Source organism: Sporolactobacillus shoreicorticis, assembly GCF_024125445.1.
Classification (GTDB): domain Bacteria; phylum Bacillota; class Bacilli; order Bacillales; family Sporolactobacillaceae; genus Sporolactobacillus; species Sporolactobacillus shoreicorticis.
In genome coordinates, this window is record NZ_JAMXWM010000002.1 from 1 (window position 1) to 57671 (window position 57671).

A 57671-nucleotide genomic window follows, 5' to 3' on the forward strand; every position below is an offset into this window, starting at 1 on the left:
TGAAACCCCCGGTAATTTCTAAAATACAAATGTTTCATTCGAGTGGTTTTAAATCAAGTTCTTCAGATATCATATGGATCTATGCCTGATTCAAATTTGTTATTTCGTATTAAGGAACAGGAGATACGAATTTGAGAGTCTAATTAATGTTTCATTGATTGTTGCGTATAATTTTCAAACGAATAGGCAATAGTTTTATTAAAGAATAATTGGGATTCTGCATTTAAAATAAAACTTTTTTAGGGCTATTTTTTTGTGCGGAATTACGGCTGTATATGGGATTCTAACAATTCTTAAATGAGGGTAGATAGAACTTTTAAAACATATTTTTATACGTATAAAAAAAATATATATTGATTTATAAGTATGAATACGCTAACATATAAGTGTTGATGGAAGCGCTTTACAGGGAAGAGATTAAAGGAGATGAGAAAAAATTATCAGTACTGTAATACGCTGAACGGGGAAGACTTTATTATATGAGTATTTAAATTTGAAAGGAGAAATTTTTAATGGTCAAAGAAAAGAAAATCCCGAGTGGTTTCATTTATTTCTTCGGAGCGTTTGGCGGTATTCTTTTTGGTTATGATATTGGTGTTATGACGGGTGCTTTGCCTTTTCTGCAACAGGATTGGGGTCTTCAAAACAGTGCCGGTATTATTGGCTGGATTACCTCTTCCGTAATGTTTGGTGCTATTTTTGGGGGAGCCTTGGCCGGACAGCTGTCTGACCGTCTCGGACGACGCAAAATGATATTAATTTCAGCTTTAATTTTCGTTATTGGTTCGGTCTTATCAGGAATTGCGCCGCATGATGGACAGTATTACTTGATCGGGGTTCGAATTTTACTAGGTTTGGCTGTTGGTGCTGCTTCTGCACTGGTTCCGGCTTATATGTCAGAAATGGCCCCTGCCCGTCTTCGCGGACGTTTGTCCGGTATTAATCAGACGATGATTGTCTCTGGAATGCTACTTTCATATATTGTTGATTTTTTATTGAAAAACTTGCCCGAAGCACTGGCATGGCGGTTAATGCTTGGTCTGGCGGCCGTACCTGCGCTGATTCTGTTTCTTGGTGTATTGAGATTACCGGAATCACCGCGGTTTTTAATTAAGTCCGACAAGCTTGATGAGGCACGAAAAGTACTGGGATACCTCCGTTCTAAAAAAGAAGAAATCGATTCAGAAATTGCTCAAATTCAAGAAACTGCCAAGGAAGAAAAGAATGCTAATCAAAAAGCATCATGGGGTGCATTGTTGAGTGGCAAATATCGTTATTTAGTTTTTGCGGGTGTTGGTGTAGCTGCTTTCCAACAGTTCCAGGGGGCCAATGCCATCTTTTATTACATTCCTTTGATTGTCGAAAAGGCAACAGGACATGCGGCAAGATCAGCATTGATGTGGCCAATTATTCAGGGCATCATTCTTGTAGCAGGTTCACTGGTATTTCTGGTTATCGCTGATAAATTTAAACGTCGGACTTTGTTAACTTTAGGCGGGACAATTATGGGTCTCTCTTTTATCTTGCCAGCCATTTTGAATTTTTTCATTCCTAATGCAAGTCCGATGATGATTGTTGCTTTCTTGTGTATCTATGTCGCCTTTTATTCATTCACTTGGGCCCCTTTAACTTGGGTTATCGTTGGAGAAATCTTCCCGCTTGCTATTCGCGGACGTGCATCGGGGTTAGCCTCATCATTTAACTGGATTGGTTCATTCCTTGTGGGGTTGCTCTTCCCGATCATGACTGCTTCGATGTCTCAACAAGCAGTTTTCGCGATCTTTGGTGTTATTTGTATACTTGGTGTTTTATTTATCCGGACACGTGTTCCTGAAACTCGGGGACACACTTTGGAAGAAATCGAGGCAATTGGAGAAAGAGCTGCTAATTAAAAAAAGTATTTTATAGACCGATCAGGTTTGGAGGCATGTTAAATGAACTTAGTAGAAACTTCCAAGGCAATTGAAGAAGGAAATGTTTCGTTAGGTATTGAATTAGGATCAACCCGTATTAAAGCTGTTTTGGTAACCGATGATTTTAACACAATAGCTTCTGGAAGCTACGTCTGGGAAAACAAGTTTGAGAATAAGATCTGGACTTATGCATTGGATGATGTTTGGGCTGGCATTCAAAGAAGTTATTCGCAGATTGCTGCAGATATTCAGGGAAAGTATCATACAACTTTGACAAAAATCAGTGCAATCGGTGTAAGCGCTATGATGCATGGATACTTGGTTTTTTCGAAAAATGATACGTTGTTGTGCCCTTTTAGAACTTGGCGCAATAATATTACCGGACAAGCGGCCGATGAATTGACCAAGCTGTTTCATTTTAATATTCCTCAGCGATGGAGCATTGCGCATCTTTATCAAGCTATTTTAAAAAACGAATCTCATGTAAATGACATTGATACGATGACTACTCTGGCTGGTTATGTACATTGGAAACTATCCGGTGAAAAAGTTTTGGGGATTGGCGATGCATCTGGTGTCTTTCCGATAGATGAAGTATCTGGAACATATGCGAAAGAATTGCTTGACAGGTTTGAAAGTCTGGAAAATGTAGCGCAATATAAGTGGCATATTCGTGATCTATTGCCTAAGGTCTTAAGAGCTGGGGAATATGCTGGAACATTGACTAGGGAGGGAGCGAAGCTTCTTGACGTTAATGGAAATCTCCAAGCGGGCAGTTTAATGGCTCCGCCTGAAGGCGATGCTGGAACGGGTATGGTAAGCACGAACAGTGTTCGCAAACGAACAGGAAACATATCAGTCGGAACTTCAGCTTTTTCAATGGTCGTCCTTGACCAGCCGCTGAAAAAAGTTTACAGAGACGTAGATATTGTGACTACGCCAGATGGTGCACCCGTTGCAATGGTTCATATTAATAATTGTTCATCAGATATCAATGCATGGGCTAATGTCTTTAAGGAATTTGCAGAACGTCTCGGCGTACCCTTAAAAGTCGATCGCTTGTATGAAACGTTATTTCTGGTTGCTACTAAAGCTGATCCTGATGCAGGCCGACTTATTAATTACAGTTATCTTTCAGGCGAAAATATTACCAAGATGCCTGCTGGGCGGCCGCTCTTTGTTAGAGATCCGAACAGTTCGTTTTCTTTAGCTAATTTTATGCAGACTCAATTATATGCTGCATTTGCGCCGCTTAAGATTGGCATGGATATTTTGAAAAATGAAGAACAAATCAAAACAGATGTTATGATTGCTCAGGGTGGCCTGTTTAAAACGCCAGTTATTGGACAGCAAATTCTGGCGAACGCGCTAAATACGCCAATTACCGTCATGAGTACAGCTGGTGAAGGCGGCGCTTGGGGTATGGCGGTATTGGCAATATTCGCAAAAAAAGGAAAGAATCATCAACCTTTAGAGGACTTTTTGGATCAAGAAGTTTTTGCCAATCCTGAAAGTATGACGTTAAGTCCAGAGCCTGAAGGAGTTTCCGGATATGAAACGTTTATTAAAAGATATCAAGAGGGCCTGCCAATTGAGTCTATGGCAATTAAGTCTATTTTAACAGGTGAATCTTAATTGACAAATAAACTCAGAAAAGCAATGGATAGAAATTGTTCAATAAAATGACCATTTGAAAAAATGGACATCAAATTATGCTATAGTTTAGTCCCTTTGAGTCGACAGATATGTTGATTCAAAGGGACTTTGCTTTTATTACTGCATGTCTGCAAAATAAAACCATGCTAAAAAACCTGATACCGTAAAAAATACCGAAATCAGGTTTTTACTCGATGGAGTTTCTTCTATGCATAAAATTATAAATCATGCAGCAAAATCAACTGAAGAATTGTCTATGCCCAAATGGATATGGTCCTGATATTTTTTCTTCATTCAATAAAAGTGCTTAATTTTCAATCATTTGAACACGTTGCTCATGACGTCCGCCAAGAAATTCACTATTCAACCACGTATCAACAATCATTTTTGCAAGATCCTCGCCAACAACACGGGCGCCAATCGCGAGAACGTTGGCGTTGTTATGAAGACGTGACATTTTCGCAGAGTAAGGATCACTGCAAATGGCAGCACGACAACCAGGAATTTTATTTGCACTGATCCCAATGCCAATTCCTGAGCCGCAAATGGCAATGCCAAGGTCGGCTTTACCGGTTGTCACCCATTCACCAATTTTTTTCCCATAAATAGGGTAATCTACTGATTCTGGAGAATTAGTTCCAAGATTAATGATTTCGTAACCTTTCGTTTGCAAATAGTTGTAAAGAAACTGTTTTAAATAGTATCCTGCATGATCTGATCCAATAACAATTTTTTTCAAGATGTTCACTCCCATAAACCAACTTGTATTCTATTACGAAAGAAGTATTAAGCTTCAACAGATAATTTGTAGACAATTTCTGATGAAATCTCCTGATGAGCGTTAATAACAATAGTACCAAAATGCGGATTGTTGATCGCATCAGGCAATGTTTGCGGTTCGAGAGCAACCGCCATAAATGGTTGTAGTCGATAACCATTGTTAACTTTTTCGGGAGTATTCACTGAATTTAAAGTATATACAATTAAACCATTTTTTTCGGAATAGATATCTAATCTCCGACCATTGACCGAATTTTTTAAAGTAGCGATTAGCGGCCTCTCCACTTTAAATGGAGTATCATAGCCATTGTTGCCGCTCTTCTTCAGTTTCTTGAGCATTACATCCAGTGGCTTATAGACCTGGAAATCAAACAGTGTTCCGGAGACAGGCAAAAATTTTCCTGTTGGCAGTAATTGACTGTCGGTTTCAGCAATTTCATTGGCCGAAATGCGCAGTTCATTATGGATTAACCCTTTTGAAGGATTCTCATTCAAATTAAAGTAACTGTGAATTGTTGGATTAAATAATGAGGGTTGATCAGAATCGTTATATGCCTTAAAAAGAATAACGAGCTGCTGATCATCTTTCCATTTGTAGGTTATGGTTACTTTCAGATCTCCGGGAAAGCCATCATCTGTTGACTTTATGATGCGTGAAAATTCAATTCCCTTAGCAACAGTTTTACTTTCCCATAACAATCCATCGAATCCATTCGTTCCTCCATGCAACGTATTTTTTCCTTCATTCTGAGGAACATGATACATCGTTCCATCGATAGAAAATGAACCATTTTTAATTCGGCCGCCCACGCGGCCAATTGCCCGATTGAAAAAGTAGGTTTTATCTGCACAAAGGGTATCTGGATCATCAAATTGCAAAATGATGTTGCCCACTTTTCCGTCTTTGTCCGGCATTGTCAGCTGGGTCAACGAGGCACCATAGTTAATGCAGGAGAAGGAGTAGCCATTGCCGTTATCAACGGTATATTTTTTTAAGTTGCCGAAGTTAGTGCTTTGCAGATGAGCATTTGTAATTACAGTGACCATTTGAATGCCTCTTTTCAAGTGATTTGTACTGGAAATAAATGAATGAATAATTATCTTTTTTATCAGTTTTGGAAGTAGAATAAGGTGCGGGCACCACGGTATGTATCTTTTCCACTTTATAATGCCTAATTCAGCTTCGGTTTAACTATAAACAAATATACGCGTAATTATTCTCGTTTTTTTGCCTCCTCTCGTTCCATGAATACGGTTTCATTTTATTATTGTTACGTATAAATGTCAAATATTATTTAAATAACATATAATTTTTTGACGGTATTATTTTTACTTAGTCTTTATATAATTTTTTATCTCATTAGCGATAAATAGCGTATTGATGATTTTTTCTTTATTATTTATAGAATAAAAAAATAGTTTTAACGAGAAAAATTTATACGAATAAAAATATAATATTGACTTATACGTATAACTGATATAAAATCAAATTTGTAAGCGGTTAATATTGGAGGCCTATTGGTAATCAATTCGATTAATTCGATGATGGTTCCTACTAGCACACGCAGTTCTCAACGATTTAGTATAAGCGGCTGTTTGTGGCATTAAAAAATGATTCAGCAGCTGTTTGTTATTGATGAAAAGATCAATACTTAAGTCAAGTTGGGGGATGGTTGAGCGTTTAAAAATATAAACAGTTATGCAAACTATGATGTGGCAACGTGAAGATCTGAGCTTTTAAATATTTGTAAATGTCAGCGATCATCTGACAGGACATACAGCAGACACAGATGGTGTTGAGAACAGTGATCGTAGTTTTCTGGAAGAAGTCTCCAAAAAAAGTCAGTCAAAACAATCCAATTTATTTTAAAGAAAAGAATGGAAAATATCCTTTCGGAATGACTTTGAGGGATCTGAAAAGATGTCGAGACTGTCTGAAACACATTAAAAAGCTGGCAAAGGAATGATGAACATAATGCTGGAAGATCTGAAAAAAGAAGTTTATGAAGCGAACATGCTCCTCCCCAAGTATAATCTGGTTACTTTCACATGGGGGAATGTCAGCGGTATTGATCGAGAGAAAAATCTATTTGTTATCAAGCCAAGTGGAGTTGACTATGACCGGTTGTCACCGGAAAAAATGGTTGTTGTTGATCTGAAAGGGCAGGTTGTCGAAGGTGAATTAAATCCGTCCAGCGATACACCGACACACCTTGTGCTGTATAAAAATTTTCCGGATATTAAAGGCGTTGTGCACACGCATTCCCCATGGGCAGTGTCGTTTGCACAGGCTGGGCTTGATATTCCGGCCGCAGGTACAACACATGCAGATACTTTTTACGGCCCTGTGCCGGTATCCCGTCCGATGACAGAGGCTGAAGTCGTTGAGGCCTATGAAAAACAGACCGGTGATGTGATTGTGGAAACATTTATAAAACGCCAAATTGATCCGAATCAGGTTCCTGCGGTCCTTGTAAATGACCATGGTCCATTTACCTGGGGAAAATCAGCGGACGAAGCCGTTCATAATGCAGTTGTATTGGAAGAGGTTGCAAAGATGACTTACCATACCTTACAGCTCAATCCCCATAAAGTTGTGATGGATCAGTTCCTTTTGGATAAGCATTTTCTAAGAAAACATGGTGCAAATGCCTATTATGGTCAAAAAAACAAATAATTGCAAGCGGAGGGTTCTACTATGCTGAACGAAAAAAAATATGAATTTTGGTTTGTAGTTGGCAGTCAACATCTTTACGGTGAAGAAGCACTTGCAGCAGTGAAAAGCAATACGCTGAAAATTATTGATGAACTGAATGTCAAAGGAAATCTTCCATACCCGATTACATTTAAAACGGTTGCGACTACCGCGGATAATATTACACAAGTAATGAAGGAAGCCAACTATCAAGATGACGTGGCTGGTGTCATTACATGGATGCACACCTTCTCGCCAGCAAAAAACTGGATTCGCGGTACAAAACTTTTGCAGAAACCGTTGCTTCACCTTGCAACACAATTCTTGAATACAATTCCTTGGAAAACCATTGATATGGACTATATGAATTTAAATCAAAGTGCTCATGGTGACCGGGAATATGGATATATTAATGCCCGACTGAAAAAGAACAATAAAGTGGTTGTCGGACACTGGAAAGATCAAAAGGTACAGAAGAAAATTGCCAATTGGATGGATGTAGCGGTTGCCTATAACGAAAGCTTTAATATTAAAGTTGCTCGTTTCGGAGACAACATGCGTAATGTAGCCGTTACCGATGGAGATAAAATCGAAGCACAAATTCAACTGGGCTGGACCGTTGATTATTATGGTATTGGCGATTTAGTAGCAGAAATGAAAAAGGTTACTGAAGAAGAAATTGAAAAAACTTATAAAGAGTGTCAGGAAAAATATGAATTTGTTGTCGGAGATAACGATCCGGCTTTCTTTGAAGAACATGTTAAGGAACAAATTCGAGAAGAAATTGCTTTGAGAAAATTTCTGGATCGAGGTGGCTACACGGCCTTTACGACAAATTTTGAAGACCTGTGGGGCATGAAACAGCTTCCAGGTATGGCTGTTCAGCGGTTAAACGAAGAGGGTTACGGATTTGCCGGTGAAGGTGACTGGAAGACAGCGGCACTGGATCGTCTGATTAAAATTATGACTCATAATAAGGGTACCGGATTTATGGAAGATTACACCTACGATTTGGTCAATGGTCATGAAGAGATCCTTGGGTCGCATATGTTGGAAGTTGACCCGACCTTTGCGCAAACAAAACCGAGAGTTGAAGTTCATCCGCTTGGCATCGGCGGAAAAGAAGATCCTGCACGACTAGTCTTTGATGGATCAAATGGAGATGCAGTTGATCTGACCATTTCCGATTTTGGCACGGAATTTAAGTTTGTAATGTATGAAGTTGATGGGAAAGCTCCTGAAGAGGAAGCACCACATTTACCTGTTGCACGCCAAATTTGGACGCCTAAATCAGGTTTTTATAAAGGGGTTGAAGAATGGATTAAAAATGGAGGTGGCCACCACACAGTGTTGACATTTAATGCATCTGCCGAACAGCTCGAAGATTTTGCCAAGTTAGTTGGCATTGAGACTGTAAACATTTAAGCGATCACATGTTACTGGCGAGTAACAATGAGTTTTTAACCATACTTTTGCCTAAGCCTCAAAATGGATCTGACCAGTCAAAGGTATGAATAGAGGGAGCAACTATTATGGCCGGGGATCAGCTAGACAATATGTTAAATGGTCACTTGTATCATCAAACGAATGAGCTTTTAGAAATTCGGTTTAAAGCTAGGGACCTGCTCTACGAATATAATCATTGCCATCCGCGCAATTTGGAAAAAAGAAGCCAAATTATTGAGAATTTATTTGGTGCAACTGGAAAGCATTTCTTTGTTGAAATTCCATTTCATTGTGACTATGGCTTTAACATTGAAATTGGAGAAAACTTTTTCTGCAACAATAATTGTACATTGCTTGACTGTAACAGGATTACCATTGGTGACAATGTTTTGTTTGCTCCTAATGTAGGTATTTATACAGCAGGACATTGTATTGATCCTGAATTACGGCTAAATAAGCAGGAATATACGGCACCTGTTCACATTGGTGACAATGTATGGATTGGTGCAAATGCTTCGGTGCTGCCTGGCGTTTCCATTGGTACGAATGTAGTCATTGGAGCGGGCAGTGTCGTAACGCATGACATTCCGGACAATTGTGTAGCAGTTGGTAATCCTTGTCGCGTTTTGCGTTATGTCAATGAACATGATAAGAAGTATTATTTCAGGGATAGAAAAGTGTGATTCAGCTGTGTGTCTATTTTGAAAAGGAGAGAGTTTATGAATAAATTAGATGTAAACGTCAAGATCTACGCAGATGGAGCAGTCATTGAAGACATGCTTGCAGCATATGAAACAGGCTTTGTATCCGGATTTACAACCAATCCCAGCCTGATGAAAAAAGCCGGGGTCACAGATTACGTCGCCTTTGCGGAAAAAGTGGTTAAGGCGATCCCTGATCTGCCGCTGTCCTTTGAAGTCTTTGCCGATGACTTTGAAACGATGGAAAAGGAGGCAGAAAAAATTCATGCCTTGGGGAATAACGTGTTTATCAAAATCCCCATTACAAACACAAAAGGTGAGTCTTCAATTCCGTTGATCAAAAAATTGGAAGACAAGGGCTATTCTCTGAATGTGACTGCTATTTTTACAACTAAGCAGGTAGAAGAGACGGTGGCAGCGCTCAATCCGGATGTTGCGAACATTGTTTCTGTGTTTGCTGGACGCATTGCCGATTCAGGTGCTGACCCGATTCCGTATATGAAAAAGGCAGTGGAAATTTGTCAAACCAAAAAGAATGCGCATCTATTGTGGGCAAGTACTCGGGAAGTATTCAATGTGTTTGAGGCAGATCGGCTGGGTGTCGACATCATTACGTGTCCTCCAGGCGTGATTGACAAGCTCAAAGGAGTGGGCAAATCCCTTGAGCAGCTTTCTCTGGAGACGGTTATCGGATTCAACAAAGATATTGAAAAACTGGGTTTTTCTATTTTGGCGTAACAACAACGTCGGCAACGGCGACTCATAAGGTGAGAGGAATGATGGCATGACTACTCCAATTGAACAATCAACAATCAACACGATTCGGACATTAGCCATAGATGGAATTGAAAAGGCAAACTCCGGTCATCCAGGCCTGCCGATGGGCGCAGCACCGATGGCTTATACACTATGGGCAAAGAAAATGAAACATAATCCGGCGAATCCTAAATGGTTCAACCGTGATCGGTTTGTGCTTTCTGCGGGGCATGGCTCAATGCTTTTGTATAGTTTGCTTCACTTATTCAATTATGGTTTAGACCTCGAAGAATTGAAAAAGTTCCGCCAGTGGGGAAGCCTGACTCCCGGTCATCCTGAATACGGCCATACCGTTGGCGTTGAAGCAACGACTGGTCCCTTGGGACAAGGTATCGGCATGGCAGTGGGCATGGCAATGGCTGAAGCACATTTGGGTGCGGTATACAACCGTGACGGGTACCCCGTTGTTCAGCATGCGACCTATGCGTTGTGTGGTGATGGTGATTTAATGGAAGGAATTGCTTCTGAAGCAGTCTCATTAGCCGGACATTTAAAATTAGGACGTTTGGTTGTGCTCTATGATTCAAACGGAATCTCTTTGGACGGAAACCTTAGCATGTCTTTCTCAGAGGATGTGCGCAAACGTTTTGATGCCTATGGATGGCAAACAATCCTTGTTGAGGACGGAAATGAAGTGGATGAGATCAAGGCTGCACTCGATGAAGCAGCACAAGATGAAACACGACCAACACTCATTGAAGTTAGGACAACGATAGGATATGGAGCACCAGAAATATCAGGAACAAATAAGGTTCACGGCAATCCGTTAGGCGCTGAAATTGCTAAAGCAACGAAAAAGGCCTATGGCTGGGACTACGAAGCGTTCTACGTACCGGATGAGGTAAAAGCAAATATTCAGAAACTGACGGCAAAAGGAAAGGAAGCAGAGGATGAGTGGAATCAGTTGTTTTCAAATTATGAACAGGCTCATCCTGAACTTGCCGAACAGTTAAAAAGTGCAATTGCCGGAGAACTGCCCGAAAAATATGATGCCGAACTTCCGATCTATGAAAAAGGATCAAAGAAAGCGACGCGCCAAACTTCGGGTGAAGTCATTAACGGCTTAGCAAAAACAGTTCCTCAACTGTTTGGCGGATCTGCGGATCTTGCTTCTTCAACGAAAACGATGATGAACGGCGAGGGAAATTTTCTTCCGAAAAGCTATGAAGGACGAAACATTTGGTTTGGCGTGCGTGAATTTGCGATGACGGCGGCAGTGAATGGCTTGGCGCTTCATGGTGGGCTGATTCCTTATGGGGCGACATTCTTTACCTTTTCGGATTACGCGAAACCGGCGATTCGTTTAGCAGCGTTGATGCAGATTCCTTCAATATTCGTGTTTACGCACGATTCCATTGCTGTTGGAGAAGATGGCCCAACACATGAGCCGATTGAACAGCTTGCTGGACTTCGAGCGATTCCGAATCTTAATGTTATTCGCCCTGCGGACGGTAACGAGGTACGTGAAGCATGGAAAACGGCAGTTGAAAGCAAGAAAACACCGACGGTACTTGTACTGACGCGTCAAGGTGTGGAAACTTTGCAAGGCGAAGTGGATCATGCAAAAGCCGGTGTTTTCAAAGGTGGCTACGTCGTCAGTGAAGCAGATGGAGAAGTAGAAGGCATTTTGATTGCAACTGGTTCGGAAGTCGGCCTCGCCGTACAGGCACAAACATTACTCAAACAAAAGGGTTACAGTGTTCGTGTAGTCAGTCTGCCTTCATGGGAACGTTTTAGAAAGCAGCCGAAAGCATATCAAAATGAGGTGTTGCCACCGGAAGTGACGGCACGAGTGGGTATTGAAATGGCGTCCTCACTAGGATGGCATGAATTTGTCGGCACGCAAGGTGAGTTGGTAACGATTGATCGATTTGGAGCTTCGGCCCCGGGAGAACGTGTGCTTGCCGAATATGGTTTCACCCCGGAACATGTGGCTGAAGTTGCTGAAGGTTTGTTAGATAAACAATTTTAAGACAACCGATTTTTAATGAAGATATGGCAATCGTGTATAAAAGAAAAGGTGTCTCAGAAGTCTATTGACTGTGAGGCACTTTTTCTTTTACAAATTGAGAAAATGCATAGATATGAGATCTCACTGAAAACTATTCGTAGCCGCGTCCTACAACATATGATGTCTAAATTGAAAATTAATGTGAAAATATCAGTTTAGAAAAGAATTAACGAGCATTGTCTCTTCGTACTCCTTAAAAAATGAAGTGAATGAAGGCAAATGGACCATCATGCATAGTTCGTATTGAGATGCCCTTCAATAAATTAAGTTGAATGAAAATGTCCACAATAAACGGACAATGGTCAGTCATCCTGGGCATGAATCGTCAATTACAATATGGGTAACGAAAGGAGGATTAATGGGCCTCTCAGTATGAAAATAAGAAATGAAGCCATACTTAGGAGGTGTGCACATTGCGTGTTGATGAAGATGAACTCATCCAGTTTCTTTTTGACAAAAATGATTTTGTTACGGCAGGTGATGCAGCTTTTGCACTCAACGTATCGGCAAAAACGATTTACAGAATGATAAAGGTGATCAATGCCCATAACGAGAATTTACCGATTATTGAAGTAAAACGCAATCGTGGACTGAGACTGAACAGGTACTATGAGCTGCATCAGAAATCATATATTAGTAATCTGTCCGACCAAAGTCCAATTGAACGAAGAAATAGTTTAATGCTTAGTCTTTTGTTTAAGGCACCCTTTAAAGTGTCTGAATACCATCTTTTTAAACCTTATTTTGTAAGCCATTCGGTCATCAAAAATGATCTTAAAATTATGAGCAACCAACTGCAGAAATACGAACTTAAAATTGATAATGGTGACCATCGGTTAAGCATTATCGGTGCTGAAATTAATATTCGACAGGCCATCAACGAAGTACTATTGAGAATGAACCGTTTTGAAAATACGCTTGATTTTACTTCAAATTCATTTGATTTGAATATGTATGATCAAAAATTCATTCTTTCACAACTCGGTGAGTTAAAAAGTTATCTCGGTGAAAGTATTCCATTTCCTTACAATATTAATATTTTTTCTCATTTGTATATTCTTGTAAAGCGTTCTAGAGAGGGAAAAGTGTTAAATAATGGAAATCTGCATTTTGATGAGAAACAAAGAAGGTTAATTCAGGAAAATATTGATCTGTATAATTTGGCAAAAAGGATAAAGATTAATATTGATCGCTATTTAGGCACCACTCTTGATGGTGTCGAATCACTTTTTCTGTTGCAATATTTGGTTTCCGCCCGTTTGAGCACTAAATCAATTTCAATTAAACAAATGCCGAACCAAGTTCGTGCGATCAGTCATTTTTATGTTGAACAGGTGAAAGCGGCATTAGGCAGAGAAATTAATCCTATTGTAGCAAGTGATTTGGCAAACCATATTAAACCCATGCTCAACAGGCTGCAAAATGGAATCATAGTAAAAAATGCATTACTTAAGGAAATCCGTGAAGAATACGGACAGTTGTTTGAACTCATATGTGTCGTTTCAAAAGAAGTTGTTAATAAATTTAACTTGGAAAGTCCGATATCCCCGGATGAAAATGGTTTTATAGCTTTGTATTTTGCAAAATTTTTGGAAATGCATTCTGAATTAAAGCGAATTGCCATTGTATGTACAACGGGTATAGGAACATCCCAACTGTTGCAGGTGAAAATACACAAAGAGTTTCCTGAAGTTGAGATTGCCTGTGTCACTTCAACAGCAAATTATCAGGAGGATATTAATAAAGTTCTGCCCATTGATCTAGTTATATCGACTGTGAATTTTAAGACATCAAATAACATTCCAATTGTTGTTGTGAGTGCCTTATTCACCAATGCAGATCGGATGCGGGTAAAACGAAAATTAATGGATGAGGGATTCTAATGATCAACATGTTTACCCAGTATATACTGAAAGCTCAAAGCAAAAGAGGGATTTATTGCGAACTGGGAAATTTTCTGGAAAAAAAGAAAATAATTAGTAATATTTGGAATTTCATAGCGGAAGTTGAACTGCGTGATCAATATGGCTCTACAAATATAGGTAATGGGGTGGCTGTTCCCCATTACCAGACTGACCAAATCGATACTTCTTTAGTTATTATCGGTGTATGCCATGATGTGATTGATTGGCCGACACCAGATTCAATACCAATAGGTGTCATCCTTTTATTTATTATTAATCCTCATTCGGCTAGAAATGACAATTTTAAATGCCTGATGAGAAATCTGGCTTCTAAAGGGAATCTTGATGATCTAACCAGTGTGCATGATAAAGAAGAGTTTCTTCTTCGTTTAAGTGAAACACCAAATTATGGATGACAGGAAAGAGCAGGTAAGGAGGATTAAGAATGAGTATTATCAACGCAAAACTAATTTTCACCCATATGCAGTTTAACAGTCGTCAGAAAGTGATCGGTTATCTTGCCAAACAGTTGTCCGTTAATGGATACGTAAGAGATTCCTTCGAAAAGTCTGTACTTGAGCGCGAAGAACGATTTCCTACCGGTCTGCCGGTTGGCAAATATGCGGTGGCGATTCCTCACACTGATTGGCAGCATGTAAAACAATCGACAATTGCAGTTGCCACTTTAGCAGAACCAGTAGTTTTTCACAATATGGCCGTCAAGGACGAAAATCTTGCAGTGCGTATGGTCATCATGCTTGCAATGAGTGTGCCGCATGGACAGGTAAAATTACTGTCAGAAGTGATGTCGCTCGTGCAGGATCAAGGCCATTTTGAACGACTGATTAATTATCAATCAAATGAAGCATTATATAAGGATCTTGAACAACAGTTTTCAAAATTAAATTTTGAACAGAGTTAAGGATCATTATTAAGTTTCATGTTAGACCATTTAATTATGTATAGGAGATGAAACGCATGCACGTGATTATTGATTCAATTATGTATATTGTTAATCTTGGACCGACCGTAATGATTCCAATTGTTATGTTGATTTTTGGTTTGTGCGTCCGTGTTCCATTTACGAAGGCATTGCGCGGCGGTCTGATGGTCGGTATCGGGTTTATTGGCTTGAATGCGACAGTTGCCATATTAACGAATGTCATGAATCCCGCAATAAAGAATATGATCGATGTCTTGCATCTGGATCTGCGCGTCATTGATGTCGGTTGGCCATCTGCCAGTGCGATCGCGTATGGTACGGCAGTGGGGGTAAGTATGATTCCACTGGGAATTTTTATTAACATACTGATGCTTATGTCCAAAACAACACAAACGATTGATGTCGATATCTGGGATTTTTGGCACTTTGCCTTTAGCGGTTCACTTGCCTACGCATTGACACAAGATATAGTATTAAGTCTTTTCCTAGCAAGCGTGAATATGATTGTCATTATGGTCATTGCCGACCGGACTGCTCCATTGTCAGAAAAATATTTAGCACTGCCCGGAATATCGATACCACATGGCTATGCCGGGTCATTTGTACCAATTGCAATTGCTCTGAATTGGATTCTCGAACGTACTCCGGGAATTCGTAAAATTCACTTGAATGCGGAAGACTTTAACAAAAAGTTTGGCGATTGGGGAGAACCAACATTACTTGGGTTTGTAATCGGACTCGTTATTGGCGGACTGGCCTATTTACCCGTACCCGGTTTGTCGCTGACCGACAAAATCGGGAAGATGCTGCTGGTCGCAGTTACAATTTCAGCAGTCATGGTCATTACACCGAAGATGGCGGCATTGTTGTTACAGGGGGTTGTACCCGTCTCCGGTGCCATTCAAAAATTGACTCAAATGAAATTCGCGACCAATCGAAAAATTTATATTGGTCTTGATACCGCCGTCGGTATCGGTAATCCGGTTGTTTTGGCCTGTGCTACATTAATGATTCCGGTGGCCATTATTTTCTCCTTCATATTACCGGGAAATCAGTTCTTACCAACGATTGGTCTTGTTGGTTTTGTATTTATGTTCCCATTAATTGTTTCAGTTGTTCACGGCGATTTCTTCAGATCTTTTATCATTGGAGCAATCAATGTAATCATTGGTCTTTGGATTGGTACGGCACTAGCGCCGCTTATAACAAGTGCTGCGAGGGCAGCCAAATTCCCGATTCCCAAGGGTTCGTCGCTGATATCAAGTATTGATTACGGTTCTAATCCGTTTCCGTGGTTCTTTATTCAAATTGCTCATAATAAATGGATTGCATACCTTGTTGGACTTGCGATTATTATTCCACTGCTTTTATGGAACCGCAAAAAAATCATTGAGGAAGAAAATCAGGTAAAACAATAATTTAAGGAGGTTCATTAAGATGAAAAAAATATTAGTTGCCTGCGGTGCAGGTGTTGTAACAAGTACAATTGCTGTAAATAAAGTTGATGAAGGCCTGAAATCACTTGGTATTGCGCCGGACCAGTATAAAATTGATCAAACGTCTATTGCACAGGTTGCTTCATTGGCGGAAGGTTATGACTTGGTCATTACCACCGCTCAATACACAAATGACATTGGCGTTCCTGTTCTAAACGGCCTTCCCTTCTTAACCAACATCGGTGCAGATGAGCTTATTAAAAAAATTGCTCAGACATTAGAACTTGCTCAATAAACTGATCTGTTTTATTTACAATTTTCTTAGAGTGGGTGATTAAGGTGGGTAATGAGTTGAATGAATTAAACGTCAAGATCTACGCAGATGGAGCAGTCATTGAAGACATGCTTGCAGCATATGAAACAGGCTTTGTATCCGGATTTACAACCAATCCCAGCCTGATGAAAAAAGCCGGGGTCACAGATTACGTCGCCTTTGCGGAAAAAGTGGTTAAGGCGATCCCTGATCTGCCGCTGTCCTTTGAAGTCTTTGCCGATGACTTTGAAACGATGGAAAAGGAGGCAGAAAAAATTCATGCCTTGGGGAATAACGTGTTTATCAAAATCCCCATTACAAACACAAAAGGTGAGTCTTCAATTCCGTTGATCAAAAAATTGGAAGACAAGGGCTATTCTCTGAATGTGACCGCTATTTTTACAACTAAGCAGGTAGAAGAGACGGTGGCAGCGCTCAATCCGGATGTTGCGAACATTGTTTCTGTGTTTGCTGGACGCATTGCCGATTCAGGTGTTGACCCGATTCCGTATATGAAAAAGGCAGTGGAAATTTGTCAAACCAAAAAGAATGCGCATCTATTGTGGGCAAGTACTCGGGAAGTATTCAATGTGTTTGAGGCAGATCGGCTGGGTGTCGACATCATTACGTGTCCTCCAGGCGTGATTGACAAGCTCAAAGGAGTGGGCAAATCCCTTGAGCAGCTTTCTCTGGAGACGGTTATCGGATTCAACAAAGATATTGAAAAACTGGGTTTTTCCATTTTGGCATGACAACAATGCCGACAACAAAGATTTTATAAGGTAGGACGTAAAATCTTCGTTGCCACAAAAAAATTTTCGGGATGATTATTAGAAAAACTGGGGTATTACAGGATTTTGAACTGTGATACCCCAGTTTTTTCATGAAATCAAAAAAAATAAAGGCAATGAGGGGGAAATTCTAGACTGCCAATAACAGCATATTAACACTACACGAGATATCTTACTTAATTTCAATATGAAAATTGCGTTAATCCCTTAAAGCGAGGTATAATATTATAAGGTTTTCAATTTTTTTAAGGATAAAGTTGATATGATAAAAAAATATGAGTTTATTAAACAAGATATCTGTGAACAGATTATTTCCGGAAAATATCCAATTAATGGGAAGATACCAACTGAAACAGAATTAATGAATATTTATAAAGTCAGCCGCTTTACTGTTCGACACGCAATTGGGGAATTGGAAAATGAAAATTATATTTATCGTATTCAGGGTCGGGGAATGTTTGTAAACGATTGGAAATCCAAACCGAAATTACCAATTAAAAACAAAACAATTGGCTTGATTACGACGCATATTGCTGATTACATTTTTCCAAATATTATTGCCGGTATCGATAATTATGTATCAAATTTTGGGTATTCAATATTAATAGCAAATACTCAGAATAATCCTGATAAAGAAAGAAAAAGCTTGACCAATCTTCTCTCCAATGATTTATGCGGACTGATTATCGAACCTACTCAAAGTGCTCTAAATAATGCAAATAAGAATACCTATGATAATTTTAAAGAATTGGGAATTCCAATGATGTTTATTAATGCTACGTATAAAAGTCTGGATTTTCCTTATCTGATCATGGATGATGAGAAGGTCGGGAAAATGATTACAAATTATCTAATAGAACGCGGGCATAAAAAAATTGTCGGTATTTTTAAGGTGGACGATGTTCAAGGCGTTCATCGTATGAATGGATATATTAATGCTTATCAGGAGCATTCGGAAATAATTAACTTGAGTGAGATTATGATGTATCAAACTGAAGAGAATAAAGTGGATGTCTTTAAAAAAATTCATACCATACTCAGGGAATCTCATTTTAAACCTACAGCGATTGTGTGTTATAACGATCAACTTGCAATCCAAGTGATTAATTTTATTAATGAGATTGGATTAAAAGTTCCGGATGATATATCTGTAATTGGAGTAGATGATTATCAGTTTTCTGTTTTTAGTACGCCAAGTATTACAACAGTCCGCCATCCGCAGGAAAAAATGGGTTATGATGCAGGCAGAATGATTATTGATTTAATTGCTAAACGTTCAGTTTCTTCAAAGATTTATGAGCCCAAAATTATTGAAAGAGAATCTGTGAAAACAATTGGCTGAATGGTACGCGGGTTACAACAACGAAAAACAGGTAGAAAACTATTTTTAAATCACTGATGAATGAATGCAGAGGTTTAATTTTGGTTTTTCCAGTTTTTTTATGATCAAATTTTATGAAACTTTGTTAGAAGAACCAATCTTACCAATAACCCTTAGTTAGTAATCATTTTCTTTGATCTTTCAAAGACTTATCTGTGTTTGTATCATTAACCTTCTGGAAACGAAGTATCAGTTTTTATCTCCCTCTCTTTTATCTCCTATGCCCGGGATGGGGCAATGCGATCTTAAAGATGTGCCCTGACCTGAATATTTTCAAATCAGGATCTGTTTCTGTGTGATTTTTTTATCAGGCTTCCCTCCCATCATGTACTGAATATATAAAATCAAAAAGGAGCATACTTATCTTAAACGGAGTAATCTATTGAGGTTTTAAAATGGAAAAGATCAGTAAACATCAATTGTTTGTCTTAGTTATGATGGAACAAATAGGAAGCACACAATTATGGGTATTGGGGATAGAGGCTGGCCGGGATGCATGGCTTGCCATTTTATTTTCAATGCTCCCTGGGTGCTTGCTCATATGGGTTTTCACGGAACTTCAGAAAAACTTTCCCGAAGATAATATAACGGGAATTATATCTAAACTATTGGGGAAAATAATAGGTTATCCATTAATTTTACTTTTTGCTCTGGTCGATGTTTTTAATTCAACACGAAATATCAGCGAATTTTCTGATCTTCTTAATATGACCTTTTTACAGAACACACCTTCATTCATGGTTAAGGTACTTTTTTTGTTGACAATCCTTTATATTTCATCAATGGGTATTGAAACGCTTGCGCGGTTAACAGAAATTATGCTCCCTTCAGTTTTGTTTTTCATTATCCTTGCTTATATTTTAATCATTGTTTCCGGTAATGCTGATTTTAGTCAATTAATCCCGATTATGGGAAACGGGCCCGGGCCTATATTAAAGGCATCTTATCCGCTCATTGTTAATTTTCCTTTTGGGCTCATCTTTGTCTTCATGCAGTTTTGGCATTTTTCAACATCTCAAAAATCAGTGCGAAAGATTACTTTTTTAGCCGTTATTCTTTCGGCTCTCCTTCTCGCGCTCACACAAGCGATCATTGTTTCAACACTTGGCCTTGGCGTTGCCTCAAGAGCAACCATTCCAATTCTTGAAGTCATTAAAATGATCAATATTGGCGATTTTATTACAAATCTTGATGGACTCGGAATTATATTGATTTTTATTGAAGGATTTTACATGACCATTATCCATATACTGTCTGCCTCAATGATTTTAACAAGTCTTGTTAAAATGAGTGACTACCGATGGTTGACCATTCCTATAAGTATTTTTATTCTGTGGTATTCAGGGATATACGAACCGAATTATTCATTTCACGTTCAATATCTGCTGCATCAGGCATGGCAGCAGTTTGTTCCACTATATAATGCTGTACCTCTGCTGCTTTTAATTATATATTGGTTAAAAAAATCTTATATGAAAAGCAATGGAAAGCGCTAATAGAAAGGTTGTAATAGCAATGATTATTCAGCGGTTCATCCATGAATTGACAGGGTGGGGTACAGGGCAGGCAATCCTTGCCATAGGGTGTTGGAGTTATGTATTCATACTGGTTGCTCTTGCCAGTTTTTATGGCCTTGTTAAATTATTTAAATCTTTTTCATGAAAACCCTTCTATTTAGTTCCTAAAGGATTGATTTGGAGGCCCGTCTTTTTAATTTCTGTTTTTACTTTAACTTTAAAGGGTACAGTAGGAAATGAAGATGCCCATTGGTCCTTTACCTTGTCCCATTCAGACGGATAGCTTTTTTCATAAGCACGGCCAAATCCCAATATATCCGTTTTCAGCTTTTTCTGTGATCTATTTACTGTTGATCGAATATCCTTTGTTATGGAATCTGTAAATTTTTGATTAATTTTTTTTAAAACATCCTGTTTGGAAACAGCTGATCGATCAGTAATCTCCGCTATATTTCCTTCAGCTTCAACATGAATGCAAAAGGTTAGTGAGCCGTTCATTCTAATGGGGGTAATTTTGTTTTTTATTTTTGAGAGCTCAATAGACACTTTACTGCTTTTATCATTAGGGGAAGGCACGAGAACATATCCGCCACTTTTTCCATTAATTATGTAGTTTAATCCTCTTGTTTCCCGACTATTGAGATAGCCAACCAGTTTATCTGCTCGAAAAACAGCAGTTCCGGAATAAAGCAGCCCGGTCTTCCGTTGTGGTTCGTCATTGAATGAAATGTCCTGTTGATTAAGAAGTGTGAAGACTCCAGTAACAGGATTCAGCCCCTTAGTCTCCATTTTATTGATAAAATGAAGGACATCAGTTGTACTTGAGTTGAACATTGATTTCTGCGTTTTAACAATGCCTTCCATGTAGGTCGCCTGAACATTCTCAATGCCATGTTTGGCTGCAAGTACTTGACTGACGTTATTGGGAGTAACGGCAATTAGTGTTGATTGCCTCATTTCAAAAGTTCTTAATAAGTAATCAGTAAATTCAGTGACCCCTGTTTTTGCCATCTTTTCTCCAATAATGATCGTTTTTAGATGTGCAAACGATAGCTTCCTATCCAATTTTTCATTCGCTTTTTTTACTGTTTCTAAAAAACTCTCTCCTGAAGCATTTATGACATCATAGGGTGATTCATTGCTTCCTTGCTGCTGATTGAGCGCACCTGGTCTGATGAACTGTAAAGTCATATCAATATCTCCGTTATTTTCATTTCTATCAATCCCCATTGCAACTACAATTGCCGATTCATTTAGTTCTCCTTTATCCCAGCAGCCTGTAAGTGATATCAGAAACAGAAAAACAATTAAGACAAGCGTAATTTTTTTGTAGGTCAAAGAATCATTTTCCTTTCTTATGAGTTGGACTGGGTCGCTGAGCACGGCTCTGACGATTTGACTTTCTCCATGTGATAAATTTTGGTCTGCTGTTCATTGACCACAATGGAAGTCTTAAAATACTGTCTTTTAACCCATTTAAAGAAAGTGGAGCAAATGGAGTCATAAATGGAACGCCGAAGCTTCTTAGCGCACACATATGAGCCAACAGGCATAGAAGCCCAATTGTAACTCCATATAATCCAAATATCCCTCCTAATAAAATAAATAAGTATCTGAAAACGATTACCGCATTGTACATGGCAGGCAAAGTAAGTCCGGTAATTCCTGAGAGCGAAGTAACGATGACCATAGGTGCTCCGACAATCCCGGCTGAAACCGCTGCGTCGCCCATGACTAAAGATCCAACGATAGTGACCGCAGATCCTGTCGCTCGTGGCATTCTAATTCCCGATTCCCTAATGAGCAAAAAAATCAATTCACTGATTAATGTTTCGATTAACGCAGGGAAAGGTATTCCTTCTCGAGCGGCAGTTAACTTAATTAAAAGTACCGTAGGAATCATTTCCTGATGAAAGGTCGTAATTGCAACAAATAGGGCAGGAAGGAGTAAAGTTACTGCAAATGCAAAAAAACGGCTAGCACGGACAATGCTTCCATAGGACATACGTGAATAATAGTCATCTGGAACCTGAAATGCTTCTGCAAAAATATAGGGTACCGTAAGAACAACTGGAGTTCCATCACATAAGATTGCCACTCTGCCTTCTAATAATTTTGCGGCTACCTTATCTGGTTTTTCACTGTTTCCAACGGTTGCAAAGGGTGTAAATGACCGATCTTCAATGAGCTGTTCAACATAACCAGATTCGAGAATGGCATCAATATTGATCTTACTTAGTCGACGTTTCACTTCCTCAACAATTTTATCATTAGCAATTCCTCTGATGAACGCAATAGAGATGTCCGTATGAGTCTGTTTTCCCAGTATAATATGTTCAAAAATTAAATTGGGATTTTTAATGATCCTTCGTAATAATGAGGTATTCGTTCTCAGTGTTTCAACAAAGGCTTCCTGAGGGCCTCGAATAACTGTTTCATTTTTTGCTGCTTCGACGTTTCGTTTTTCTCCGCCCTTTACATCAATAGCAAATCCGTTATTATTTCCGTCGATAAGCAGACAAGCATTACCGGCAAGAATGTTTTTCACTGTCTCATCAAATGTATCAATTGTTTTTGCATCGGTGACTGATAGGACATGTTTGGAAAGATCATGAAATGGACCATTTTTTTTAACCACTGTTACTTGCTGGTCAATAATATGAATGTCTACCATTAATGATTTTACAATGCTTTCTAAAATAAGCTTTTTATCACCAAGACCATCGATAAAACAAACAAGCGCTTTTGTTTGTTTGGAAACACCAAAATAAAACTCCCTGAAAACAACGTCTTCGCTTTCCCCAAATGTGGTTTTTAATTGTTTTATATTCACGCTTAATGATTTGCTCAGCTTTTCGCTTTTTACTGAGTTAGACGTAGATTTTGATTCAGCTTTGTGATTGGTTGTTTGTTTCTTTCTAAATTGAATCATGCGTTTAAACATATTCTCACCCTGTTATGCGTTCCGTTTCATTTAGTATTTCACGTTTGCTTTTTTTTATGTTATTTTAATCACTGACAGAGGAAAATTCTACAACTTTTAATCAATTGCGTTATTCTCGAAAGCAATAATGCTTGTGAAAAGTAGGCGGTTAGACTGGATAATAATTATTAGATTCTCATTTATCGTTTGAATTAGTTTGAAAAATTATAGGAGTTGATTGTATTTGACTGCACCAACGGGACTTATTCCTAAATCTAAATATTTTTCGTTGACTCCTCTTGATGATGGCGTCTGGGCAGCACTCTCTATAGCGGGAACAGGTTCTTGGTCGAATGCAGGAATTATTGATCTGGGAGAACAAACGATTATTTTTGATGCATTTGCCACACCAACAGCAGCAGCTGATTTACGAATAGCTGCCAAAAAATTAACGGGCCGACCAGCAACAGTCGTTCTGAATAGCCATTATCATTTTGATCACGTAAATGGGAATCAAGTCTTTCAAGGGATACCAATCATTAGCACAAAACTCACGCGAGAACAAATAGCTGTTCAACAGCCAAGACTTATAGACGTATTTAAGAAGAATAATACGGAACTGTTAGATCAAACAAAGAAAGAAATGGAACAAGAAAAAAGTCCTGAAAAGCGTCAGGAATTAGAATACCTGCTTGGCGACTATTCAATGATTATAAAGGACACGAAAAGGTTTAAATTAACATTACCAACGATTACTTTTGAAAATAAAATCACGTTAAATGGTGTGAGAATGTCGGCCGAGTTTATTACCTATGGCGGGGGACATACAATCAGTGATTCATTTCTGTATTTGCCAAAGGAGCAAATACTATTCTTAGCTGATCTTATGCACATCGGATACCATGCCGATGTCAGGCAGGGAAATGCGGATCATTGGATCGAGCTATTGAAAAAAGTTAAAAAGCTAAAGATTAAAAAAATCGTTTCCGGTCATGGAACGATTGGGACGGCAAAAGATATAGACAACATGATTGATTATCTTCGCACCATCAAACAGATTGCCATAGATTGGGGTCGGCATGGCGGTACCATTGAGAACATAAATGAAATCGAAATACCCAAAAACTATGCGTCCTATGGCGCACCGAGTATTTTTCATTACAATATAAAATCCTTGCTGGAAAAGGGAAATTGAGACAACCTGACCGGTTTATTAATGAGTTTATTTTTGGGGATTAAGAAAGTACTTTGATTTTTACTTTGCAGCGCTAATTCGTTCACAAAAATCGATCTAACATAGTTTTAAAGGTAAATGATAAATTGGCGAGGCGCTCCCGAATTGCCCACGGAACACGGTCATTCGAAGGCACGGTTATTGTAGTGGTTCTTTGGCACAGCCGTCTTTTTATAAAACAACATGAGGAGGAAACAGGACATAAAAAAGAAATATGCACTATTTGGTGCGTATTCATTGATTATGCGCTAATTCACGCATAATTCATTGATGCGTACCAAGTGATGAGGTAGAATAGGTTATGAGGTGTCTCCCATGTCTTTTTTCTTTTTTGATTATAAACCCTATGTTGCTATTATTGGTGATATTGTTGCGTCAAAACAGCTTGTCGATCGACAAACTGTTCAAAAACAACTGAGAACGACATTGAATGCTATTAATGAAATGTATCGTAATGATATTGCTTCAAAATTCATGATCACATTGGGCGATGAGTTTCAAGGGTTGCTTCAAATTGGAAATCATGCATTTGAAATCGTTGAAACAATTGAGCGGGCGATGCGTCCAACAGAAATTCGTTTTGGTCTAGGCGTCGGGAAAATCACAACACCTATTAATTTCGATATTCCCTTGGGAGCAGATGGACCGGCTTATTACAACGCAAGGAAGATGATTGATGAGCTCAAGTCGATGAAAAAAAAGAAGAAGGAACCCAGGATTACAATGAAAATTGACATTGAGGACAACGCCGACGTATCCGAACTCATTAATGCGGTTTTTTCGTTAACTACGGTTCTAAAAGCTAAATGGACCGATAGGCAGCGGGAGATTATCGATGTCTATTTAAAATGCAGCGGGACTCAAAGTGATGTGGCAAATCATCTTGGCATCCATCAGTCTAATGTTCAAAAAGCTTTGTCAAACGCTGACTTTTATACCTATCAGAATGTGCTGACCACTGTCACAAACATCTTGTCAAAAATACAGGAGACGAAAGATGATTAAATTGTTCTTTAGCTTTTTCCTAATCATACATATACTCGGTTTTTTCTATTTCCAAAGTGACAGGCGCTCAGGGAAATATACATATATAGTGCGTAACAGTTTTATTTATTTGCTGATTTCCTTATTTTTTTTAATTCCCTTTTACTCCTCTCCGCTACTCATATCAGTATTTCTCTTGTCTATCTTGCATTTTGTGATTGAGAGTGTCAACTACCTTTGTAAAAAGAGACAGACTGCCTCATTGTTTGTTACAGAACAATTAATCTATCTTGGTTTCATAAGTATTGTTGCTTCCATTCTTATTTATTTGGATTATAGATTAGAATTGTTGCCGCCATTCAACACTTTTCTATCAAAAATCACAATAAATCCGGATCATTTACTTACATGGATTGGTCTCTTGTTAATCGCGATCAAACCTGCGAATGTTACAATAAAGCAGCTGCTGGCAAAGTATAAGCCTGATCATGAAGAGAGCGTTTCCTACAACCAAATTAAAGCCGGAGCACTAATCGGGACTCTTGAAAGAATAATTATTCTATTATTAATTAGCGTTGGTCAATATTCGGCAATCGGACTTGTTCTGACAGCTAAATCTGTAGCGAGATATAACAAAATATCAGAGGACAAAGCATTTGCCGAGTATTATCTTATTGGTTCTCTATTTAGTACATTGTATGCAATTGGCGCCTATTTCATCTTTATATAGGGTCCTAGCTAATTGAAAAAAGATGATGCCTGCATTCTCCTATTATAAAAAAGATCCTCCGCCATACTAGAAAATTTCCTCTCATGTACCTGCCGAAGATCTTGTTATTTTTCTAGTTTATACTGTTTTGTGGTTTGCTTATTAGACTATTTCCTTATATATATTTAGACAGCGGATGGATCATAAAGTAATTGATATAAAGTTTAATATAGATGTGGTGCCGCTAACCATCGGATACACGAAAGAAAAGGTCAGTCATTCAGATAGTGAGGGACGTAGTGTGGATAGAGCAGAAAATAGTGTTGATAAAACGAAAACAGAAGTGCCTAAAAGGGCTGGAGTGAAAGCGAAATCATCAAAGTCAGAATCCCAATTGACAAATATTCAGAGTCAACCGCCCATTGCAGAAACGAATCTAGCTAAACAAACCAATCAAATTGTAACAGTTGTCGCGGATGGTATTCACGCCCATATAACACTTTGGATAAAGAATGGAGATACGTGGGGGAAATCTTTGGAGACAAATGGTTTCGTTGGCAAATACGGAGTGGGGCAAGCTCATGAAGGGTCGATGAGTACACCCTATGGCGCTTATTCGTTAGGATTTGCATTTGGTAAGAGCAATCCTGGAACAAAGCTTCCATTTAGAAAAATTACACCTAAGTCCTGGTGGGTAGAAGATAGCAATGATCCGCATTATAATACATGGCAGGAAGGGAACCACTTCAATAAACCAAGTGAGCATCTAGCCGACTATCCTGTCCAGTACAAGTACGCAATGGTCATCAATTATAATAATGCTCGAACTCCTGGGGCAGGATCAGGATTTTTCGTCCATGTCTCTAATGGCAGTTATACCGCCGGATGCGTGTCCTTGCCGCAAAACCAAATGATTCGGCTGCTCAAGATGCTGGCCCCGGGCGCTTTTATTCTGAATGTTACGAGTGAGCGTCAAATTAAGAAATTTTAGGGCCAGCTCGTTGAAAATTCGCGGGCATACATAAGCTTTTACTCGATCAAGATCAACAGTCCTTTTCCGGAGATTCTCAGTATAGATCACCTGTTGGACTGTTTTTTTCAATCCGATCAAAATATACTGATTTAACCTGTATTGTGGACCTCACCACTTGGCCAGCTTTTTTCGAATCATGTTCCGCAACTCATCGGGCATCATCACAACGTTTAATTCATCGCCTAAAAACAACAACCACTCAGCGTAAAAAGTTAATCGTTCCTCATTGTGTTCATCAACAAAGTCTGAAAATCGTGCAGCTTGCTGAAAAGCATCTAAATAGTGCAAACTAAGCGTTGGCGGGTGGATTTGTTTGAACTTATTAATTGCACTCCTGCCTAACGTAACAATCAAATTAGGTTCAGGACAACTTTCTTTCAATAGCGCAGTGAGTTGTTCCTGTGACATCGGCTGTTGATTATCGATACGTGCAGCCTGAATACGGTCAACACGAAATATCCGCTGCGCTTGACGCATGAAATCAAAGGTTACTGCGTACCAATTGGCATTGCGATTGAAAAAATGAAGCAGGTATACGTGTCGTATTATCGGCTCAGCGTGCGGCTTTTGGTAATCAAAGATGAGATAACGACTCTTTAGTGCGAGTTCGAGTACCGTTTTAAGCATTGGTGTGGGAAAGTCGGCTAATTCCAGCAAGTCAGGATTGTTTGGATTGGTATTTTGAAATTGCAGCAAGTGCTTTAATTCAATTAATTCGTCTTGTTGACCGGTTGAGGCAATGGCGAGCAGCTTTTCACTTAACGTTTTACGATTTTGCAGATAGGGTAGTTGCTGATTCGCCGTCCCCAGAAAAGCAATGAACAATGCTTTAAGTTCGTCATTGGTAAATTGCACAGCCGGTAATAACTGGTTTGACATAATCGAATAACCACCATCACGTCCGACTTCAGCTACGAGGGGCATTCCTAATGCTTCAATATCGTGCACATCACGAATTGCCGTTGAACGGGAAATAGTAAACTCGCGCATCAGTTCGCTGATGGTAAAGAATTGCCGATTATTCATATAACGCATCATTGTATTTAATCGTTCTGTTCTTTTCATTACTTTAATTCCTTTTTAAAAGGTATCATTTTTTGACATAGTTAAGCGTTACACTAAGTATATCAAATAAAAGGAGAAATAAAACATGTCTGATTACGAGATTCAAACAAAAGAAGCATTCACGGTGATTGCTTATGGTACAAAGATGCCCGATGATTACGCGCAAATTCCCGCAGCTAAAGCCGCTTGGTGGCAGAAGGTCATCGAGGACGGCCGATGGGATCAATTAAAGCACTTGGCTGAGAACGATTTGGAATTTGCGGTCAATGAAGCCGTTAATGGTGAGATGCACTATTATTCCGGTGTGCAAAGCAGCGCAGAACTGCCCGACGACAAGGATTCTCGCACGATTCAATTTCCTTCAGGTGACTATCTCGTCATTGCCGGTTCGGCTGACAATCCGGGACAATTATTTGGCCAATTGGAAGCCGCTGCTTTTAGTGAGGTTCTGGCCAATGCCACTGATTTTGCTTATGTTGGGGGTCCGAACGCTTCTGTGCAAACGGGCGAAACTGATGGAAAAGTCAATGGCGAGATTTGGATCCCAATTGTTCGAAAGTAATATGAAGGACTGACAAAGAAGTTTCCGGCCAATCTGTTATGAGGAAGACTGAATCCTAAATCGTGGAACTCAGTCTTTTTTGCTTAAATACTGCTCAGCGGTTACCTCTTATAGGCTTGACACACAGCTTCCTTTAGTTGTCAGCCTGACATAACAATTACACCTAATGAGACAGCCAAAATTTTTGGAGGCCATATACTGTATTTAAAAGGTTATTTCTCTTGCTGAATGCCACTATCAGATAATGATGAATCCTCGGCAGACTATGTTGTTAAATTGTTATTTTTTATTAAATTTCATTTGGACTCGTATCTTCTTTATTCAATGAATAATAAATAAAATGAGTGCCTGTGTTGGGGAATTGCGAATGGTCCATTAGAATCTGTATAAGTCGCAGTTTTGTCACAAACGAATGTTGCCCCATGAATCATTCATTTCAAGTCAAAAGTTGAGAATTAGCTTGTTCAACGTTCTCGTCACGATATAGACCATGATTTATATCTGCTTTTCCTCCATCTGTCAACCTTCATAAGTCCTGAGCCTTTTTCAGGTTATCAGTCAACGGCTGTCTTAAGTTATGTAATGGTTGCGTAAAGTTATTTTAATAGTTTGTAAATAATGTAGACAGCGAAAACATGATCGGTTTATACTTTGAGCGTTCAAGAGAAGATGACTGCGTGGCAAAGTGAACACTGTCTACTTAACAAGGAGGTAGAAAATGAATAAGGGATTTGAACCAATAGCAATTGTCGGCTATGGACTTCTGTACCCATATGATTCAGTGGATAACGAGAGCTTCTGGTCAAACATTATTAAAGGCAGCGAAGGGATTAATCAGGTTCCTGATGAAATTTGGAGCTCGGATAAGTACTATAATCCGGATAAACATGCCGAAGATCAAACATATTGCAAGAAAAGCGGATTTATTAAAGAACAATCGGTTCCTGTGGATTTATTAAAAAAATATGAAATACGTACTGCTGATTACCTTAGACTGAATAAGACTCAGAAAATGATGATGTATTCCACACTATCGGCTTTGTCTTCCGGTCATTTCTTAAAGGAGCATTGTTCCTCAATGGGTATGGTGGTTGGCAACATGCTTGGCGACATTAATTTTTCAAATTACATGCTCTATGAAAAAAGAAATGAATTCTTAGATATGGTAAAAAGCGTTTTAAATGTGGGCGGTGGCGAATGGCAGACCATAAAGGATGAGTTTGATCGAAAAATAAAATTTGATTTTGATCAAAACTATAAGGATATAAAGACAATTTTTCCATCGACACTTGCTGAAAAAGTCAGAGATCTTCTCAATATCAGCCGCCATGCATTTATTGTGGACGGTGCGTGTTCGAGCAGTGCATTAGCTGTAGACGAAGCCGTTAAATTAATTCATGATCGTCAGATGGAATGCTGCGTGGTCACCGGTGTGTTGGGAAACATGGGAGTTACCGGAAATGTGGCTTTCTCAAAGATTGGTGCTCTGTCTGAAACAATGCCTAAGCCGCTCAGCGCAAATGCGAACGGACTGATTCCCGGAGAAGGATCAGGAACAATCCTTATAAAAAGACTCGACGATGCCCTGAATGATGGGAACATCATTTATGGTGTGATCAGAGGTACGGGTGTATCAAGTGACGGAAAGGGTCAGTCAATTTATGCTCCGAGCAGTGAGGGCCAGTATCGGGCAATGAAGAAATCACTGGACAGGGCAGGGGTGGATATATCCACGATTGATTATGTTGAAATGCATGCCACAGGGACCCCGGTCGGCGATAAGGTTGAAATCAACTCGATTCTTAGGTTATGTGAAGAATCGAAAAAAAAACATTTTGAAATTAAAATCGGTTCAATTAAATCACAAATCGGCCATTCATTTTCGGCAGCGGGGATGGCTAATCTGTTTAAGATACTGCAAGGCTTCGAGCATCAGACGGTCCCACCGACACATCATGTCGAAGCGGGAACAGCGTATAGCAATGAAGCCGGAACAGTCACGCTGACGGTCAATGACAAAGCTGTTGCATGGCAAAGCCGCGATGACCGTCCCAAACGAGCTTTTGTGAATGCGTTTGGGTTTGGCGGAATCAATGCGAATTTGCTTGTTGAGTCATTTCATGAGGAATATCATAGAAATCTTGCTACGGGCGGAGTTGACCAGAGCAGTGAACCATTCGACCAAAAGTATGCAATTGTGGGCTATGGTGCGATAGATGACCATTTTGAAAATGCTGATGAATGGGATGCTGATCATCAAAATCATCAACGTAATCCGTATGTATTTCCATTTATAAACTATAAAATTCCACCAAAGGTCGTTCAAAAAATTGACCAAGCACAGCAGTTTGGTTTGATCGCAGCGGACGAAGCTTTACATATGGCTGATCTTGAAGGTGTGGATCGTAATAAAATCGGCCTTTATGTGGGAAGTACTCTGAGCCTGAAAAAGGCTTCTGAGTATGACCTGAGAATCCGCAGTGCGGAATATCGGCATATTTTGCGTCATCTGAACTCTTTAAGAAACGTATCCACAGAAACCCTGAATGAAATTGAGCAGCATTTCAAGAGCCTATTCGAACCGTTAAGTGAGGACAGTCTTCCCGGATTTATGGACAATATTGTTGCGGGCAGAATTTCCAACAGCCTAGATATACGAGGGGGCAATGCAGTCTATGATTCCGGTGAAACTTCATTTCTGACAGCATTGCGACAGGGGCTGATCAGCCTGAAAAATTGTGAAAATGAAATGATTTTAGTCGGCGGTGTCAACTATAACGATTTACCGGAGTATCAGAAATTATATTGTCAGCTCACTGGCAGGAATAAAGAAACATTAAGAAACGGCGCTTGCTTTTTCGCCATTAAAAGAATGGAAGACGTCACTCCGAATGATCGGAAGCTTGGTTTTGTCTCCCAGCCCGAACTCTCGCTGGCTCCTTATGCCGATGCAGATGATTTCCCATGCAATTATTTAGGAGCGACCGAAGCATTTAAACTGCTGCAATGCCTGAAAAAAGAAGGCAGCCACACTCAGATCAGCCAATCAAAAGTCTTTACTGACTTTACAATGAGTATCAATAAACTGAAAAAGGAAGATTCATTGGATTGCTATTATTTTAAAGCGAGTGATTGGGAAAAATTGATAACCGAGATTCAAGCGAGGCAGTTTTCCACGAAATGGTCGCATGAAGCCAACTATGCGATCGTTGCCAATGGAGTCGAGGATTTAGACCGGAAGCAAAAAATTATTGCAGATTTGAGGGATCAAGGATGATGATTTCAGCTGGTCTGAAAGAGAAGATTGATAACGAAACTTTTCCGATTATGGAAGGGAAAAGAACGGGAAACTATGTCTTTGAACCGAGCTTTGCGTCGGCACAGAGCGGTAGCGCGAAATTGGGCGATCATCAAGTGGTGATGCTGACCTCGAATAATTACCTTGGCTTAGCGACGAATGAGGAAATCAAGCAAGCACTGAAGCAAGCGACCGATCTGTACGGAAGCGGAACCTGCGGAGCTCGGCTGCACAATGGAACGACCATCCTCCACAGGCAGCTGGAACAACGATGCGCCGATTATTTTGGCACGGAAGATGCCGTTATCTTAAGCGCCGGCTATTTGACTAATGTGGCTGCCATATCGGCGGTGGCCGACAGAGATACCTTGGTCGTGACCGATCAGTTAAATCATATGAGCATTGTGGACGGCATCAAGCTGTCGGGGGCGCAAGTTCGTATTTTCAGACATAACGATATGCAAAAGCTTGAATATATTCTTGAGAAAAATGCGAGTTTTAATAAAAAAATAATCATTGTTGAAGGCGTTTATTCAATGGATGGCGATTTAGCACCGCTTCGAACGATTAATGAGTTATCCAAGAAGTACGGTGCAAGCATTCTTGTCGACGAGGCCCATTCATTCGGTTTTATCGGAAAGAAGGGACGCGGTGTAAGTGAATTGCTTGGCGTGGAACAGGATGTCCATATGCGCATGATTACATTCAGCAAATCACTGGCGAATGTCGGCGGATGTATTGCGACGGATCGAAAAACGGCGACATACATCAAGCATTATGCGAACCAGTACATTTTCAATGCCAGCCTTCCACCTGCGATTGTTGCGGGAACCCTGAAGGCTTTCGATCTTCTAGAAACCGAACAGTGGCGTGTTGAGAAGCTCTGGAGAAATACCATTCGTTTTCGAAAAGGAATGATTCATCTAGGCTTTGACACAATGAACAGCTCTTCGCCTGTGGTTCCGATCTATGTGGGTAGCGATGAGATCAATATGAAAATGACCAAAGAGCTGTTGGCTGAGGGCGTTTATATCGCCACGGCAATGTACCCTGCCGTCCCGATGAATGAGAGCAGACTGAGAGCTACCATAACGGCGGCGTTAACGGATGACGAAATTGATTTTGCGTTGAAAAAGTTTGAAAAAGTGGGTAAAAAATATGAACTCATTCATTAAAAACAAACAGATAAGCAGTGATCAATGGCTGGCAAGCAACGGGATTTATAAACGTACGCCTCATTTCATTGCCAAGAAGCTTGTCGTTATGTTTCCGGGTCACGGCTCCCAATACCATGGTATGTTCAAAGGCTTCCAAAATGAAGCGTTCCAATCCGTTGTTCGGCGTGCAGATGTATTATATAAGGAAAAGTTTGGTGAGAAATTAAGCGATTATTGGGAATCAGGCGAGTTGGATGATCCGCTCGTGATGCAAACGTCAATTTATACAGTCAATGTAGCCATGTATGAAGCATATAAAGAGTCGGGCCACAAGCCCAATTACCTAATTGGGCACAGCCTGGGAGAGATTTCGGCACTCGCGGCCGGTAGCTCCATCACCTTTGACACCGGCTTTGAGATCTGCTGTATTCGCGCTTCCTTATTAAAGAAAATGGACAAACGTGCTCGGGGAAATATGATTTCGATAAAAACAAGCCCGGACGACGAGAGGATTCTTGACTTTGTATGGGCAAATGAAGGAAGCTGCTCCTTGAGTATTATTAATAACAGCAGCCAGATTGTTGTTTCAGGAAGAAGCGAATGTATTGGCTTGTTAAACCAATATTGTATGGAAAATGACTTGAAATGCTTTATACTGCCGATACCGTTTGCGTTTCATTCTGAGCTTCTTAAAGAAATATACGATCCGTTTAAAGCACAGCTGGATCACTTGTCCTTCGGCAAGAGTGTCATTCCCGTCTATTCAACCATATTAAATCGATTCTATCGTGCGGAAGACTATCAACAACTGCCGCAGCTGCTGGCGATGCAGTTGCTCCAGCCCTTCAGCTTTTACAGCTGTATTGAGCAATTAATCCATTTATATGACGCCAATATCTTTATTGAACTTGGCGCGGGAACGATCCTTACTAAGTTAATAAAAAATGACACGAAGCTGAATAAAGATATCATTGTCTTGGCATCGAATGCCAAAAAAGCGGATCCAAATCTTACCTTTAAAGGTTGTTTAGCAGCTCTGAATCTTAATACAAGTGAGGGAATTTAATATGGAAAAACAAGCAGTCATTCATTTTATTAGTGATCGCACTGGCTATCCTCCTGAAATTGTTGCCGAATGCAAGGGTCAAGTGAGTGCGCTTGGCTTATCAACGAATGTTGTAAAAGCGCTGGAAGCTGAATATTTTGAGCGATTCAATACAACACTTAACGATGCGTTCAATGAAAAATCTCCGGCAGCCATCATTGATCAGAGTGTGCACGCAGGCCTGATTGAGATTGTTCGTGAGACAACCGGTTATCCTCAGGAAGTTCTGGCCCCGGGTCAAAGTTTTACAAATGATCTGGATATGGATGATCAGGATATTGAAAAAATCAGGAATCGAGCGGTGAATTTGTTTCATCATTCGTTACCGGATTCCGTGAAAATCGACAGTATAAATGATCTCATAGACTGGTTTGAACAGGCATTAAGCACGCCAACACAGGGTGTAAGCGAACATGAAACAACTGTATCAACTGCTCAGAGCGGGCAGCTTGGAACGGAGCAGGAGCTTAAATTGCTGGTGAAACATGTTATCGAGGAACAGACCGGCTATCCTGCGGAAATTTTGGATGAAGAAGCAGATTTAGAAGCGGATCTTGGCATTGATTCGGTTAAACAGGCGGAAATTATGAGTTCACTTAGCAGCAAACTGGGAATTGATCGAACAGAACTGCAAGGAACGGAATTGAACTCAATAGCGATGATCGTTCATGCTTTTTATACAACAAAAGAGGAGCCGATGGTTGACGAACCGGCTGAGCAGCAATTGACGGATGCGCCCGCACCGGAATTGAACATTTCACCGAATGATGCGGAGCAAAGAGTCAAAGCAATCATCAGTGAGCAAACAGGGTATCCGGCAGAAATATTGGATTTGGATGCGGATCTGGAGGCTGATTTAGGAATTGACTCAGTCAAACAGGCGGAAATTTTTGCGAAGGTTCAGAACGAATTCGAGGGTCAGCCAAGCTCAAGCAGCGTTCAGGGATCTTTTCACACAATAAAAGACATTCTTGAACAAGTAAAAAAAAAAGCATCGACAGCCGGTTTGAAGCAATCGGTTAATACAATGAAACGTTTTATGGCGGCAACACTTGCGCAGTCGATGGATTCTGAGAATGAAACGATTGACTTAGAGAGACAAAAGATACTTTTAATAACAAACAAAGATTCTCGTCTGTTTTTTGGTGACTTAGTTAACCAATTGCTGAGTTTACAAACGGCAAAAGAATTAAATGAGTCTAACGTTGCTTTTAGTAATTCCGATCAATTGAAAAAGAAAATTGAGGAAATGAATCAGGAGACAGGACCTTTTAACTGTATCATTAATCTGCAGGCGGTACGCAGCCAAAACGAATCATTTGACTTCTCAGAATGGCAGGAGGCTGTCGACCGAATTTATAACGGACTGTTCTACTCGGCAAAAGTTTGCTACGAGGCACTTGAAGCAGGTGGCGCATATTACGCGGTAACAAATATTGGTGGTTATTTTGGTGTCGAGAGGCAAGAATCCATCGATCCTTTGGGGGCGGTCACAAGCGGATTTCTAAAAGGACTGGAAAAAGAGCTGAGAAATAAAATAAAGGCATGCAAGGTGATTGATGTCGAACATCCTGAAGATTTCGGTTATGATCCCTACCTTCTCGCTGAATTTCATTCCTTTGGGACATTTGTTGAAATCGGATATAAGCGAACGAAACGAAAAGCTATATTCAGTATTCGGAATGAACTCTCAAATATCCGTCCACGGTTCACATTGGGTCCCGATGACTATGTTCTGGTCACCGGCGGCGGAAGAGGAATCACACGCGTCTGCGCTCTTGCGTTGCAAGAAAAAACAAATTGCGGTCTAGTTATTGTCGGCAGAACACATCTGCCATCCGGGGATGAAGAGTGGATGACGATGACCGACGAGGCGTTTGCCGATTATAAAAATACCTATTTAGTCAATGAGAAACAGAAGCATCATGACAAAACGCTGCTTGAGCTGACGGACGCCTATCATCAAATGGCCAACGCGCGCATGCTGTTTCGCAATATCGAACAATTGAACAAGAAGGGTAAAAAAGTTATCTATAGACATTGTGACGTAACCAGCCAGCAGGACTGCGTTCATTTGAAAGCAGTCTTGCAGCAGAAAAATATCCATATTAAAGGAATTATTAATGGAGCGGGGCTGCCGTCCTTCGGAAAAGTACCGCACAAAAATGAAGAACTGGCGAGAAAGGTGGTTGAGGTTAAGGCGGATTCGCTGTTTTTACTGGAACGTTATTTTATCAATGACCAGACAGAATTCGTTATCAGTATGGGATCAATCAGCGGCCGGTTTGGTATGGATGGACAAGTCGACTATTCGGCCGGTGCTGACTTGATTGTGAAGTACTCAAAGAAGCTGTCCCTTGAGAAGGGCGTTTACGCAAAAGTGATCGGATGGCCGGCATGGGATAAAGTAGGTATGGCGGCGACAGAGGATGTTAAACGTGTACAACAGGAAGATCGTGGCCTCAGCTATCTTTCTCCGGAAGAAGGGGCGAGCATCTTCGTACAGGAATTATTTTATGGCTCAGATTGTTCGGAGCTGCTGTATTTCGATCAGTTGGGGGCTAAGAATATGCCGCTCGGACAGTTAGACTTTTATAATGAGCAATTGTCGCAGTTAGCGCAAACCGTGACCGATTCAGGAGTCGTTATCGATCAGGTCCGTCATCCGCTCATTGATCGCTTTACTGAAATCAGTAAAACGGAATACGATGCGGAAAAAGAGGTGGCAAGCAAGAGTGACCGATTTCTAAAAGAACATGTGGTCAGGCACGTTCCGGTCCTTGCAGGTGTGCTGCATTTAGAAAGTGCCGCAGAACTGACGGATCTTGTTTTAGCCTTTCAGGAATGCAGACAGTTCTCTTTATGGAAAATTTCCAATTTTGATTTCAGACAATTCGTCAAATGTTTTGAAGATCGGCCATTAGTGCTGAAATTAAAGGCAATGATCAAATCAAAGAGCCCTCGGCAAATGATTATGAACGTCTCGGTTTCTTCGGATTTCGTTAATAAAGACGGTATTGTCCTACAGAAGAACAGGGTGCATTCGTCTGGTGAGTTTCTCTTTATTGAAAAAGCGCTAATTCGACGTGAGATGAGTGCCGATGCTCTGACTGAGCGATCTGAAGGCGTGACGGTTGATTTAAACACTTATTATCAACAAACCGATGACACAATTCGGTTCGGCGAACACTTCAGGACAATACGTAAAGCACAATTACTTGGCAATGACCGCGTGTACGGTGAGATTGAGATCATGGACGAGGGTGCTCTATTTAAAAATGCAACCGATACCTTTATTTCGCCGGTAACGATTGATAATATTGGTCGATTAATGCTGATGAATGAATATCACAATAACGGATGCACCATCGTGCCTACATGTATTAATGCAGCGACTTTTTATCGAAAGCTGCTTGTTGGCGAACGTGTCCGTGCGATCGTGAATAAGTTGGATCAGGTGGATCGGCACGTCATGTATGCTGCGAAAGTGTATGATCAAGAAGGTATGATTGTGATGGATGTACCGAAAATGACACTTGCCATCATTAATAGGAGCGACTCTGACCATGATCTTACAAGGACGAATCGTCAAGAGAGCTACGCTGTTGAGCGATAAGGAGGATCAGCTTTATTTTGGCCAGATCCCCGTATGCTTGGAACAGCTGATGTTAAGCAATCGTCTGTTAATTTCAGATAGAGAATGGAAAAAAATTAACAGATTGCTGAATCCAGTCAAAAAAGTAAACGTGCTCTGGTCAAGGCTCATGGCGAAAAAGATGCTTGGTGATCAATATCGTCCGGAAAGTATTGAAATTGTTAATGAAGTGTCCGGTGCCCCCTGCCTTTATTATGAGGGAGTCCGGCTGCCCAGAACCATTTCAATCTCGCATTGCGGAGCTTTTACCGGCATTTTCCTCTCAAGAAAACCGGTAGCGATTGACATTGAGAGAAAATTTGTCTCAATGGATAAACATTTTACTAATTACTGTTTCAATGATCCGGAATTGGCAGGACTGAAGTATCTGGACCGTAATATGCCGTTGAATCAAAGAATTACATTATTGTGGAGCCTTAAAGAAACGATTGTCAAATTATTTGGTGAAGGATTTCATTACAGCCCAAAACAGATTTCAGCCATTTTTGAAAAAGAAGATCAGCTGAGCGTTACTCTTCCTGATTCCTATTGTGAAAAAGAATTCGCCCGCCCACTTCAGTTAACCTATGAATGGCATGAACCTAATTATCTGTGCTTAGGTAAATTTATCCGTTAAATATGGCGGTAAGCGGAATCTGATTAAAGAACGGCGGTTGGAACATACATAAATGTTTCAACCGCCGCTCTTTAAATTCATGAGCACCTTATTTTTCCTTGAGATTTGCGAGAAATTGCTTCCTTTGTTCAAGAGTCGCGTTCTTAATGTTGCCAAAATTAATCCATTGTGCGTGACGAATGCCAAGCTGTTTTAGAGTTGCCTTAATGAATACTTTTTTGACCGCGTTCCCGGCAAACCATTTAAGATACCAGGTTGGGGATTTTGAAGTGGTGATGATGGTTGCCTGTGAAATCATTGACAAATGTCCTTTAATTCCGGTTTTTGTATCATGATAAGCAAACTTATATTTCATCACCTTATCGAAAAATCCTTTAAGAATTGCGGGCAAATCATTCCACCAGATTGGTGAGACAACGATTAACTCGGCAGAGTTCTTTAAAAGAGACTGATAATACGTGACAAGCTCGTCTGTTGTCTGACCGCTTGAAAATAGAGACAGCTCTTCTTCGGTATAGACAGGATTGAATCGATCTTCGTAGAGGTCGATGATTTCGTAGGTCTTTTTTTTCTTGCTCAGTGATTTTTCCAGTGCGTCCAGAATGGCGAAATTAAAGCTTTTTTTGTAGGGATGAGCGATGATAATCAACGTTTTCATGATTTTGCCCCATTTCCAATCAGAATTGTTTCAATCATTTTTTTAATATCCTGCTCTGTGAAGCTAATGTCATTATTGACAACGAGAAGTGTATATCCGAAAATAAAGCTCCAAATCTGGACGAACAGATCATAAATATTGGTGTGAAGCTGTTCTTCAGAAATCAGGTCATTAATGATTTTTTCAAATTCAATCAGAGCCGGAAAATCGCTCAAATAACCTTTATTCACCTTGTTTTCAGATACATTGATTGAGTACTCACTTTCAAAAAGAAGCTGAAAATGATTTTTGTGCTCACATGCATACATGATAAAATTGAGCCCCATTTGATTTAATTGCTCTTTACTTGAAAGGCCTGTCTCAATATCTTTGCGTAAATACATGGCCAGATTCTGCGAAATGCATTTAATGACTTCTTGAAACAAATCAGATTTGTCATTAAAGTGTCTATAAATAGCTCCGGCAGACACGTCACATTTCTTTGAAATGGATCTTAAGGAAATATTTAGAAAAGAGTTGTGGTTGAGTTCCGACATCGTATAGTTCAGTATTTTTTGTTTTAAATTCTTGTGATGGTAAGTTTTTTCAGTGTTTTGCATTTCTCGTTCCTTTCTCATTAATGTTAACGGTGATTACATATATAATTTACCACAGCGGAACGGCAATGTAAACAGTGATTACATAATTTTTGATCCAATTTTTCTTTAATGTATCATTTTAACAACTTTTGAGGGATTGTTGGATTTCGTCGATCTCTACAGGCAATTTAGATTACAAAAATACGGGATTGACCTACAATTAAACGATTAATCGTTTACCCAATTAAAGCAATGACAGAGTCTGAGAAAGGTTGTTATTCTAAAGATGCAAAAGAAAACCGACGTGATGTTAATCGGTGCCGGGATCATGAGTGCAACACTGGCATCTTTATTGAAAGAACTCGCGCCTGAATGGAAGATCAGTGTGTTTGAGAAACTCAGCGGTCCGGGAAAAGAGGGCTCGAACGAATAAAATAATGCGGGGACGGGTCACTCGGCACTGCGCGAGTTGAACTATACGCTTGAAAAATCGAATGGAACAAAAGCGGTCAAGATTAATGAAAAGTTTCAGCTGTCGCGACCTTGACACGCGCTATATTGATGGGAAACAAAACTTGCTGTTCGGGCCGTTTGCCGTTCAATCAAAATCCAATGAAAATTTAAAATAAAAAGAGGGGATGTTCCATGTTGCGCTTGCAACGTGGGAGCACCCCCTCTTCTTTTTCGCAATTAATGATTGTTGCCGTGCTCGAACAGCTGAATAATCAGATTAGCTAAGTAGTTGGGGCTGTAAGGCGTTCCTTCTTCGAGCCACCAAGAAATGATGCCCAGCGTTGAGGATGCGATGATCTCGTTAGGCAGCGGGTGCGGATTTCTAGTTGTTCTTCGAGGCTCCCAGTACATGACGATATCCAGAATGACACTGAAAACTTTTCGACGGAATGCCTTATTTTCAAGCATTATGTTATAGAAGGATGCATTTTTATAGAAATAGTCGATAAAAGTGATTAGACGCGTTCTCCCGGAAAAAGATTCCTTTGCTTGTTCATCTTTTGGTTTAAGCAAACTGCGCAGTTCAGAAAGCATTTCATCGATCATCTGCTGCATGAGGTCTTTGACGTCGTGATAATGCAAATAGAAAGTCGCACGATTAAGCTCTGCACGATCAGCAATATTTTGAACGGTCAGTTTGCTTCGATCAGGGTATTCCTCGATTAACGAAATGAGTGCATCTTTAAACATCCGTTTCGAGCGTTGAACGCGAGGATCATCTGTTTTTCTTATTTTTTTATACATTTTATTAGCCTCCCATCTATAATTAATTATTTTTGCGACGCTTATTGTTAAATTGTTGATTAGTAAACAGTCAGACGAAAACTGTTTATGGTCATTACCAAAAAAACATGTTAATTTATAGACACATTATCAATTAATTAACAGGGTGTCAATTTAATAACGAAGGGAACGTGATTGTTTGTTATGAATGCAACGAATCAAGAAATTAAAAAGGGTCCACTTTTAGTTGTTCTTCTCGTAGGAGCCTTCCTGTCATTACTGAATCAAACAATTATGAATGTTGCGTTGCCGAATTTGATGCGGCAATTTAATATATCGGCAACGGTTGTCCAATGGCTGGCGACCGGGTTTATGTTAGTTATGGGTGTGCTGGTTCCAACAACAGCGTTTCTTATGAAGCGATTTACCACTCGGCAGCTGTTCATCAGTTCAATGGTTTTATTGTTTGCAGGAAGCTTTGTATGTGCGATTGCACAGAATTTCACAACATTGCTGATTGGCAGAATGATTCAGGCATCCGGCGCTGCACTTGTCATGCCGTTGATGATGACTGTCGTGCTTGTGGTGATTCCGAAGGAACGGCGTGGCGGAGCGATGGGCTTTATCGGTCTTGCCATGATCTGCGCGCCGGCAATCGGTCCGACACTGGCTGGATTGGTCATTGAACAGCTCTCATGGCGGTGGCTGTTTATTGGATTGATACCGCTAGTGGTCGTTGTCATTCTTTTGTCGTTAAAATATTTGGTTAATATATCAGAACCAGCCAAATCGAAGCTGGATTTTATAAGTGTCGTGCTTTCAGTTCTGGGGTTCGGCGGTATACTCTATGGACTCAGCAGCGCGGGGGACAAGGGATGGGGCAGTCCGATTGTATTAGCTTTTTTAATTGGAGGCCTGATTTTCCTTGGCTTGTTCAGTTGGCGGCAGCTTGTTTCAAAGGATCCGTTCTTAAATATTCGCGTCTTTGGAAACAAGACGTTCACTATGACGACAATCATCAATGTGCTGATTATGATGATTTCTTATGTGGATTTGATTTTGTTGCCCATCTACTTGCAGACAAGCCGGGGATTCTCTGTGCTTGATACGGGCCTGCTTCTTTTACCGGGGGCTTTATTAAATGCAATTTTGTCACCGTTGTGCGGGCGCCTGTACGATAGAATCGGTGCAAAACCTCTGGTTCTATTCGGCCTCGTCTTTGTTATTGCCGCCATGTGGGGCGTAACTGATCTGAGTACGACAACGAGTTACGGTTACCTGATGGTTAGAACGATTATTCTTCGGTTCGGATTGAGCTTCCTCAACATGCCGCTGAATACGGCCGGACTCAATGCGCTTCCTCATCGACTGAATGCACACGGATCGGCTGTGGTCAACACCGTTATTCAATTATCAGGAGCCATCGGTACTGCGCTCGTTGTCACGGTGATGGCAAATCAGACAAAAGCTCATGCAACCGAACTCATGCAGCATGTTCAGTCTCAGGCGGAACTTATCAGGGATTCAACGATTCTCGGTATGAACGATGCGTATAAATTTGTTGTTGTTCTAGGGGTTGCTGCTCTGCTGCTGTCCCTGTTTTTGAGAAAACGAAAGAATGAATCGGCATCTGCCGTGCAGCATCAGCGATCAAGAGAAACGAGAAACAGCTAAAACGGTTGAGGGGAAAAAGCCTCTCAACCGTTTTATTTTGAAAGCGGGCATTGGGTGAATGATTTGGACATTCGCTTGGCATTGAACGTACCAATAAATTAAAGATTTGTATGGATCATCAGATTAATAGTTGAGATGAAACAGTTATAATAAAAAATGTGAACGATTTAAAAAAGCATTGATTTTGATGGTTTGAGGACTACTATAGAAAGCAATAAGAATAAGATAACGTTTTCATGAAAATATATATTTGTGCAAAATTATAATTTTATCAATTTCATGTGAATAAGTTCACAGTAAAGAAGACGGGAAACAGGTTGACCCAAATATAAACAGAATAATGAGGAGCAGAAGGTTTCAGCCGTTCGTCAGCTTAGCACAGAAGGCAAACTGGAATTGAGCAAGAGAACAATTGACGGTTTGGTGCAAAAATCCAAAACCGCTTTAAATACTCTGAACGTGCATATGAAAATCAATGCACGGATACCAATCCAAAAGAATCATTGACTCGTGAATTGAGGCAGATTCTCGAAGACGCGTACGAAGGGGACGGAACAAAAATTTAATGAAACGTACAAATATTAAAACGCATCCTGAGCATATCGGGGGTGCGTTTTTAAGATGTTTTTGTATATCATGTAGCCGAACCAAGATTACGATTAACGAAAATGAATGAAAGGTGGTTATCATTTTTTACTCTGATTTATTTCTCTATAACAGATTTAATTCTTTATCGGGATAAGGAGAGAATCCTTCTGTTAATGAGTCATTCAAAAAAACGTTGATTAACTTTTTCATACTGGGTGCTAAATTTGATTCGTTGAGATCGTTTAGATCCATCCAGAATAGTTTTCCTTATGAGTCGTTCGATCAACCATTTTTTCTCCTCCCATATGCTTGAATTAGGTGGTGGCTCAACGCTTAGCAAAAGTATGGCACAATTTAAATAAAATCAACAGTTATATAATTGAGCATTTATTTGCTGAACTCTTTGCACTGGATTTTCACCTTTTTACTATGGTTTGCTGCAAAAAGTTTTTTCCGACATTCTAACTTATCTTTGGTCGGTTTTGGTCCACCACCATATAGTGCCAAACGTACCCAATAGAGTGGTTAGGCACAAAATAAGAGAGCTGATTAATGGGAGAGATTCTTTTGCATAATAAAGACTGGGCAGTGCTGATGGAATGAACATGCCGATTTTTCCTCCGCCAAAAAGAACAGCGATAATTAGTGAAACAAAAGCATAGCCACTTGGAAGCATATAGCCACGAAAGATACTCGCAATCAATGCGACCGGTGTTGCCACCATCAGATTAAGTAATGACAGAATGAGTACTTGCCGTACATAATCAATCATGAGTGCAATGGAAAACCCGGGAATATGCACCAATAGTCCTAGCAAAACAACGCAAGTAAAACTGAGTGCGGTTATGATCAGGCACCATATGCTGATTGCTATAAATTTTGAAATAATTAGTGTTGAACGTGAGATCGGAAGGGCAAGGAGATCCTTAAATGTTCGATCAGTATACTCTCGGCCAAATACCCAAGCTGTAATCATACCGAATCCCATTGATCCAATGATCGTACTGTATTGAAAGGTTAATGTACCTATGTAAACCTTCCAACTATCAGCATTCAGATTTATGATTGTGAGAAAAAGAAATAAAGCGGCTACCAGCCATAGAATACCTGATTTTTTCAATTTATAATTTTCAACACTTAGTGAACGCATGAACGTCTTCATTTGATTAACCTCCATTTTGTTTTATGGTACGGATGAAATATTCTTCTAGTGTTTCCTGCTGAACCCAAAAATTTGATGGGTAAATAGTACAACTTGCTAGTTTTTTATTGACCTGTTCAGGATGATTTACGGAATGTTGATCTTTGATTATGAATTCATTGTTTTCTAAAGTTTGTGGTGAGAAGCCTAATCGCTTTAATTGAGTGACAACGGAAGGGTTACCATTTGCGAATTTAAGTCGAAGCGATTTCTTACGAACAGCCTTAAAATCATTCATGGTCAATTCCCGAATCAATTGACCGTGATGCAAGATACCCATTCGTGTAATCAATTTTTCCATTTCATCAAGAATATGGCTGGATAGGAAAATGGTTACGCCATGATCTTTTGCGAGCGTGTACAATAAACGGCGCATGTCGACAATACCTGATGGATCAAGACCATTTGTTGGTTCATCCAATATGAGAATAGAGGGACGATGGAGCAGCGCTTTACCAAGACCAAGTTTCTGAGTGTTTCCCAGTGAAAGATATTTCACTTTGACATTCGCATATGCGCTGATTTGAATCATTTCCATTGTTTCTTCAATCTGTCTTTGACTATTTATTCCGCGTAATTTTCCGAAAAGGGTCAAATTTTCTTTAACGGATAAATTGGGATAGGCATAGGGCGTTTCGACCATATAACCAACCTGATTCCAAATCGCTTGATTGTGGTCTGATAATTTTTTACCAAAATAAGAAACGGATCCCTTGGTTGGATGGACCATCCCAAGCAGCATACGGATTGTTGTTGTCTTTCCAGAACCGTTTAATCCGAGAAATCCATAAATGTCACCTTTATTGACTGTCAGAAAGAGGTTGGAGACACTAACAAACGACCCAAATTTTTTGCTTAGATTGTCAATGCGAACTATTTCATTCATAGCGATGTCCTCCAAACGTTACTTAATAAGTTGACACTGAGTGCCAATTTCTAATATATATTATTTGACACTAAGTGTCAAGTTGTGCTAATTTGAAACCGGTGATCACATCGTTTTATACTTGGCATTGGGGAACACGAATACTTTTAAAATGGAGAATGACAATGAATAAACAGAAAGAAATAAGCGTGCATACCCAGCGGAAAATGGAGACTAAAAAGAAAGTTTTGTCGGTTGCGCTGGAAATTTTTAAGGAAAAAGGTTATGCACAGACAACGATGGATTCAATAGCGGAGCGCTCTGGTATTTCGCGGCGCACTTTATTTCGGTTATTTCCAAAGAAAGAGGACTTGTTGATTCAATCAGGTGAAGAAATGATTTCAAAGCTACTGCGTACGACACTGGAGGATGCGGCACCTTTGCCCAACTTATTTAATAGGGTGCGGGAAATTCTTGCTCGTGCATCAGCTGAGGAGCGGGAAGCCTATGTAGCTTGGCTTAAAGCAATGCATGATGAATCGGATGTCCGTTCGGCGATGATGGTTAAATTGATGGATATAATTCAACTTATTATCAATAAAGCCAAACAGTTACCCGAAATAAAAGATGAACAAGAACTATGGGCCGTAGCTGGTGCCTTTATGGGCGGTGTTGTTGCGGGTTGGGCACAACATGAGCAGGAACTGACAATTGATCCACTCAACGTCATTGCTCAGAATCTTGAAATCATTTATAAAAAATTTGTGCAGGTATAAGGAATAGAGCAACCTCAGCCGAGTTCCTTACAAAGAAAGGGCGGAGCATGACGGCGCCCCGTTTTTTCTCATACAATAAGAACGTTTATCGTTTTGCCTTGCTGATACGACGATCAACGTCATAAGATTCGGTTAGGCGATTAGGTTAAGCGCCCAATCCGAAAAATAGACGGAAAAATTTCGCTTAATTCGAAAATGAACGAGAAAATCACTTAAATAGACGGAAAAATTCCGCTTATCGAATCGAAAAATGTGAAAATGGAAGGTTTTCCTTTGAATAAGCGGAAAAATTCCCCTTATTTACCTGCGAAACAAGCGCCATGATGCATATAACCGGAAAAACTCCGCTTATTTTATACGGGGGAACGCAAAAGCCAACGCATCCTTCGGAAGTAAGGACCAGGCACTTTTTGCCCGTTTTTTCTTTGTCTAGGAAATTATAAACGATCGATTTGTGGATATAACTGCTGTTAAACGAACTGTGAAATTTGAATCATGACAACCGTGATGCTAACGCACGAACAGGGCAGGGATCTATGAAGCGGATTGTGCTCAAAAAAACAAAATAATCATGCTGAGGACCGAAATTCGCGCTCCAACGGCCGGATTCCTGCTTAAAGAAAACAGCACCCTCCTTTTTTAATCAAGAGGGTGCTGCGTTGGCCTACGGCGTTTTTACGGCATTTTGCCAAGCTTCATTGAGGCGATATCGGCTTTTATTTCGTCCATGCTTTTGTTTAAACCACTGTCGACAATCGCGGTGATGGCACCTTCGACAAAGGCTGCGTCGACAATTTCGACTTTGCTGCCGTCCTCTTCAAGAAAATCGAGAGCCATTTGCGCATTCATATAAGCGCTGCCCATATCAAAGAAAACAAGTACGCCATCTTCAGAATAGACGTCATGGACGGCATTGCTGATTTTGTTCATATCCGTGCCCAATCGATCATCTTCGGTACCGCCAGCGAGGGCGACCGGTGCATCTTTAGCCATCTGAGCGGCAAGTTCTCTAATGCCTTCAACAATTTTTCGGCTATGTGAAACAAGTACAATTCCAACCATTTTAACGGATCCTTCCTGAATAAAATTGGGATTTAAGCTTCTGAAAAGTAGTCAGCTATAGCTCCCAGAATCAGAGCAACCGAGGCAGCCCCCGGGTCTTGGTGGCCGATACTGCGTTCACCGACATAGCTTGCTCTTCCTTTTTTAGCGACAAGCTTTTCCGTTTCTTTTAAGCCCTTTTCAGAGCCCTCCTTAACGGCTTGAAGAACCTCAACTGTATTTTTGCCTTGCTGGACAGCTTGTTCCCCGGCTTCATAGGCCGGAATCAATGCATCAAGCATCGTTTTTTCACCGGCATCTGATTTTCCGCGCATCTTAATGCCTTCAATTGAAGCTTTGAGCAGGTTAATGTAGTCTTCAATGGTGATTTCAGTTTTGTCTTTGAGTGTCATTGAAGCTCTTAGAAATGCCGTACCGAATAGCGGTCCAGATGCTCCGCCGACATGGGCGACCAAAGCCATACCACTTTTTTTGAAAAGATCGGCAGCGGTTTCGAAGCTGCCTTCATCGAGTGTTTTCTTCACAAAGGAGAAGCCCCGGCTCATGTTAATTCCGTGGTCGCCGTCGCCAATGGCCCCGTCTAATTCTGTCAAATGCTGTTTATTATTTTCAATGATGTCTGCCGCGTGATTCAGTGCACCGATTACTTGATTCAGTTCTGCCATAAGTCATCCATCCTTTTTTATTGATTATTTTGAATGCCGGTGTGTCTGCCGGGTCATCAAGTAGTGATTTCAGTTCATCGTCTAATTTAAGAACGGTCAGTGACATACCCGCCATTTCCAGAGATGTCATATATTCACCGACAAAGGTGCGATGAATGGTCGTGCCGAGTGATTTGAGAAGATCGTGCACCTTATTATTAACGATATAAAGTTCCATCAGCGGAGTGGCTCCCATGCCGTTCACCATCAATGCAACTTCTTCGCCTGATTTTATCGGCTCGTCGGCTTGAATTTTATTAAAAAGTTCTTCAGTGAGCTCATCAGCTGTTTTGATTTTCTCGCGATGCGTGCCTGGTTCGCCATGAATACCGGTGCCGATTTCGACTTCATCTTCAGCTAGTGTAAAATTTGGTTTTCCGGCTGAAGGGACGGTACACGGGCTGAGTGCCATACCCATACTGTGTATGCGTTTAATCGACTTTTCGGCGACTGCTTTTACTTTTTGTAAATCCCATCCGCGCTCTACCGCCGCCCCGGCAATTTTATGAACGAGTACGGTGCCGGCAATTCCGCGTCGTCCTGCCGTAAAGGTACTGTCTTCCACGGCAACATCGTCATTCACGATCACTTGTTCAATCTCGATGCCTTCCATCTCCGCCAGTTCTTTTGCCATATCGAAGTTCATCACGTCACCGCTGTAGTTTTTCACGACGAGCAGCACACCTTTGCCTCTGTCGACGGCTTTGATGGCTTCATAGATTTGATCCGGTGTAGGAGAGGTGAAAATATCGCCGGCGACCGCGGCATCCAGCATACCTTTGCCAATATAACCTGCATGTGTCGGTTCATGACCACTGCCGCCTCCGCTGACCACGGCAACCTTTTGACCGTCTAAATTCTGACGAATAAGCACATTTGTATTCTCAAGTCTTGTTAAATACTCAGGGTATGCCTTGGTCATGCCAAGCAACATTTCGTTCAAACTGTTTTCCGGTTGATTGATCAATTTTTTCATGATAATGCCTCCCTAATAGAGTCTGTTCAAAAAGGAGGACAAAAAGAGCGGAGAAACAAGCTGACGCAGAACTTCCGCAGGATGCGGTGACTTTCGCGTTATGCACAGGACGTGCATGTTCTTAGCGAAAGATCCACATTGCCTTTTTCCCGGACTTTTTGAACGCCCTCTAATATAATTAATCGTTTGCTTAGTGAAAAAGAAGAACGTAAGCGGCAGCTCCGCAAATACCTCCGAGGATCGGAGCGGTGCCGGTAATCCAGGCGTAGGCCCAATTCCCGCGTAGGATTAATGGTATAGCCGGTGGTGCGACCGAGCGAAAGGCCAATGGCAAAAATGAGAATGCCGATGGCGAGTCCCATAAGCCCGGGAGCCATTTTTTGCGAGACGATACCGATAATCCCAAACAAAAGGACAAACGTATTAATGAATTCAATTCACCGAAAAAGTTGAAAAACCTGCTGCGATTGCAGGGCCGGTGGAGAATACGCCTAGTTTGACTTCCGGATCGGATGTTGTCTCAAAATGTTTGTAGAAATGGAGAAACAGAACGACCGCAGAAAGAAATGCGCTGATAAGTTGCGCACTGATATACGCGGCAGCGCTGCTCCATGGAAATTGGCCAATGCTCGCAAGTTCCAAAGTTACGGCCGGATTAAAATGTGCACCGCTGATGCTACCGAAAAGCCAGACCGGAAGAGCAACAGCGAAGGCCCACCCGGCTGTGATCACAATCCAGCCCGATTTTTCCGCTTTCGATTTTTTCAAGATGACATTGGCCCCTGCACCATCTCCTAAAAGCACCATAATGAATGTGCCGACCAGTTTTCCTGAAAACGCTCCCGTTTTTATCACCTCCCATTTTTCTTGCTATCATTGGGGGAAGTATAAAAATGTGCTCAAACGAGACATGAAGTGTTCATATTTAACGGTATATCTGCCCGGAGCAAAAATCAATCATCCAATTGATCATTGATTGCACTCGTTCTATGCTTCATGTTGATGCCCAGACCGTATCTGTGTTATGGAATTTCACTAGTGAACAGCAGAAACAGTTTAAAAAAATTTAGGGAAACGCAACTTTAGTTCTTACAGCAGATTTCCTAGGAGTGAGTCAAATGAAAACGACCGATATTAAGTTGCCTGTTAGTATCGTTATGGCAATCATGTTTCTTTTCAATACCCACTTTTTTGTAATATATTCATTATAGATTTAAATCTATTTATTAAACGATTAATTGAGCAAATATCAATAATCATTGTGAACAATAAGCCATGAGAATTGCCATAATAACATTTTTTCTTGGGTTAATTAATGTTGGTTGGCTGGTTCTTATTGTAGGATTGATTACTCTGCTCTGTGGTGTTTCCACAGTCGTATTTTTAAATTTAAAAGAATCCCGCTTATATTGGGAAGGTATTTTTTTTAAGTAGATAATCTATTGGTGTAAAGAAAATATCAACTATTTATTGACAGGTCAAGAGGCTATCTCAAAAGCCCCTAAAAATAAATGGGGAGAGAGAAAAGTTCAATTTTTCTCTCTCCCTTTTTTTGAGATGCTCCCGGCATGGACGGCGGCTTGGTGGTGAAAGTCGGCGACAGGTTTGCCAGTAGAAACCGTAGATGAGGGCGAGGTGTATGTGAGATGAAATCTAGAGAGACGACGAACAGAAACTGGATACGAGGTAAAGTCTGATACGGTCCGAATTTTTTGCAATAGATCTAGTATCTTGGTATGACGATGTTAATTCGCAATATGGTCCAATAGATAACTGATATCTGTGATGATTAGTTTTCGATTTTTGACAATCAGCGCGCCGTCACGTTTTAATTCACCCAGCATTCGATTGACGCTGCTGCGTGCGCTGATGCCGCAGAAGCCGGCAATGTCATCATTTGTTAATAAGAAATCGATCAGAATTCCCTCACGTACTTTGCGGCCGAATAAATCAATTAAACTGTAAATAAACGCGCAAACTGCGCCTTTTTTTCCGTTCATGATCATTCGCTGGGAACGGAATATATTCTCCGATAATTTCTTGCGATAGTAACTTTTGACATAGTTCTGCAGCTCCGGTGTCGCATTGACGTATTTCCAAAAAGTGACGCGATCCACTTGATAGAAGGTCGCTTCATTGGATTCCACACGTACATTAAAAGGCTGTTCGGTAAACTTGGACACCTCATCACGCAGGAGTGAGATCACATCCGGTTTAGCGATATAGGATAAGTTAAATTCACGGCCATCTTGCAAAATGATGCTGTTCTTTATAATTCCCTTTTTGAGAACATAAGTATACCGTTCTTCGAGTCCGTGATAAGTCAGATAGGTATGTCTGCTTTTGTTAATTGTCGGTACATTGTGTGCATCCAGAAAATTAATTAAATATTCAATTTCACTTAATACCATCGATTTTTCCTTCCCGTCACAATCGTTCAAGTTGAAAAACAGAGTTACAATTGTTACATTTAACTCTATTTTAACTGCTTTTTACCCAATGTATGTCACAAATAAAGTGTACATTTGTTAACTTTTTTTGATAATAGCAAACGGAACGGACAGTCTTTTTGTTTTGATTTATAACAGATGGTGCATGTAGCAAAGGTTGTGGAGCCTAGTGATACGCATGGCGCGGGTCACTTTTTCTCATACTATCTTCATAGATGGTTCATGCGCGCATCTTTGCAAAATAAAAAGATCTGAAAAGAGGGCTGTCCGTTAATGGTTAGCATTGAACTTCCTTATGACAAAACAACAATTACGGCTCATTTGCCCGATCAAAATTATGCGGGCAAATTGGTATCTCAAGCCGCGACGTACCACACGAATCGTTCGGAAAACAAAATCGTCGAGGATTCGCTCGATCATCCAATCGGTTCCGCTCCTTTGGAAGAACTGGCCAGAGGCAAGAAAAATATCGTGATTATCAGCTCGGATCATACGCGACCGGTTCCATCGCACATTATTACACCGATCCTTTTGCGACGTTTACGTGAAGCTTCTCCGGATGCGCGCATTCGTATTCTCGTTGCGACCGGCTTTCATCGTCCGTCCACTCGCGCTGAACTTGTTAACAAATATGGACAAAAGATTGTCGATGAAGAAGAAATCGTCATGCATATTTCGACCGACGATGCGGCGATGGTCAAAATCGGGCAGCTTCCGTCCGGAGGGGCGTGCATCATCAACCGAATTGCTGCCGAAGCGGATTTGCTGCTTTCGGAAGGATTTATTGAATCGCATTTCTTTGCCGGATTTTCTGGAGGGCGCAAATCCGTGCTTCCGGGTGTTGCTTCCTACAAAACGATTATGGCCAATCACTCCGGCCCGTTTATTGACTCCAATAAAGCACGTACCGGGAATTTAAATCATAATCCGATTCATAAGGACATGGTTTATGCAGCACGCAAGGCGAACCTGGCATTTATCGTCAATGTGGTGCTTGATGAGGACAAGAAAATCATCGGTTCTTTTGCCGGAGATATGGAAGAAGCACATCAAAAAGGCTGCGCCTTTCTCCGCAGACTGTCCAGCGTCAAGAAGATTGACTGTGACATCGCTATTTCAACCAACGGTGGCTATCCTTTGGATCAGAATATTTATCAGGCAGTAAAAGGGATGACGGCCGCCGAAGCAACAAATAAAGAAGGCGGCACGATCATTATGGTTGCCGGCTGTCGGGACGGGCATGGCGGTGAAGGCTTCTACCATAATCTCGCGGATGTTTCCGATCCGAAGGAATTCTTGGATCGCGCCATCCATACGCCGAAACTGGAAACGATCCCGGATCAATGGACGGCTCAGATTCTGGCACGGATTCTTGTCCATCATCATGTCATTATGGTTTCTGACTTAGTTGATCCCGAACTGATCACCGGCATGCACATGGAACTTGCGCCTTCTCTTGATCAAGCACTTGAACTGGCTTATGCACGCGAAGGAAAGGATGCCCAAATTGCTGTTATTCCTGATGGTTTGGGTGTTATCGTTCAATAATAATTTCAGGAAGAGAGGGGGCGGACAGAAAATGGAACATGACGAACTGCATGAACTGTTTCAAGCTGCTTCTGAGCCCGGTCAAGCTGTAGAACGCGGAATAGACAGCGGTTTTGCGGATCTCGGTTTTGCAAAGGTTGATCTGGCACGAAAGCAGCGCAACGGCTACCCGGAAGTGATTTACGGCGAAGGAAAAACAGCAGAACAGATCATCAGCATCATTGAGACGATGCGCAAGCAGACAATGAACATTTTATGTACACGCCTTTCCTCAGAAAAGTTTGAAGCAATAAAAAAAGCGGAACCGGATGCTGTTTATTATAAAGAGGCTCGCTGCGCACTTGTGAATCGTGCCGAAACAAAGAAAACCAGCAGCTATATCGCGATTGTGACGGCCGGAACCTCAGATATTCCGGTTGCCGAAGAGGCAGCAGTTACTGCTGAAGCATATGGGAACAGCGTGAAACGGATTTACGATGTTGGTGTTGCCGGTATTCATCGGTTATTTGCACGTTTAGATGTCATTCGCGCAGCAAAGGTTGTGATTGTCATTGCCGGTATGGAAGGTGCGCTCGCCAGTGTGGTCGGCGGTCTGATTGACAAACCGCTGATTGCTGTACCGACGAGCGTTGGTTACGGCACTAATTTAAAAGGGATAACAGCGCTTCTAACAATGCTCAACAGCTGCGCGTCGGGAATCACTGTGGTGAATATTGACAATGGTTTTGGTGCTGCCTACTCAGCAAGCATGATTAATCATTTGTAAAATAGTCTTGTCCCACGAGGAGGAATCAGATGAAAACTCTTTATTTAGATGCTTTTTCCGGAATCAGCGGCGACATGTTCATCGGCGCGCTGCTTGATCTTGGTGTCAATTTTGAGCAATTTCAAACGGAACTTGCAAAATTGCATGTTGGGGATTACCGGCTTCGCCATGAGCGTCTTGCGAAAAACAGCATTTACGGCACCAACTTTGATGTCGAGATGAATGATGAAAAGGATCATGGATTTATTGAACCTCATGATCATCATCATCACGACGTGCGGCATTTGAGCGACATTTGTTCCCTCATTGATTCAAGCGACTTATCCGCAAAAATCAAGAAGCAATCGATTTCCGTTTTTACTGAGATCGCGAAAGCGGAAGCAGCCGTCCATCAGATGACTTTGGCCGACGTCCATTTTCATGAGGTCGGCGCTTTGGATTCGATTGTCGACATTGTCGGCTGTTTTATCGCACTTGACTTATTAGGCGTCGATGACGTGGGCGCATCCGCACTTACCGATGGTTCCGGTTTTATTCGTGTCGCGCATGGGCAGATGCCGGTACCGGTACCTGCGGTCATGCAAATGCGCATTGGAACCGCTATCCCAATTAAACAGCGCACGGATATTCAGACCGAACTCATTACGCCGACCGGTATGGGTCTTGTCAAGGAGATTGTCAGTCACTTTGGAACGATTCCGGAAGATGGGGTCCTGCTCAAGACCGGATATGGATTCGGTAAGCGCGACACAGGATCTTTTAACGCGCTGCGTGCGCTGCTTTTTGAAACGAAAAAGAGCAGACAAACGGTGAATACCGATCATGATGAGGTGCTGCTGATCGAAGCAAATCTTGATGATCAAAGCGGTGAATCGCTTGGTTTTGCAATGGATCAGCTTATCGATGCAGGTGCATTTGATGTATTTTTTACACCAATTTACATGAAGAAAAATCGGCCGGCTTGCAAGCTGTCTGTTCTTTGCGCGCCTGAAGAACGTGATACGTTTGTTAATCTGCTGCTGAAGCATACGTCTACCATTGGTGTCCGCTATCAAGTGATGCAGCGGTCTATCATGCAGCGCCAATTTAAAAAAGTAGAAACAAAGTTTGGAACGATTCGTGTGAAGGTTGCCCGCCGTGATGGAGTCGTCAAGCAGACTGCTGAGTATGATGACTGCGCGTGCGCGGCGCGTACGCACGGCGTTTCTCTGGCAGCGGTTGAGCAGGAGGTTAGACGGCAGTTGTCAGATTCATTGAATCAGAATTAGATTATTTGGAGGAGAATACGGTCATGCATCAATTAATTGCGGAATTTTTGGGGACGGCGTTAATGATTGTTTTTGGTGTTGGCGTGCACTGCTGCGAGGTACTCAATACATCGAAATATCAGAATTCCGGTCACATTTTCGCTATTACAACCTGGGGCTTTGGTATTACGATCTCATTATTTATCTTCGGCGATGTTTGTATTAATCCTGCGATGGTTGTCGCACAGGCGGTTCTTGGCAATATTCCGTGGACAAGCGTCATTCCATTAAGCCTTGCAGAAGTACTCGGCGGTATTTTCGGTTCGATTGTTGTTTTTATTGCTTATTACGATCAATTCAATGCGTCTAAAGACATCGATCGGATCAAAATTCGCAACATTTTTTCAACCAATCCAAATGTGCGTCATTTGCCGCGCAACTTTTTCGTCGAATTTATTGATACGTTTATTTTTATTACGGCAATCTTGGCAATCGCTTCGATTAAAACACCGGGCATCGTGCCGATCGGTGTCGGCCTTCTTGTATGGGCCATCGGCATGGGCATGGGTGGTCCGACAGGATTCGCCATGAACCTCGCGCGTGACATGGGGCCACGTATTGCTCACGCGATCCTGCCGATCCCGGGTGGCAAAGCCGATAGTGATTGGCAATACGGCATTATTGTTCCGGGCATCGCGCCGTTCTTAGGCGCTGCCTGTGCTGCGCTTTTTGCCCGAGGCTTCCTCGGACTATAACCAGGCTGTCATTAATACAAATAACTATAAAAAAGGAAGGTAACTACTGATGAGTACATTAACCGAAAAAAAACAGGCGCTCGTTGATCAATTGAAAAAGATGAATCGCGTGGTTGTCGCATTTTCCGGAGGCATTGACAGCACGCTCGTTCTGAAAATGGCGCTGGACACACTGGGCAAAGACAATGTGCTTGCTGTTGTGGCCAACTCGGAACTTTTTACGAATGAAGAATTTGATAAAGCTGTTTCTTTGGCAAAGGACCTAGGTGCTGTGGTTAAGGAAGCTGAACTCAGCTATCTGTCTGAAGAACATATCAAACGTAATACGCCGGACAGCTGGTACTACGCGAAGAAAGGCTTCTACGCGCGAATGAACGAGATTGCGGCTGCTGAAGGTTTTGCGTTTGTACTGGACGGCATGATCAAGGATGACGAAAGCGATTTCCGCCCAGGTCTGCGTGCTCGGACAGAAGCAGGTGCACGAAGTGTTCTCCAGGAAGCCGGTTTCTATAAAACTGATGTTCGCGCCTTGGCGAAAATTATTGGTCTGAACAACTGGAATAAAGTCTCTTCATGCTCGGTTTCTTCTCGCTTCCCATATGGTACAACACTGACGTTGGAAAAAATCGATCAGGTCATGAAAGCGGAAAAATATATTCGCGAACTCGGTTTTCCTGTTGTCCGCGTCCGCTCTCATGGAGAGATTGCCCGTGTTGAGATCCCGGCAGAACGCTTAAACGACTTGCTTGAAGTGAATGACAAAATCAGCCAAGCGCTCACTGAGTTCGGTTTCCGTTACGTAACACTTGATCTGAGCGGTTTCCGCAGCGGACGGATGAACGAAACCCTTTCAGCACAAGAACGCAAGGCATTTGTTTCTTAAGTACAAGGTCGTTAATAAGCGGCTGAAATTTTTGAATCTCAAGAATGGATGTCACCTTTTTTAACCTATGAAGAAAGTAGAAAGATTCACGGAATGCTTGAAAGGCTTGGCTTCATCAAATTTTCTTTACGATGAGAAAGAAAGGAAGAACTAAAGTGTTGAAAAAGTGTCTCCCCTACTATATCGGGTCGTTCATCTTGCATATGCTTGGATTCGGTCTGCTTTTTCTGGCGACTGAGATCAACTCGGTCATGTTCAGCCTTGGTCTTGTGGCGTATACACTCGGCCTTCGCCATGCCTTTGATGCGGATCACATTGCGGCTATAGACAATACGGTGCGTAAATTGACACAGCAAAAAAGGAATTCATTGGGGGTCGGCTTTTATTTTTCACTCGGCCATTCTTCGGTTGTCTTTGCGATGTCTGTTCTTTTGGCTGTTTCGGTTCGCTGGGCGCAGCACCATTTGCCGCAGTTTGCACATATCGGCGGATTCGTCGGTGCTGCTGTCTCCGGAAGCTTCCTGATTGTGATTGCCATCATCAACCTAGTTATCTTAATCGATTTGCAGAAAATGCTTCGACGTGTTAGGATGCGCAAATTCGATCAAGTGAAGTTTGAGCAGATGCTGCAGTCTCGAGGCTTTTTGTCCCACGTATGCGCACCGCTTTTTTCTTTTATCAACAGAAGCTGGCATGTGTTTCCACTGGGATTCTTGTTTGGTCTCGGTTTTGATACAGCGACGGAAATTAGTTTGCTTGCACTCTCGGCGGAATCAGCAAGGGCACATATGTCCTTTGCCGCTATTCTTGCTCTGCCGATCCTTTTCGCGGCGGGCATGAATGTCATGGACACAACTGATTCGGTCATGATGACCCGCGCCTACCGCTGGGCACTTGATACGCCTGTTCGAAAAATTTATTATAACATAACGGTTACAGCCATCTCGGTTGCCGCGGCATTAATGATCGGTGCTGTTGAGCTCAGTCAGGTTGCCGGTGAGGCGTTTCAGCTGCAAGGGAGCTTTTGGAACTGGGTGCAGCAAATTGATTTAAACTGGAT

General features: G+C 41.0%; 49 protein-coding genes and 1 pseudogene (1 of these 50 running past the window's edge). 34 read left to right on the top strand and 16 right to left on the bottom strand.

All coding sequences use genetic code 11. The features are described from left to right. The first annotated feature begins 512 nt into the window (after positions 1–512). Together NIE88_RS01620 and NIE88_RS01625 are read left to right on the top strand one after the other, a co-directional pair. A complete protein-coding gene (locus tag NIE88_RS01620; protein WP_253057981.1) occupies positions 513–1892 on the top strand; it encodes a sugar porter family MFS transporter in 1380 nt (459 codons plus the stop codon). A gap of 42 nt (positions 1893–1934) precedes the next feature. Continuing rightward, a complete protein-coding gene (locus NIE88_RS01625) occupies positions 1935–3548 on the top strand; it encodes a xylulokinase (RefSeq protein ID WP_253057983.1) in 1614 nt (537 codons plus the stop codon). A 328-nt stretch (positions 3549–3876) separates the two neighbouring features. On the opposite strand, the gene rpiB is transcribed toward NIE88_RS01625, so the two are convergent. Together rpiB and NIE88_RS01635 are read right to left on the bottom strand one after the other, a co-directional pair. After that, positions 3877–4308 (bottom strand): ribose 5-phosphate isomerase B, encoded by a 432-nt coding sequence (gene rpiB, locus NIE88_RS01630; protein WP_253057985.1) that lies wholly within the window; start codon positions 4306–4308, stop codon positions 3877–3879. A 47-nt stretch (positions 4309–4355) separates the two neighbouring features. Further along, on the bottom strand, positions 4356–5396 hold the full coding sequence (locus NIE88_RS01635) for an aldose epimerase family protein (RefSeq protein WP_253057987.1): 1041 nt from the start codon (positions 5394–5396) through the stop codon (positions 4356–4358). A 928-nt stretch (positions 5397–6324) separates the two neighbouring features. Between NIE88_RS01635 and NIE88_RS01640 the strand changes: the two genes are divergently transcribed. The 13 genes from NIE88_RS01640 to NIE88_RS01700 all read left to right on the top strand — a co-directional run bounded on the left by NIE88_RS01640 (position 6325) and on the right by NIE88_RS01700 (position 20282). Beyond that, positions 6325–7026, top strand: coding sequence for an L-ribulose-5-phosphate 4-epimerase (locus tag NIE88_RS01640; protein WP_290446275.1), 702 nt, complete (start codon positions 6325–6327; stop codon positions 7024–7026). Positions 7027–7047: 21 nt separating this feature from the next. Then, the gene (gene araA / locus NIE88_RS01645; protein WP_253057989.1) at positions 7048–8469 is read left to right on the top strand and encodes an L-arabinose isomerase; all 1422 of its coding nucleotides are present in this window, start codon (positions 7048–7050) and stop codon (positions 8467–8469) included. Between the two features lie 107 nt (positions 8470–8576). Further along, on the top strand, positions 8577–9173 hold the full coding sequence (locus NIE88_RS01650) for a sugar O-acetyltransferase (RefSeq protein ID WP_253057991.1): 597 nt from the start codon (positions 8577–8579) through the stop codon (positions 9171–9173). Positions 9174–9209: 36 nt separating this feature from the next. Continuing rightward, positions 9210–9929, top strand: a complete 720-nt coding sequence (locus tag NIE88_RS01655; RefSeq protein ID WP_253057993.1) for a transaldolase — start codon at positions 9210–9212, stop codon at positions 9927–9929. Between the two features lie 46 nt (positions 9930–9975). Continuing rightward, a complete protein-coding gene (gene tkt / locus NIE88_RS01660; protein ID WP_253057995.1) occupies positions 9976–11979 on the top strand; it encodes a transketolase in 2004 nt (667 codons plus the stop codon). 719 nt (positions 11980–12698) lie between these two features. Continuing rightward, positions 12699–13901 (top strand): BglG family transcription antiterminator, encoded by a 1203-nt coding sequence (locus tag NIE88_RS01665; protein WP_290446267.1) that lies wholly within the window; start codon positions 12699–12701, stop codon positions 13899–13901. Next, positions 13901–14338, top strand: a complete 438-nt coding sequence (locus tag NIE88_RS01670) for a PTS sugar transporter subunit IIA (protein WP_253057999.1) — start codon at positions 13901–13903, stop codon at positions 14336–14338. The genes NIE88_RS01665 and NIE88_RS01670 overlap by 1 nt, the downstream gene beginning before the upstream one ends. Positions 14339–14367: 29 nt before the next feature. After that, entirely contained in the window at positions 14368–14844 is a 477-nt protein-coding gene (locus tag NIE88_RS01675) for a PTS sugar transporter subunit IIA (protein ID WP_253058001.1), read from the top strand. Between the two features lie 56 nt (positions 14845–14900). Next, positions 14901–16283, top strand: a complete 1383-nt coding sequence (locus NIE88_RS01680) for a PTS galactitol transporter subunit IIC (RefSeq protein ID WP_253058003.1) — start codon at positions 14901–14903, stop codon at positions 16281–16283. Between the two features lie 19 nt (positions 16284–16302). After that, positions 16303–16596 carry a PTS sugar transporter subunit IIB gene (locus NIE88_RS01685; protein ID WP_253058005.1) on the top strand — a complete coding sequence of 98 codons (294 nt, stop codon included), beginning with the start codon at positions 16303–16305 and terminating at the stop codon, positions 16594–16596. A gap of 56 nt (positions 16597–16652) precedes the next feature. Then, positions 16653–17366 carry a transaldolase gene (locus NIE88_RS01690; RefSeq protein ID WP_253058007.1) on the top strand — a complete coding sequence of 238 codons (714 nt, stop codon included), beginning with the start codon at positions 16653–16655 and terminating at the stop codon, positions 17364–17366. 301 nt (positions 17367–17667) lie between these two features. Continuing rightward, positions 17668–18747, top strand: a complete 1080-nt coding sequence (locus NIE88_RS01695) for a GntR family transcriptional regulator (RefSeq protein ID WP_253058009.1) — start codon at positions 17668–17670, stop codon at positions 18745–18747. A 434-nt stretch (positions 18748–19181) separates the two neighbouring features. Then, a complete protein-coding gene (locus tag NIE88_RS01700) occupies positions 19182–20282 on the top strand; it encodes a GerAB/ArcD/ProY family transporter (RefSeq protein ID WP_253058010.1) in 1101 nt (366 codons plus the stop codon). Between the two features lie 174 nt (positions 20283–20456). Here NIE88_RS01700 and NIE88_RS01705 read toward each other — a convergent pair whose 3' ends face one another. Further along, positions 20457–21641 (bottom strand): Ger(x)C family spore germination protein, encoded by a 1185-nt coding sequence (locus NIE88_RS01705; RefSeq protein WP_253058012.1) that lies wholly within the window; start codon positions 21639–21641, stop codon positions 20457–20459. Between the two features lie 4 nt (positions 21642–21645). Next, complete coding sequence (locus NIE88_RS01710) at positions 21646–23247, bottom strand: spore germination protein (protein WP_253058014.1); 1602 nt, start codon at positions 23245–23247, stop codon at positions 21646–21648. 223 nt (positions 23248–23470) lie between these two features. Between NIE88_RS01710 and NIE88_RS01715 the strand changes: the two genes are divergently transcribed. The 4 genes from NIE88_RS01715 to NIE88_RS01730 all read left to right on the top strand — a co-directional run bounded on the left by NIE88_RS01715 (position 23471) and on the right by NIE88_RS01730 (position 27144). After that, positions 23471–24421 (top strand): MBL fold metallo-hydrolase, encoded by a 951-nt coding sequence (locus NIE88_RS01715; protein ID WP_253058016.1) that lies wholly within the window; start codon positions 23471–23473, stop codon positions 24419–24421. A gap of 354 nt (positions 24422–24775) precedes the next feature. Further along, complete coding sequence (locus NIE88_RS01720; protein WP_253058018.1) at positions 24776–25465, top strand: SatD family protein; 690 nt, start codon at positions 24776–24778, stop codon at positions 25463–25465. Next, complete coding sequence (locus tag NIE88_RS01725; protein WP_253058020.1) at positions 25458–26174, top strand: DUF3307 domain-containing protein; 717 nt, start codon at positions 25458–25460, stop codon at positions 26172–26174. Before NIE88_RS01720 ends, NIE88_RS01725 begins: the two co-directional genes overlap by 8 nt. 280 nt (positions 26175–26454) lie before the next feature. Beyond that, positions 26455–27144, top strand: a complete 690-nt coding sequence (locus NIE88_RS01730; protein WP_253058022.1) for a L,D-transpeptidase family protein — start codon at positions 26455–26457, stop codon at positions 27142–27144. Between the two features lie 150 nt (positions 27145–27294). On the opposite strand, the gene NIE88_RS01735 is transcribed toward NIE88_RS01730, so the two are convergent. After that, positions 27295–28251, bottom strand: coding sequence for a helix-turn-helix transcriptional regulator (locus NIE88_RS01735; RefSeq protein WP_253058024.1), 957 nt, complete (start codon positions 28249–28251; stop codon positions 27295–27297). Between the two features lie 85 nt (positions 28252–28336). Between NIE88_RS01735 and NIE88_RS01740 the strand changes: the two genes are divergently transcribed. The 6 genes from NIE88_RS01740 (at position 28337) to NIE88_RS01765 (ending at position 38644) form a co-directional block, all read left to right on the top strand. Next, entirely contained in the window at positions 28337–28813 is a 477-nt protein-coding gene (locus NIE88_RS01740) for a GyrI-like domain-containing protein (protein ID WP_253058026.1), read from the top strand. Positions 28814–29531: 718 nt separating this feature from the next. Beyond that, complete coding sequence (locus NIE88_RS01745; protein ID WP_253058028.1) at positions 29532–32090, top strand: beta-ketoacyl synthase N-terminal-like domain-containing protein; 2559 nt, start codon at positions 29532–29534, stop codon at positions 32088–32090. Continuing rightward, positions 32087–33286: an aminotransferase class I/II-fold pyridoxal phosphate-dependent enzyme gene (locus tag NIE88_RS01750; protein WP_253058029.1), complete on the top strand. Its 1200-nt coding sequence runs from the start codon at positions 32087–32089 to the stop codon at positions 33284–33286. Before NIE88_RS01745 ends, NIE88_RS01750 begins: the two co-directional genes overlap by 4 nt. After that, entirely contained in the window at positions 33270–34334 is a 1065-nt protein-coding gene (locus tag NIE88_RS01755; protein ID WP_253058031.1) for an ACP S-malonyltransferase, read from the top strand. Before NIE88_RS01750 ends, NIE88_RS01755 begins: the two co-directional genes overlap by 17 nt. Position 34335: 1 nt before the next feature. Then, positions 34336–37989: an SDR family NAD(P)-dependent oxidoreductase gene (locus NIE88_RS01760; protein WP_253058033.1), complete on the top strand. Its 3654-nt coding sequence runs from the start codon at positions 34336–34338 to the stop codon at positions 37987–37989. After that, positions 37940–38644, top strand: coding sequence for a 4'-phosphopantetheinyl transferase family protein (locus NIE88_RS01765; protein ID WP_253058035.1), 705 nt, complete (start codon positions 37940–37942; stop codon positions 38642–38644). Before NIE88_RS01760 ends, NIE88_RS01765 begins: the two co-directional genes overlap by 50 nt. A gap of 88 nt (positions 38645–38732) precedes the next feature. On the opposite strand, the gene NIE88_RS01770 is transcribed toward NIE88_RS01765, so the two are convergent. Both NIE88_RS01770 and NIE88_RS01775 read right to left on the bottom strand, forming a co-directional pair. Further along, a complete protein-coding gene (locus NIE88_RS01770) occupies positions 38733–39302 on the bottom strand; it encodes an NAD(P)H-dependent oxidoreductase (protein ID WP_253058037.1) in 570 nt (189 codons plus the stop codon). After that, the gene (locus NIE88_RS01775; protein ID WP_253058039.1) at positions 39299–39901 is read right to left on the bottom strand and encodes a TetR/AcrR family transcriptional regulator; all 603 of its coding nucleotides are present in this window, start codon (positions 39899–39901) and stop codon (positions 39299–39301) included. The genes NIE88_RS01770 and NIE88_RS01775 overlap by 4 nt, the downstream gene beginning before the upstream one ends. 256 nt (positions 39902–40157) lie before the next feature. Here NIE88_RS01775 and NIE88_RS01780 point away from each other — a divergent pair. Then, positions 40158–40421, top strand: a pseudogene (locus NIE88_RS01780) (malate:quinone oxidoreductase); the annotation flags it as partial. A 149-nt stretch (positions 40422–40570) separates the two neighbouring features. Here NIE88_RS01780 and NIE88_RS01785 read toward each other — a convergent pair. Then, positions 40571–41137 carry a TetR/AcrR family transcriptional regulator gene (locus tag NIE88_RS01785; RefSeq protein WP_253058041.1) on the bottom strand — a complete coding sequence of 189 codons (567 nt, stop codon included), beginning with the start codon at positions 41135–41137 and terminating at the stop codon, positions 40571–40573. 183 nt (positions 41138–41320) lie between these two features. On the opposite strand from NIE88_RS01785, the gene NIE88_RS01790 reads away from it, so the two are divergent. Continuing rightward, positions 41321–42790 (top strand): DHA2 family efflux MFS transporter permease subunit, encoded by a 1470-nt coding sequence (locus tag NIE88_RS01790; protein WP_253058548.1) that lies wholly within the window; start codon positions 41321–41323, stop codon positions 42788–42790. Positions 42791–43844: 1054 nt separating this feature from the next. Here NIE88_RS01790 and NIE88_RS01795 read toward each other — a convergent pair. Together NIE88_RS01795 and NIE88_RS01800 are read right to left on the bottom strand one after the other, a co-directional pair. Further along, entirely contained in the window at positions 43845–44540 is a 696-nt protein-coding gene (locus tag NIE88_RS01795) for an ABC transporter permease (RefSeq protein WP_253058043.1), read from the bottom strand. A 4-nt stretch (positions 44541–44544) separates the two neighbouring features. Then, positions 44545–45465: an ABC transporter ATP-binding protein gene (locus tag NIE88_RS01800; RefSeq protein WP_253058045.1), complete on the bottom strand. Its 921-nt coding sequence runs from the start codon at positions 45463–45465 to the stop codon at positions 44545–44547. Positions 45466–45629: 164 nt separating this feature from the next. On the opposite strand from NIE88_RS01800, the gene NIE88_RS01805 reads away from it, so the two are divergent. Then, the gene (locus NIE88_RS01805; RefSeq protein ID WP_253058047.1) at positions 45630–46220 is read left to right on the top strand and encodes a TetR/AcrR family transcriptional regulator; all 591 of its coding nucleotides are present in this window, start codon (positions 45630–45632) and stop codon (positions 46218–46220) included. A 675-nt stretch (positions 46221–46895) separates the two neighbouring features. Here the strand turns inward: NIE88_RS01805 and dhaM are convergent. The 6 genes from dhaM to NIE88_RS01835 form a co-directional block, all read right to left on the bottom strand. Next, positions 46896–47282, bottom strand: coding sequence for a dihydroxyacetone kinase phosphoryl donor subunit DhaM (dhaM, locus tag NIE88_RS01810; protein WP_253058049.1), 387 nt, complete (start codon positions 47280–47282; stop codon positions 46896–46898). A gap of 32 nt (positions 47283–47314) precedes the next feature. Then, complete coding sequence (gene dhaL / locus NIE88_RS01815; RefSeq protein WP_253058051.1) at positions 47315–47947, bottom strand: dihydroxyacetone kinase subunit DhaL; 633 nt, start codon at positions 47945–47947, stop codon at positions 47315–47317. Then, the gene (gene dhaK, locus NIE88_RS01820; protein ID WP_290446268.1) at positions 47892–48962 is read right to left on the bottom strand and encodes a dihydroxyacetone kinase subunit DhaK; all 1071 of its coding nucleotides are present in this window, start codon (positions 48960–48962) and stop codon (positions 47892–47894) included. The genes dhaL and dhaK overlap by 56 nt, the downstream gene beginning before the upstream one ends. 98 nt (positions 48963–49060) lie before the next feature. Continuing rightward, entirely contained in the window at positions 49061–49339 is a 279-nt protein-coding gene (locus NIE88_RS01825) for an aquaporin (protein WP_253058550.1), read from the bottom strand. Between the two features lie 55 nt (positions 49340–49394). Continuing rightward, entirely contained in the window at positions 49395–49817 is a 423-nt protein-coding gene (locus NIE88_RS01830) for an MIP/aquaporin family protein (protein WP_253058053.1), read from the bottom strand. A gap of 890 nt (positions 49818–50707) precedes the next feature. Beyond that, positions 50708–51373, bottom strand: a complete 666-nt coding sequence (locus tag NIE88_RS01835; protein ID WP_253058061.1) for a Crp/Fnr family transcriptional regulator — start codon at positions 51371–51373, stop codon at positions 50708–50710. Positions 51374–51685: 312 nt separating this feature from the next. Between NIE88_RS01835 and larA the strand changes: the two genes are divergently transcribed. The 6 genes from larA to NIE88_RS01865 form a co-directional block, all read left to right on the top strand. Then, on the top strand, positions 51686–52960 hold the full coding sequence (larA, locus tag NIE88_RS01840) for a nickel-dependent lactate racemase (RefSeq protein ID WP_253058072.1): 1275 nt from the start codon (positions 51686–51688) through the stop codon (positions 52958–52960). A 31-nt stretch (positions 52961–52991) separates the two neighbouring features. Next, positions 52992–53726, top strand: a complete 735-nt coding sequence (gene larB, locus NIE88_RS01845; RefSeq protein WP_253058080.1) for a nickel pincer cofactor biosynthesis protein LarB — start codon at positions 52992–52994, stop codon at positions 53724–53726. 29 nt (positions 53727–53755) lie between these two features. Continuing rightward, positions 53756–54994 carry a nickel pincer cofactor biosynthesis protein LarC gene (gene larC / locus NIE88_RS01850; RefSeq protein ID WP_253058082.1) on the top strand — a complete coding sequence of 413 codons (1239 nt, stop codon included), beginning with the start codon at positions 53756–53758 and terminating at the stop codon, positions 54992–54994. A gap of 23 nt (positions 54995–55017) precedes the next feature. Further along, positions 55018–55728: a D/L-lactic acid transporter LarD gene (larD, locus tag NIE88_RS01855; protein ID WP_253058084.1), complete on the top strand. Its 711-nt coding sequence runs from the start codon at positions 55018–55020 to the stop codon at positions 55726–55728. A gap of 49 nt (positions 55729–55777) precedes the next feature. Beyond that, positions 55778–56611 (top strand): ATP-dependent sacrificial sulfur transferase LarE, encoded by an 834-nt coding sequence (larE, locus tag NIE88_RS01860; protein ID WP_253058086.1) that lies wholly within the window; start codon positions 55778–55780, stop codon positions 56609–56611. Positions 56612–56742: 131 nt separating this feature from the next. Continuing rightward, positions 56743–57671: the 5' portion of a HoxN/HupN/NixA family nickel/cobalt transporter gene (locus NIE88_RS01865; protein WP_373689392.1), read on the top strand. Its footprint extends 103 nt past the window's final position; only the first 929 of its 1032 coding nucleotides appear in the window; its start codon is at positions 56743–56745; its stop codon lies off the right edge, out of view.

Bases quoted from the DNA above. Each gene is read 5' to 3' on its own strand.
- NIE88_RS01700 (WP_253058010.1), top strand. From the start codon at position 19,182: ATGGAAAAGATCAGTAAACATCAATTGTTTGTCTTAGTTATGATGGAA.
- NIE88_RS01685 (WP_253058005.1), top strand. From the start codon at position 16,303: ATGAAAAAAATATTAGTTGCCTGCGGTGCAGGTGTTGTAACAAGTACA.
- NIE88_RS01675 (WP_253058001.1), top strand. From the start codon at position 14,368: ATGAGTATTATCAACGCAAAACTAATTTTCACCCATATGCAGTTTAAC.
- NIE88_RS01770 (WP_253058037.1), bottom strand. From the start codon at position 39,302: ATGAAAACGTTGATTATCATCGCTCATCCCTACAAAAAAAGCTTTAAT.
- larD (WP_253058084.1), top strand. From the start codon at position 55,018: ATGCATCAATTAATTGCGGAATTTTTGGGGACGGCGTTAATGATTGTT.
- NIE88_RS01800 (WP_253058045.1), bottom strand. From the start codon at position 45,465: ATGAATGAAATAGTTCGCATTGACAATCTAAGCAAAAAATTTGGGTCG.
- NIE88_RS01640 (WP_290446275.1), top strand. From the start codon at position 6,325: ATGCTGGAAGATCTGAAAAAAGAAGTTTATGAAGCGAACATGCTCCTC.
- NIE88_RS01790 (WP_253058548.1), top strand. From the start codon at position 41,321: ATGAATGCAACGAATCAAGAAATTAAAAAGGGTCCACTTTTAGTTGTT.
- NIE88_RS01720 (WP_253058018.1), top strand. From the start codon at position 24,776: ATGTCTTTTTTCTTTTTTGATTATAAACCCTATGTTGCTATTATTGGT.
- NIE88_RS01745 (WP_253058028.1), top strand. From the start codon at position 29,532: ATGAATAAGGGATTTGAACCAATAGCAATTGTCGGCTATGGACTTCTG.
- NIE88_RS01695 (WP_253058009.1), top strand. From the start codon at position 17,668: ATGATAAAAAAATATGAGTTTATTAAACAAGATATCTGTGAACAGATT.
- NIE88_RS01670 (WP_253057999.1), top strand. From the start codon at position 13,901: ATGATCAACATGTTTACCCAGTATATACTGAAAGCTCAAAGCAAAAGA.
- tkt (WP_253057995.1), top strand. From the start codon at position 9,976: ATGACTACTCCAATTGAACAATCAACAATCAACACGATTCGGACATTA.
- NIE88_RS01620 (WP_253057981.1), top strand. From the start codon at position 513: ATGGTCAAAGAAAAGAAAATCCCGAGTGGTTTCATTTATTTCTTCGGA.
- NIE88_RS01775 (WP_253058039.1), bottom strand. From the start codon at position 39,901: ATGCAAAACACTGAAAAAACTTACCATCACAAGAATTTAAAACAAAAA.
- NIE88_RS01785 (WP_253058041.1), bottom strand. From the start codon at position 41,137: ATGTATAAAAAAATAAGAAAAACAGATGATCCTCGCGTTCAACGCTCG.
- larC (WP_253058082.1), top strand. From the start codon at position 53,756: ATGAAAACTCTTTATTTAGATGCTTTTTCCGGAATCAGCGGCGACATG.
- NIE88_RS01825 (WP_253058550.1), bottom strand. From the start codon at position 49,339: ATGGCTCCCGGGCTTATGGGACTCGCCATCGGCATTCTCATTTTTGCC.
- larB (WP_253058080.1), top strand. From the start codon at position 52,992: ATGGAACATGACGAACTGCATGAACTGTTTCAAGCTGCTTCTGAGCCC.
- NIE88_RS01750 (WP_253058029.1), top strand. From the start codon at position 32,087: ATGATGATTTCAGCTGGTCTGAAAGAGAAGATTGATAACGAAACTTTT.
- NIE88_RS01765 (WP_253058035.1), top strand. From the start codon at position 37,940: ATGATCTTACAAGGACGAATCGTCAAGAGAGCTACGCTGTTGAGCGAT.
- NIE88_RS01625 (WP_253057983.1), top strand. From the start codon at position 1,935: ATGAACTTAGTAGAAACTTCCAAGGCAATTGAAGAAGGAAATGTTTCG.
- NIE88_RS01735 (WP_253058024.1), bottom strand. From the start codon at position 28,251: ATGAAAAGAACAGAACGATTAAATACAATGATGCGTTATATGAATAAT.
- NIE88_RS01725 (WP_253058020.1), top strand. From the start codon at position 25,458: ATGATTAAATTGTTCTTTAGCTTTTTCCTAATCATACATATACTCGGT.
- larE (WP_253058086.1), top strand. From the start codon at position 55,778: ATGAGTACATTAACCGAAAAAAAACAGGCGCTCGTTGATCAATTGAAA.
- NIE88_RS01805 (WP_253058047.1), top strand. From the start codon at position 45,630: ATGAATAAACAGAAAGAAATAAGCGTGCATACCCAGCGGAAAATGGAG.
- dhaM (WP_253058049.1), bottom strand. From the start codon at position 47,282: ATGGTTGGAATTGTACTTGTTTCACATAGCCGAAAAATTGTTGAAGGC.
- dhaL (WP_253058051.1), bottom strand. From the start codon at position 47,947: ATGGCAGAACTGAATCAAGTAATCGGTGCACTGAATCACGCGGCAGAC.
- NIE88_RS01710 (WP_253058014.1), bottom strand. From the start codon at position 23,247: ATGTTTAAACGCATGATTCAATTTAGAAAGAAACAAACAACCAATCAC.
- larA (WP_253058072.1), top strand. From the start codon at position 51,686: ATGGTTAGCATTGAACTTCCTTATGACAAAACAACAATTACGGCTCAT.
- NIE88_RS01835 (WP_253058061.1), bottom strand. From the start codon at position 51,373: ATGGTATTAAGTGAAATTGAATATTTAATTAATTTTCTGGATGCACAC.
- NIE88_RS01635 (WP_253057987.1), bottom strand. From the start codon at position 5,396: ATGGTCACTGTAATTACAAATGCTCATCTGCAAAGCACTAACTTCGGC.
- araA (WP_253057989.1), top strand. From the start codon at position 7,048: ATGCTGAACGAAAAAAAATATGAATTTTGGTTTGTAGTTGGCAGTCAA.
- NIE88_RS01755 (WP_253058031.1), top strand. From the start codon at position 33,270: ATGAACTCATTCATTAAAAACAAACAGATAAGCAGTGATCAATGGCTG.
- dhaK (WP_290446268.1), bottom strand. From the start codon at position 48,962: ATGAAAAAATTGATCAATCAACCGGAAAACAGTTTGAACGAAATGTTG.
- NIE88_RS01665 (WP_290446267.1), top strand. From the start codon at position 12,699: ATGCTTAGTCTTTTGTTTAAGGCACCCTTTAAAGTGTCTGAATACCAT.
- NIE88_RS01795 (WP_253058043.1), bottom strand. From the start codon at position 44,540: ATGAAGACGTTCATGCGTTCACTAAGTGTTGAAAATTATAAATTGAAA.
- NIE88_RS01650 (WP_253057991.1), top strand. From the start codon at position 8,577: ATGGCCGGGGATCAGCTAGACAATATGTTAAATGGTCACTTGTATCAT.
- NIE88_RS01740 (WP_253058026.1), top strand. From the start codon at position 28,337: ATGTCTGATTACGAGATTCAAACAAAAGAAGCATTCACGGTGATTGCT.
- NIE88_RS01760 (WP_253058033.1), top strand. From the start codon at position 34,336: ATGGAAAAACAAGCAGTCATTCATTTTATTAGTGATCGCACTGGCTAT.
- NIE88_RS01680 (WP_253058003.1), top strand. From the start codon at position 14,901: ATGCACGTGATTATTGATTCAATTATGTATATTGTTAATCTTGGACCG.
- NIE88_RS01655 (WP_253057993.1), top strand. From the start codon at position 9,210: ATGAATAAATTAGATGTAAACGTCAAGATCTACGCAGATGGAGCAGTC.